The organism is Affinundibacterium seohonense (assembly GCF_014284305.1).
GTDB classification, from domain to species: domain Bacteria; phylum Pseudomonadota; class Gammaproteobacteria; order Burkholderiales; family Burkholderiaceae_D; genus Undibacterium; species Undibacterium seohonense.
Genome location: NZ_JACOFW010000011.1, coordinates 1 through 57,671, shown reverse-complemented (window position 1 = coordinate 57,671; position 57,671 = coordinate 1). Strand labels below are relative to the sequence as shown.

Annotated in this window: 47 protein-coding genes; 18 read left to right on the top strand and 29 right to left on the bottom strand. The window is 46.6% G+C overall.

Annotated elements, in window-relative coordinates; genetic code table 11:
• Positions 1 to 436 precede the first annotated feature (436 nt).
• On the top strand, positions 437 to 676 hold the full coding sequence (locus H8K52_RS11250; protein ID WP_186923000.1) for a hypothetical protein: 240 nt from the start codon (positions 437 to 439) through the stop codon (positions 674 to 676).
• 267 nt (positions 677 to 943) lie between these two features.
• On the opposite strand, the gene H8K52_RS11245 is transcribed toward H8K52_RS11250, so the two are convergent.
• Positions 944 to 3,661 carry a PEP/pyruvate-binding domain-containing protein gene (locus H8K52_RS11245; RefSeq protein WP_186922999.1) on the bottom strand — a complete coding sequence of 906 codons (2,718 nt, stop codon included), beginning with the start codon at positions 3,659 to 3,661 and terminating at the stop codon, positions 944 to 946.
• Positions 3,662 to 4,104: 443 nt separating this feature from the next.
• Here H8K52_RS11245 and H8K52_RS11240 point away from each other — a divergent pair, with 443 nt between their 5' ends.
• Entirely contained in the window at positions 4,105 to 5,028 is a 924-nt protein-coding gene (locus H8K52_RS11240) for a GGDEF domain-containing protein (protein ID WP_186922998.1), read from the top strand.
• A gap of 456 nt (positions 5,029 to 5,484) precedes the next feature.
• Positions 5,485 to 6,663: a peroxidase, FMP-type gene (locus H8K52_RS11235; RefSeq protein WP_186922997.1), complete on the top strand. Its 1,179-nt coding sequence runs from the start codon at positions 5,485 to 5,487 to the stop codon at positions 6,661 to 6,663.
• Positions 6,664 to 6,706: 43 nt separating this feature from the next.
• Here H8K52_RS11235 and H8K52_RS11230 read toward each other — a convergent pair whose 3' ends face one another.
• The 5 genes from H8K52_RS11230 to H8K52_RS11210 form a co-directional block, all read right to left on the bottom strand.
• A complete protein-coding gene (locus H8K52_RS11230) occupies positions 6,707 to 7,789 on the bottom strand; it encodes a GGDEF domain-containing protein (protein ID WP_186922996.1) in 1,083 nt (360 codons plus the stop codon).
• A 207-nt stretch (positions 7,790 to 7,996) separates the two neighbouring features.
• The gene (locus H8K52_RS11225; RefSeq protein WP_186922995.1) at positions 7,997 to 8,617 is read right to left on the bottom strand and encodes a DUF7010 family protein; all 621 of its coding nucleotides are present in this window, start codon (positions 8,615 to 8,617) and stop codon (positions 7,997 to 7,999) included.
• A gap of 413 nt (positions 8,618 to 9,030) precedes the next feature.
• Entirely contained in the window at positions 9,031 to 10,947 is a 1,917-nt protein-coding gene (locus H8K52_RS11220; protein WP_186922994.1) for a glycosyltransferase family protein, read from the bottom strand.
• Between the two features lie 124 nt (positions 10,948 to 11,071).
• A complete protein-coding gene (locus tag H8K52_RS11215; RefSeq protein ID WP_186922993.1) occupies positions 11,072 to 11,818 on the bottom strand; it encodes an alpha/beta hydrolase in 747 nt (248 codons plus the stop codon).
• A gap of 122 nt (positions 11,819 to 11,940) precedes the next feature.
• Positions 11,941 to 12,492: a DUF6279 family lipoprotein gene (locus tag H8K52_RS11210; RefSeq protein WP_222613760.1), complete on the bottom strand. Its 552-nt coding sequence runs from the start codon at positions 12,490 to 12,492 to the stop codon at positions 11,941 to 11,943.
• 124 nt (positions 12,493 to 12,616) lie between these two features.
• On the opposite strand from H8K52_RS11210, the gene H8K52_RS11205 reads away from it, so the two are divergent.
• The gene (locus tag H8K52_RS11205; protein ID WP_186922991.1) at positions 12,617 to 13,312 is read left to right on the top strand and encodes a right-handed parallel beta-helix repeat-containing protein; all 696 of its coding nucleotides are present in this window, start codon (positions 12,617 to 12,619) and stop codon (positions 13,310 to 13,312) included.
• 84 nt (positions 13,313 to 13,396) lie between these two features.
• Here H8K52_RS11205 and H8K52_RS11200 read toward each other — a convergent pair whose 3' ends face one another.
• Together H8K52_RS11200 and H8K52_RS11195 are read right to left on the bottom strand one after the other, a co-directional pair.
• Positions 13,397 to 13,630 carry an alpha/beta fold hydrolase gene (locus H8K52_RS11200; protein ID WP_343044188.1) on the bottom strand — a complete coding sequence of 78 codons (234 nt, stop codon included), beginning with the start codon at positions 13,628 to 13,630 and terminating at the stop codon, positions 13,397 to 13,399.
• 154 nt (positions 13,631 to 13,784) lie between these two features.
• Positions 13,785 to 14,573, bottom strand: a complete 789-nt coding sequence (locus H8K52_RS11195) for an SDR family NAD(P)-dependent oxidoreductase (RefSeq protein WP_186922989.1) — start codon at positions 14,571 to 14,573, stop codon at positions 13,785 to 13,787.
• 108 nt (positions 14,574 to 14,681) lie between these two features.
• Between H8K52_RS11195 and H8K52_RS11190 the strand changes: the two genes are divergently transcribed.
• The gene (locus H8K52_RS11190; RefSeq protein ID WP_186922988.1) at positions 14,682 to 15,023 is read left to right on the top strand and encodes a winged helix-turn-helix transcriptional regulator; all 342 of its coding nucleotides are present in this window, start codon (positions 14,682 to 14,684) and stop codon (positions 15,021 to 15,023) included.
• A 249-nt stretch (positions 15,024 to 15,272) separates the two neighbouring features.
• Positions 15,273 to 16,190, top strand: coding sequence for a hypothetical protein (locus H8K52_RS11185; protein ID WP_186922987.1), 918 nt, complete (start codon positions 15,273 to 15,275; stop codon positions 16,188 to 16,190).
• A 75-nt stretch (positions 16,191 to 16,265) separates the two neighbouring features.
• Here the strand turns inward: H8K52_RS11185 and H8K52_RS11180 are convergent, their stop codons facing one another.
• Positions 16,266 to 17,000 (bottom strand): alpha/beta hydrolase, encoded by a 735-nt coding sequence (locus tag H8K52_RS11180; protein WP_186922986.1) that lies wholly within the window; start codon positions 16,998 to 17,000, stop codon positions 16,266 to 16,268.
• A 122-nt stretch (positions 17,001 to 17,122) separates the two neighbouring features.
• Positions 17,123 to 18,043 (bottom strand): DUF6279 family lipoprotein, encoded by a 921-nt coding sequence (locus H8K52_RS11175; RefSeq protein ID WP_186922985.1) that lies wholly within the window; start codon positions 18,041 to 18,043, stop codon positions 17,123 to 17,125.
• A gap of 329 nt (positions 18,044 to 18,372) precedes the next feature.
• Here H8K52_RS11175 and H8K52_RS11170 point away from each other — a divergent pair, with 329 nt between their 5' ends.
• Positions 18,373 to 18,822 (top strand): hypothetical protein, encoded by a 450-nt coding sequence (locus H8K52_RS11170; protein ID WP_186922984.1) that lies wholly within the window; start codon positions 18,373 to 18,375, stop codon positions 18,820 to 18,822.
• Between the two features lie 113 nt (positions 18,823 to 18,935).
• Here the strand turns inward: H8K52_RS11170 and H8K52_RS11165 are convergent, their stop codons facing one another.
• From H8K52_RS11165 to H8K52_RS11155, 3 genes are all read right to left on the bottom strand, one after another.
• Positions 18,936 to 20,021, bottom strand: a complete 1,086-nt coding sequence (locus H8K52_RS11165) for a DUF5694 domain-containing protein (RefSeq protein ID WP_186922983.1) — start codon at positions 20,019 to 20,021, stop codon at positions 18,936 to 18,938.
• A 368-nt stretch (positions 20,022 to 20,389) separates the two neighbouring features.
• Positions 20,390 to 22,582 carry a TonB-dependent receptor plug domain-containing protein gene (locus tag H8K52_RS11160; protein WP_186922982.1) on the bottom strand — a complete coding sequence of 731 codons (2,193 nt, stop codon included), beginning with the start codon at positions 22,580 to 22,582 and terminating at the stop codon, positions 20,390 to 20,392.
• A gap of 372 nt (positions 22,583 to 22,954) precedes the next feature.
• Positions 22,955 to 23,353, bottom strand: coding sequence for a hypothetical protein (locus H8K52_RS11155; RefSeq protein WP_186922981.1), 399 nt, complete (start codon positions 23,351 to 23,353; stop codon positions 22,955 to 22,957).
• A gap of 88 nt (positions 23,354 to 23,441) precedes the next feature.
• Here H8K52_RS11155 and H8K52_RS11150 point away from each other — a divergent pair, with 88 nt between their 5' ends.
• On the top strand, positions 23,442 to 24,905 hold the full coding sequence (locus tag H8K52_RS11150) for a serine hydrolase domain-containing protein (protein ID WP_186922980.1): 1,464 nt from the start codon (positions 23,442 to 23,444) through the stop codon (positions 24,903 to 24,905).
• Positions 24,906 to 25,193: 288 nt separating this feature from the next.
• The gene (locus H8K52_RS11145; protein WP_186922979.1) at positions 25,194 to 26,204 is read left to right on the top strand and encodes a M28 family peptidase; all 1,011 of its coding nucleotides are present in this window, start codon (positions 25,194 to 25,196) and stop codon (positions 26,202 to 26,204) included.
• 118 nt (positions 26,205 to 26,322) lie between these two features.
• Here the strand turns inward: H8K52_RS11145 and H8K52_RS11140 are convergent, their stop codons facing one another.
• Complete coding sequence (locus H8K52_RS11140) at positions 26,323 to 27,006, bottom strand: DUF4253 domain-containing protein (RefSeq protein WP_186922978.1); 684 nt, start codon at positions 27,004 to 27,006, stop codon at positions 26,323 to 26,325.
• A 122-nt stretch (positions 27,007 to 27,128) separates the two neighbouring features.
• A complete protein-coding gene (locus tag H8K52_RS11135; protein WP_186922977.1) occupies positions 27,129 to 27,653 on the bottom strand; it encodes a DUF2059 domain-containing protein in 525 nt (174 codons plus the stop codon).
• Positions 27,654 to 28,195: 542 nt separating this feature from the next.
• Between H8K52_RS11135 and H8K52_RS11130 the strand changes: the two genes are divergently transcribed.
• Entirely contained in the window at positions 28,196 to 28,612 is a 417-nt protein-coding gene (locus tag H8K52_RS11130; protein WP_186922976.1) for a BLUF domain-containing protein, read from the top strand.
• A 102-nt stretch (positions 28,613 to 28,714) separates the two neighbouring features.
• Here the strand turns inward: H8K52_RS11130 and H8K52_RS21970 are convergent, their stop codons facing one another.
• A complete protein-coding gene (locus H8K52_RS21970) occupies positions 28,715 to 28,798 on the bottom strand; it encodes a DUF4253 domain-containing protein (RefSeq protein WP_186923057.1) in 84 nt (27 codons plus the stop codon).
• A 318-nt stretch (positions 28,799 to 29,116) separates the two neighbouring features.
• On the opposite strand from H8K52_RS21970, the gene H8K52_RS11120 reads away from it, so the two are divergent.
• The 3 genes from H8K52_RS11120 (at position 29,117) to H8K52_RS11110 (ending at position 33,449) form a co-directional block, all read left to right on the top strand.
• On the top strand, positions 29,117 to 29,986 hold the full coding sequence (locus H8K52_RS11120) for an ABC transporter ATP-binding protein (RefSeq protein ID WP_186922975.1): 870 nt from the start codon (positions 29,117 to 29,119) through the stop codon (positions 29,984 to 29,986).
• A complete protein-coding gene (locus tag H8K52_RS11115; RefSeq protein WP_186922974.1) occupies positions 29,983 to 31,548 on the top strand; it encodes a hypothetical protein in 1,566 nt (521 codons plus the stop codon). The genes H8K52_RS11120 and H8K52_RS11115 overlap by 4 nt, the downstream gene beginning before the upstream one ends.
• 446 nt (positions 31,549 to 31,994) lie before the next feature.
• Positions 31,995 to 33,449, top strand: a complete 1,455-nt coding sequence (locus H8K52_RS11110) for a sensor domain-containing protein (RefSeq protein WP_186922973.1) — start codon at positions 31,995 to 31,997, stop codon at positions 33,447 to 33,449.
• A 188-nt stretch (positions 33,450 to 33,637) separates the two neighbouring features.
• Here H8K52_RS11110 and H8K52_RS11105 read toward each other — a convergent pair whose 3' ends face one another.
• Positions 33,638 to 34,195, bottom strand: coding sequence for a hypothetical protein (locus H8K52_RS11105; RefSeq protein ID WP_222613759.1), 558 nt, complete (start codon positions 34,193 to 34,195; stop codon positions 33,638 to 33,640).
• A gap of 180 nt (positions 34,196 to 34,375) precedes the next feature.
• Between H8K52_RS11105 and H8K52_RS11100 the strand changes: the two genes are divergently transcribed.
• Entirely contained in the window at positions 34,376 to 35,317 is a 942-nt protein-coding gene (locus tag H8K52_RS11100; protein ID WP_186922972.1) for a LysR substrate-binding domain-containing protein, read from the top strand.
• A gap of 222 nt (positions 35,318 to 35,539) precedes the next feature.
• Here H8K52_RS11100 and H8K52_RS11095 read toward each other — a convergent pair whose 3' ends face one another.
• Positions 35,540 to 36,922, bottom strand: coding sequence for a serine hydrolase domain-containing protein (locus H8K52_RS11095; RefSeq protein WP_246464458.1), 1,383 nt, complete (start codon positions 36,920 to 36,922; stop codon positions 35,540 to 35,542).
• Between the two features lie 234 nt (positions 36,923 to 37,156).
• Positions 37,157 to 38,320, bottom strand: coding sequence for a hypothetical protein (locus H8K52_RS11090; RefSeq protein ID WP_186923064.1), 1,164 nt, complete (start codon positions 38,318 to 38,320; stop codon positions 37,157 to 37,159).
• A 930-nt stretch (positions 38,321 to 39,250) separates the two neighbouring features.
• On the opposite strand from H8K52_RS11090, the gene H8K52_RS11085 reads away from it, so the two are divergent.
• Positions 39,251 to 40,219 (top strand): dihydrodipicolinate synthase family protein, encoded by a 969-nt coding sequence (locus H8K52_RS11085; RefSeq protein WP_186922971.1) that lies wholly within the window; start codon positions 39,251 to 39,253, stop codon positions 40,217 to 40,219.
• Between the two features lie 496 nt (positions 40,220 to 40,715).
• Here H8K52_RS11085 and H8K52_RS11080 read toward each other — a convergent pair whose 3' ends face one another.
• A complete protein-coding gene (locus H8K52_RS11080; protein WP_246464456.1) occupies positions 40,716 to 41,855 on the bottom strand; it encodes a serine hydrolase domain-containing protein in 1,140 nt (379 codons plus the stop codon).
• Positions 41,856 to 42,390: 535 nt separating this feature from the next.
• Here H8K52_RS11080 and H8K52_RS11075 point away from each other — a divergent pair.
• Positions 42,391 to 43,407 (top strand): alpha/beta fold hydrolase, encoded by a 1,017-nt coding sequence (locus tag H8K52_RS11075; protein ID WP_186922970.1) that lies wholly within the window; start codon positions 42,391 to 42,393, stop codon positions 43,405 to 43,407.
• A gap of 81 nt (positions 43,408 to 43,488) precedes the next feature.
• Here the strand turns inward: H8K52_RS11075 and H8K52_RS11070 are convergent, their stop codons facing one another.
• The 3 genes from H8K52_RS11070 to H8K52_RS11060 all read right to left on the bottom strand — a co-directional run bounded on the left by H8K52_RS11070 (position 43,489) and on the right by H8K52_RS11060 (position 44,317).
• On the bottom strand, positions 43,489 to 43,644 hold the full coding sequence (locus H8K52_RS11070; protein WP_222613758.1) for a hypothetical protein: 156 nt from the start codon (positions 43,642 to 43,644) through the stop codon (positions 43,489 to 43,491).
• A 118-nt stretch (positions 43,645 to 43,762) separates the two neighbouring features.
• Positions 43,763 to 44,080, bottom strand: coding sequence for a CcdB family protein (locus H8K52_RS11065; RefSeq protein ID WP_186922969.1), 318 nt, complete (start codon positions 44,078 to 44,080; stop codon positions 43,763 to 43,765).
• Positions 44,081 to 44,317, bottom strand: coding sequence for a type II toxin-antitoxin system CcdA family antitoxin (locus H8K52_RS11060; protein ID WP_186922968.1), 237 nt, complete (start codon positions 44,315 to 44,317; stop codon positions 44,081 to 44,083). It abuts the gene before it with no gap.
• Positions 44,318 to 44,687: 370 nt separating this feature from the next.
• Between H8K52_RS11060 and H8K52_RS11055 the strand changes: the two genes are divergently transcribed.
• Both H8K52_RS11055 and H8K52_RS11050 read left to right on the top strand, forming a co-directional pair.
• On the top strand, positions 44,688 to 44,960 hold the full coding sequence (locus tag H8K52_RS11055) for a type II toxin-antitoxin system Phd/YefM family antitoxin (RefSeq protein ID WP_186922967.1): 273 nt from the start codon (positions 44,688 to 44,690) through the stop codon (positions 44,958 to 44,960).
• Positions 44,957 to 45,292 carry a type II toxin-antitoxin system RelE/ParE family toxin gene (locus tag H8K52_RS11050; protein WP_222613757.1) on the top strand — a complete coding sequence of 112 codons (336 nt, stop codon included), beginning with the start codon at positions 44,957 to 44,959 and terminating at the stop codon, positions 45,290 to 45,292. Before H8K52_RS11055 ends, H8K52_RS11050 begins: the two co-directional genes overlap by 4 nt.
• A 239-nt stretch (positions 45,293 to 45,531) precedes the next feature.
• On the opposite strand, the gene dinD is transcribed toward H8K52_RS11050, so the two are convergent.
• From dinD to H8K52_RS11020, 6 genes are all read right to left on the bottom strand, one after another.
• Positions 45,532 to 46,374: a DNA damage-inducible protein D gene (gene dinD, locus H8K52_RS11045; protein WP_186922965.1), complete on the bottom strand. Its 843-nt coding sequence runs from the start codon at positions 46,372 to 46,374 to the stop codon at positions 45,532 to 45,534.
• A gap of 165 nt (positions 46,375 to 46,539) precedes the next feature.
• A complete protein-coding gene (locus tag H8K52_RS11040) occupies positions 46,540 to 47,388 on the bottom strand; it encodes an REP-associated tyrosine transposase (protein ID WP_186922964.1) in 849 nt (282 codons plus the stop codon).
• 17 nt (positions 47,389 to 47,405) lie between these two features.
• Positions 47,406 to 48,197 carry a transposase gene (locus H8K52_RS11035; RefSeq protein WP_186922963.1) on the bottom strand — a complete coding sequence of 264 codons (792 nt, stop codon included), beginning with the start codon at positions 48,195 to 48,197 and terminating at the stop codon, positions 47,406 to 47,408.
• Between the two features lie 395 nt (positions 48,198 to 48,592).
• A complete protein-coding gene (locus H8K52_RS11030; RefSeq protein WP_186922962.1) occupies positions 48,593 to 48,775 on the bottom strand; it encodes a hypothetical protein in 183 nt (60 codons plus the stop codon).
• Between the two features lie 91 nt (positions 48,776 to 48,866).
• The gene (locus H8K52_RS11025; RefSeq protein WP_186922961.1) at positions 48,867 to 52,010 is read right to left on the bottom strand and encodes an SIR2 family protein; all 3,144 of its coding nucleotides are present in this window, start codon (positions 52,008 to 52,010) and stop codon (positions 48,867 to 48,869) included.
• A gap of 219 nt (positions 52,011 to 52,229) precedes the next feature.
• Positions 52,230 to 56,996, bottom strand: a complete 4,767-nt coding sequence (locus H8K52_RS11020) for an NAD-glutamate dehydrogenase (protein ID WP_186922960.1) — start codon at positions 56,994 to 56,996, stop codon at positions 52,230 to 52,232.
• Positions 56,997 to 57,671 lie beyond the last annotated feature (675 nt).

Sequence of the window (57,671 nt, the reverse complement as noted above, 5' to 3'; positions counted from 1 at the left end):
TATATTCTGGCTGATCAGGCGCTATACCAGGCCATTCAGATCAAAAAGATTGCACACACTCGTTCTTTCACTTTACATGTCGAGCAAGCGAAGGCTTGACATGTAAAGCGGTGCAAATAGTCACTATTCTTCATCCAACCAGCTACCCAAATCAAGTGATCGCAATAGTCCAGTCTAGATTGCTGAAAAAGGGAGTCGAACAGGCCGATATTTCTCTGATGGCACGATGCTTGCTAAAAATTAATTTTGGTTTCATCACGAAATAGCATCTTGTGCTCTCACTAGCTTATGACAGAGCACTCAATCGGTATAGATGAAATTGAAGAGACTTCTCGCTTTCGACGCTGCAATACTTTGATTCGATAAAAATGGGTCGAACGACGTTTCACCATATGCGATAGCACGTAGTGGCACAATTCCGCATGGCAGTTCCATTATGTTGACGGGCATCTTTGCGCAAGATGTCAAAGCTAAGCTACCATTTTCAACTGGCACCGATAGCTGGAGTCAGCCTTTCATCGCCTCTTGGCCTGCACTACAAGTTGCCAATACGCCGAATCTAGCTTCATCACCGCTGACTTTTTCTCCTAGCATGGGCGCGTCTGCGCTGTTGACGCCGCACGATGGCTCGACTGGGGACCACTCTACCTGGACGAAACAACATTCGCCCAACTAGAACCGTCAGCGCGAATAAACAATTCGACTCCGATCTTCAAAGTTGGCACATTCGGGATTTTTATATCACCTAGTCAGCGCCCAGGATGAGCTTTGATCACATCGGTATTTGCCATTGCCTCCAGCGCAAGCAGGGTGACTATCGCTAAAACTTTGCGAGGAAAATATTTCATGTATGTACTTTATCAATGATTGTCTCTAAAAATGTTTATAAAAATTGACCGTGGTAACAGACCACACCCATGGTCATTTTCACAGGAATTGAAGGCTAAGACGCGGCAAGCAAAACAACCCGGCCATTCGGTCCATCGAGCCATACCTCATCGCCATTTTTCAAGAGCTTGGCAATGCCGGGCACATTCACCACGCTAGGAATGCCGAGCTCACGCGCCACGATCGCCGTGTGCGAGAGATAGCCCCCTGTTTCCACGATCATCGCGCCCGCTTTTAAAAAGACTGGCAACCAACTTGGATCCGTGCTCATCGCCACGACAACGTCACCTTGTTGCATCGCTCCAATTTCGCTGGGGGATTCGAGAAACACGACTTTGCCTCGATAACTACTCATGCTGACAGCGATACCTTGCCACTGAAAAAAGCCTTCTTGAGACTTTACGGAAACCACATTAGCGGGCTCTTGTGATTGCGAATCTGCACTTTGTCTAGCGACGTTGTGCACATCTTGCAGCACTACGTCGGGCACTGCAATTTGCTCCCATCGTTCAATTTTTCTCTTGCGATCAACGATTCGATTCTGCAAGGCATAGGCCGGTAAATCACCAATACACGCCGATTCAATTTCAGCATAATCGAGATGAAAAATATCAACCGGCGCTGCAATTTTTTCTTGTTCCGTTAAGCGCCTGCCAATTTCTAACATGAGCGCTCGCGAACGCGCATGGACTAGCGCAAAGTGGCTACGTGCAAACTCACGCTGATTGCACTCTATTTTTGCTTGTCTTTGTAACTGACGGATAAGAATGCGCTGGAAGAAATGGCACCTCTCTCCTAGCCTAGTCCAAGCCCATTCGATCTGTTGTCGCTGTCTTTGCTCGAGCACACCAATATCAGCATCGACCAGATTGATGATGGCCAAATGCAGATTTTCGGTTTGTTCCCGCCAACTTGGTCTAGAGAGATAGGATTCATAGTTGCCTCGGTGGCCGTATTTATCCAAAAATTCAACGTACGCTTGCTTAAATGCAGGAGTACATAGTGCGTCATCAATTTCACATGGTGTGCTTGCTTCTTCGGATGTCAAAAATCGCATAGCAATCTGATCCTGCGCAGCTAACTTAGCCAGTTGTATCAAATCTAAACCTTGTTGTGCACTGATGCTTTTTTCGCCTTCTGTCATCAATGCGGCAACTATCGCTTTTGATTCATCACCGCATAATTTGTCGATCAACTTTTGCAACTGGATCAGAGTTCCGCTCGCGCCCTGCATCAGACACATACCTTGAAATTGACGATAAGTGTGCCGAGCGCGGTCACCGAGTTCCTCTAGCAATTCGCGAATTTCTAACAGACTCAAATCTTGCTGCCGCCATACGATAGCATTGACAGCGACATCGCTTGCTTCGCGCAAACCGCGGCGGCGATATGCGGGAAAGCGAACAAACGCCAGAAGAAAATTTCGTGCAACCCGTAGTCGGTTATGCCAATTACGGGAAGGTAATGTGATTGCGGGTTGATGCCCCCCAAAAATAAAATTGACGTCGTCGGGTCGCAGATCAAAGTGTTGAAAGAGTTCCCATTGGATAGCAGAAACATTCAGATACAAACGTCCATCAAATAATCTGGCTCGTTGTAGTCCCTCAAGCACTTGAATGCCAAGAACGCGCGGCGCTAGGGTCAACATCTCATTGATCGCACACAACATGGGTTCTAATTCACTCGCTTTCATTGGAAATGGAAAAATTTCTTTCGTGTTTCCATTCGTCCAAATTAACTTTTGCGTCCGCAATTGTGGGTAGGTGAATGAACTCCTTGCACTTATCGGTCGTGCCTGAACCAAGAAAAATTGCTCTCCATCAAAAACCCATTCGATATCAAGAAACGCTTGTGCATAATCGAACGCCTTGGCAGCACGCATCGCGAGTTGCGCCAACTGTATCGCTTTCGTATCGTTCAAAATGTAAGGACGATCTGCCTCATTTTTAGTGTCTTTTCCAGAACGATCATTACCCAACATTTGCATCACAGACGAACCCTTAAGACGCCTGCCAACAACACGCCAATCCTGACAGGACCAGTCACGCTGAATGATCACGTCCTCACCACTCACTTTACCCGTTACTAATTCATCTGCTAAGCCATAAACGCTGCTGATCAGCAGACGATCTTCTCTGCCATCGCGAGGATCGCAAGTAAACGCCACGCCAGCAGCAATACTATCGACCATGGGCATCACAATCACCGCCATACTTGCGTCGTCATGACGACATTGGATACTTTCTCGATAGGCGCACGCTTGCAATGTCCACAATGAGGCAATCACTTGAAGGATTGCCGATTCCAGTGCGTCATTACCAACTACATTGAGTTCACTGCGATAAATGCCGGCGAATGAATGTTGCTTTCCGTCTTCCCCGATGGCAGAGGAACGAACGGCTAGTACTTGGTCATGCCAGTTTTTTGAAGTAAGGAAGCCATACAAACAAGCACGAAAATCTGCACGAAGACGCAAGCCCCAAATTCGCAAGCGAATCCTTTGAAGCTTTTTTTCTACCTCTTCATTCGTTCCTTCGCGCGCATATTGCGAACAAACAGCAATCGCACTTTGCCACAACAAATCGGGTATCAAGGAACGACAAATCGGCGCTGGAATAACGAAGCTAGGAGGAACAGGTAAGCCATATCGACTCAACAAGGCTAATTGAGCGGCTTTGCCGCCGATGAGCGCATCTACACCTTCATTTTGTTCCATGCCTATTTGATGACAGTCAAGAAAACAGCGTGCCTCGCTCATGGCCGATAATCTCATGTCAAAGCTCCAGCTTGTATTTCGCAATCTGCTGATGCCAAAGGTTTGCCATCGCGGGGCAGCCGTTCTCGCTGCTTGCCATACGGGTAGGCGCTTCGTTCACAAATAGCTGGATAACGATGCAAATGATCGACCACCCACCAATTTGTATTAAGTTGGCGACTTGATTTTGAAATACACACGGTCATGAGAGATAACGAATAAATACGGCGTTTGATGAAATCGACTTGACGCAATATTAATATTTAGCCATCGCACCGCCAATCCGGAAATCTGCTTATCTCATATAGGAGATTGTCGTTGCATTTACAAATACTCGTCGTCTAAAAGACGATGTCACCCAATTTCAACGGCAAATCAGTAAAATAGGGCAAACTAAAATCGAATACCTAGATTAACTTTGTGCACAAACAAACCGTGCAACGTCCACTCGAGGTCACAACATGCAGTGCAAGAATTCAATAGAGGCACTAACGCCATTTTTACTCGAATTGTTTGACCAAAGTGAGCAGTTAATCGCCATCTTCGATAGTAATGACTTGCTTTGCTATGCTAATCGCGCATTTCAAGCCGCTTTTTTTGCCACACCAAATGGCGAGACAACATTTGCCGATATGATGCGTGCTAACTTCCACGCGACGCGCGGTTCAACTGTTAGTGACAATGATTTTGAAGTTTGGATCGCATCGGTTCTATCAAGAAGAGGCAAACAAGAATTCCGTGCATTCGAAGCCGATCTGACAGATGGCCGTTGGATCTGGATGACCGAAACCCTGCATGCCAACGGCGCGATGTTGTGTATCGCCAGTGATATAACTTGCCTGCGACAAGATGCCCGAGAATTAAGAATCGATAGAGACAAAGCTTTACGAGCATCGCAAACGGATGCATTAACAGGGATAAGCAATCGCGGGCATATTATGCAACTGCTCGACATCGCCATTCGCCAAGCAGCAAGCGATAAGAGACCCCTCTGCATCGCCTGCTTAGATCTCGATCACTTCAAGAAGATCAACGACCAATATGGGCATGACATTGGCGATCTCGTTATCCGTGACTTCGCACAACACCTACAAGCCTGCACCCGACGTGAGGATGGATGTGGTCGGATTGGCGGCGAAGAATTTCTATTGGTGCTACCAGATGTTTCGATCGATACGGCGAGCACCATCATCGATCGCCTACTAGAAACTGTCAGAAGTGCATATCCAGCCAAAGAGCATCCCACGCTGACGTATTCCTTTTCTGCCGGCATCGCGAGTCTGTGCACTGATGAGTCTTTGAGGAGCATCTTAAAACGTGCTGACATCGCACTCTATTCGGCAAAAAACCTAGGACGAGATCAATTCCAAATTGCGCCGTCTTGATCTTGTCAATACAAGTGAATCTGGATAATTTATCCCAAATTTGTTAGGTCACTAACGCCACTAAGTGGGCACCTTACATGTCGAATATCTAATTTTTGACATGTAAATGAGCATGGAAGATCAGCGCAAGTTCCCTCAAGCGAGCTTCGGAAGAATTTCTCAACAACCTGAAGTAACTTCTAAGCTCGACACACAAACGACGTTCACATCTTAAACTTGTCAATCCTTCTCCAATTGGCACGAAGCTTGCTGAAAAGGGATGACTGTTTCGCCATATGCTGAAACCGTACTATGTTCCACCTGCGTAGTTGTCTCTCGCTACTACATTCAGACGGCGTTGATGCGGGTGGTTGAAACACCGTTCTAGTCTATTGCTCCACCTTTCGAAAGTTGAACAAACTCAATCGAAAGATTTAAACATGTGATCAAAAATCAGTACCTAAGGAGACCTTCATCATGGCAATTCCGCAAAACCCCACACCACCATACCCAGAGTATACCGATGCGGTTCTAAACGAGCCGGCGAATTACGGCATCTTGGAACCATTCTTCGGGACCTGGGTCAATGTCAATCCCAACAACAATACCACTGGTTGGGGCTTACACACGACGTGCATGCCTTCGCCTGGAACCAATACCGAGACCATTTTCGGCGTTTTCCACTTCCTATGCGAAGACTATACGGAAGAGCTGACCTTCACCCCGGTCGCAGGCGGCGTACGTAATCGTGGCGGTACGAATGAACAATTCACCGGCGCGGTGGAATATCGACAAAGCGTGCAGCGCGTCAGTGATGGCGTCGGCATCCACGAAGAAGTAGGGATGTATTTGTGGGTTGACCAAATGTATAACCATGCAGCGACGGAAGAGTCCGTGATTGAAGACAATGGCTATCCACTGATTGCGATTGGCGCGGGTGCGAATGGACCTAATGACGTTCCACCGTATGCGATCGCACGTAGTGGTACGATTCCACACGGCAGTTCCATTATGTTGACTGGCAGCTTTGCGCAAGATGTTGAAGGTAAACCACCTTTCCCAACTGGCACGGCTAGCTGGAGTCAGCCTTTCATCACCTCTTGGCCGGCACTACAAGTTGCCAATGCGCCGAATCTTGCTTCATCACCGCTGGCTATTTCTCCGAGCATGGGTGCGTCTGCGCTGTTGACGCCACCCGATGGCTCGACTGCCGTGCCGCTCAACCTCGATGAACCAGCACCCGCATGGGCATTTGATAAATCACTACCAGTGACGCAACCGGACAGCAACCTCACTTATTTCCAGCGCATCGTCGCAGATTCGCACTACCCATATTCAGTGCGTCCAGACTTGCGTTTGCGTGATGCGATCAAAGATCAAAACATCAGCAAATACACACTGATACAATTGACCAGCAAACACGATGGCGGCCCGCAAGGCGGGATTTTGAATATTCCTTTCGTCAAAAAATTTGCCGATGTGACGGAGATGAGTTTGAACATGTGGCTGGAAACCGTGATTGAAGATGGTCAAGAAGTTCTGCAACTGCAGTACGAACAAATCATCTTCTTCGAATTTATGGTGGGTTCGAATGGACAAACCACGCGTTGGCCGCATATACAGATTAATACGCTGCGTAAAAAAACTGCTTGCTAAGCGAAAAAATTTGCTCTCTCATCGTTGGGAGGGCAAATGCTTCTTAAGCCGCAGTAAAACAAGACACTCGGTTACGTCCTAATTGTTTAGCGTTGTACATCGCTTGGTCTGCCCGGCGCTGAATCGCTGCCATATTCTCACCAACTTGGTCTGCGGTGGCAATGCCAATACTGGCGGTGATTCTAATTCTCTGCGTGGCGATTTGTGGCATCAGGTTTTCAATCTCACCACGCATGTGTTCGGCGAGTTTAATCGCGCCGACTAAATCCGTATCGGGTAAAAACACCGAAAACTCTTCACCACCAATGCGTCCGACAGCATCGCTCTGTCGTAGCATCTGCAACATTGTTTTGCTCACTGCTTTCAAAACAATGTCTCCCGCTTCGTGTCCATACGTATCGTTAACTTTCTTAAAATGATCAAGATCAACAAACAGCACCGAACATGGCTGATGGTTTCTTTGTGCTAAATGAATTAGTTGATCACAGGTAGCGTAATACGCCCCCGCATTCAATAAATCAGTCAACGGGTCATGACTAGCGAGATGCCGCAAGCGTTGGTTTGATTCACGCATGCGGACAAAATAAGACATCGAGCGAGCGCCATAAACGTGAAAGAAAGTTCCTAAATAAAACAAGGCAACCAACAAGGTTGCCATCGCATTGATGGAGTAAGGCTGTGGCAAATAGGGATTGCCAAATGCCAAACCAAGCATGGTCGCTAGGGTGATCAATAAGCCCGCTCGCTGCCCAAGCAGAATATAGACGCCAGGGAGATTAGCAAAAAACCAAATCACACGCATTTCGTCAGCTGAAACCATATACAAAGCAGAGATATATTCGGCCATGCAAACGCACTCATAAAGCCATGCCAACTTCAAAAGCAAATGTGGTCGTCCGCGTAAAACCAGCCACAACAGCAAACTGAGCGACATAAATATCGCCATCGACACTACATGAAGCGTATCGATTGTATTAACACCCGTCGCAACGCCAAGCAAAAGCAAGCCTGTTACGACGGCACCAGCGAGCATGAGAATGGTAAGGAACCTAAATTGAAAGGCAAGATACTCTTCGCCTTCCAAAAAATTGACATCTCCATAGAGTACTTGTCTCAATGTTGGCATCCTCAATTCCTCATCAATTTCGCAAACCAGATCGTCTTAAGCCTTACTTCTTATGATACGCCCAAGATGAATAGCGATATATGTATCAAGAAGATTTCGCAACACTTTGAGGTACTGTTTGATGCTGGCACAAAACGTAATGCCTACACATCCTCAGACAAACTCATACTTCGGATAAACATCAATTACTCAGGAATACTTTAAAAATTACATCGCAGGCTGCGCTGACAACGACGCTGGAACATGTTCGGCTACTTGCATACGTTTCCAACGCAATTCCAAAGCAGCGATACTCACCACATACATCGCCACCACAATCACCGGTTGCAATACAAAACTGTGTTCGGGATACATGACCCAAGCCAAGGTGCATAAAACGGTACGAACGACGGCATGGAAAATACAGACCCAGTGCTTGATTAATACACCGATCGGCAACCACATCAAACCCGTCAGAATTGCCACCGCAAAGGGCAAACTACGATAGTTTTCTAAGAAGAATGGAATTGCTAAGGCGTAGCATAAGAAGCACATTGCAACCGCAGACAAAAACAGCGTATCAAAGAAATTGCGGTTTTTGTTCGACTTAAATTTCACTTGCTCACCAGTCAGCTTAGCCAAGAACATCGCCAAATAAACGATGCTGCCGGTACCGATGAACACTGCCAAGACTTGCGCTCTCGGGCTAAGAAAGGCACCCGTAAAAATCAATGCGAACCAAACTAGCATACCCGCCAATGGCATTGCCAAAAAACGACGTTGACGAAACTCGACCAATTGTTGATCCAATGAAATCGATACAGTTGAAGACACTGATGATGTTGACATGATGAACTCCCTCTCAAAATTTCTGCAATCCAATTGAAGCAGCGATGGAGACATCATGAAGCAAGCGCCATTATCTGCGTAGTAGCGTTTGTCATCACTTCACATGACATTTGTCACCCCCATTCTTAAATCAATCAGACGAAGTGTTTGAATGGTACAAGGCAGGGTAAAAATTTGAATATTTGTGTTTTGAAAAATGTCATCCGAATCTGAACGCCCGTCAAAGCATGCTTTGACTCCCCAGCTTCTCCCTCTCGCGGGAGAAGGGCGTATCAAACCAAAACTGTCAAGAATATTACTCCGGACAGTAGTGGGATCAAAACTGGCATGACGCTAAAGGGGTTCAGTTTGGCTCAAAAAGTGGTCGTTTCACGACAGCTGAATGGCTACAGAATATCTTCATCTCGAAAGTATCAGTAAATCGTTACCGATCGCAAAAAAAACGCCAGCCGTCTGCCGTCTTGGAACTGGGGTGTCTTCGAAGGTTGATGTGGATATTCATGGCGTAAACCAATGCGCAACGCCGTACTGGATGGAACGAAAGAAATTGTCGGTGTTTCGGCAAGATCGTACCAACCCAGATCACGCCCATTGATACTAATCCGTGTACGGCGGTTTCCTTCAAAATAATGTCCGATCAACTTAATCCCTTTGACTTGTTTCGATGCTGCTACAGGCAAGGTGATCAGTGATTCTTCACCATCGGACCAAACGCCGTTCCTTACGCCGCCGCCATGCTCAACACCACTCCAGCCTGAATTAAATGCGATCAGATTACTCTGTGAAAAAGCCTCAGAAGTGATCGTTTGTTCTGTCACACAGGCAATTTCACCATTCAAATACCGCCAACCACCACCGGCAGAAACCATTCCTATGCTTGGATCCAACGCGAGTGCGCCACACAAATGACGGTCAGATGCGCTGCTTTGAGCATGGAACAACACTTTCTTACGTCCACCAGCACCTTCAAAAATAAAATATCGATCCACCGCGAGTTCAATGCCATCTTGATGCTGGGTCCGTTCAGCAAAAACTTCCGGCACGGGATTATAAAGATTGGGCGCGTACCGCAACAAGATTCGAGCAAGTGGACTGTGCTTAATCTCGTTGTAGCTAAAGGCGCTGATCGTGCAAAGCAATTGTAAGAACAAAGTCAGCTGTAACAGTTGACGCTGAGCCTTTCTATTTTCGTGCAATAGATAAAAGAAGGCAAAAAGGAGGGGCATGCCACCCCAAAATGCATAACGCATCATCCCTATCGCACCAGAATTCCAATTACCGGTGGTTAACGCCGGCACTGCCAGCGCCATCGAAAACAGGATCGCCACCAACAGTACCAGCACTTCTTTGAATTTTTCTTTACCAGCTAGAAAGGTGATACCAAGCATCAACAAGATCGCCAACCAAATACCAAATTGGCCGACGATCATGCCCTGACTAAAATCGAAGAAGAGCGAAAAAAATCTTTGCCAGCTCATTAAATCAGGACTGGTGGCAACTTTAACGATGATGTTGGGAACAGAGAACGCCCAATAATTAAACCCTACCGTACTGACAATGCCCAAAGTTCCGAGTCCAAGCGCTAATACCATCCGGACAGAAAACTGTTTGCTGACATTCACAAAAAAAGACAAATCTGCTTGATAGCTGATTACAAAACGGCATAAAGGTAAAAACGCCAATGCCAAAATAATGGGTGGGTTCTGCATGGCAGCCAGAGCAATCAATACACACGCTGAAAAATAGCGCCCTCTCACATAAAACAATATCGCTGCACACAAAGCAGCGGCACTCATCGTCTCTGGTCCACTCCAGTACAAATAATTGATGCCGCCGCAAAGAAAGTAACAGACCAAACCCAGCGTGGCCTTTCGGGCAGAGTCAAAAAATTGAAACAGGCTGATACCTAGTATGAAAATAAAACTCAGATTCACCAGCAAAAAGCTTTCGAAAGGATTGGTCCCTACTGCTTGTAATACCTTAAAAGGCAGCACCGCCAAGGCCGAATAAGCAAAGAAATGGATCGCATACACTTTATTGTCTCGTCCAAGAAAAAATCCTGGCTTAGGCACTTCTCTTCCTGCAGCAATACCATCGGCGGTCAACTGCAAATAAGCTCTATGCTTAGGCATGAGCGCTTGCGCTTTCTGCACATCGTCTAGCCTGATATCAGGTGACAGATGGCTAGCCAGTGCGACTGTCATTAAGGCGTATTCGTCAATATCACCTCGCATAGAAGTCCGCTTCACTACGAATAAAAACAAAAGGACAAGCAACAAAACGATAGAAAATCTTTGCAGCGAGGTGTATTGAGAAAAATGCTTAGTCATCGTTAGATCAGTAAATGTAGAAATAAGTGGGAGCCATAATTGCTTTGCGCTGTGGATTCAGAGCTGGCGATAACCAGCATTCTTTTATGCAATACATCAATTGCATGTTGAGTAATTTTTGTACCTAAGCAATGACTCTTAGTTCACGCAAGACCGTCGCCCAAGTCGCCGTCGCCGGGTCTATCAAAGCAAAATGTCCGCAGTCGGGCAGTGACATCATGCGCGTGTTTGGAAAAGCCGCACAATACGAGGCAGCAACAGCAGGCGGCACAATCTCATCGTCGTCGCCCTGTAGGATGGTCACCGCCATCGCCGGAGCGGGCAAACACATGGGATTGACATCCGCACGATGCACGGGGTCTTGTCCCAAAAAGCGCTGAACCGCACCATCACCTAAATTCAAAGCATGTGCCATCTGCAAATCTGCCGCGGGGGCCAAAGCTAACACGCCGAGTAAAGCGACGGGCAATTCAAGCTGAGCACAACACACAGCCGCCCATAGCGCTAAATGCCCACCGGCTGAATGTCCGATTAAGATCACGCGGCCATTATGGCGCTGCACCTGCGCTGGCAAAACTTGTAAAGCGGTCGCGATATCATCCAGCGTTACATCAGGGTCACCCGATACGCGACGATATTCCAACGTCAAGGTTGTCCAACCCGCTTCAGCCAAAGCAGATGACATCGCTTCTGCATGGGTGCGATCATATTCTGGCTTCCAAAAACCGCCGTGAATTAAAACCAGCAATGGAAGTTCGCTACCTTGACCACCATAACGAATATCAGCGAGCTGATCGGCGTCATCGCCGTAGCTTAGGCTTAAATCAGGAGGGTTCGCCTTACGGCTAAGAATGGATAAGTCTTCAGACATAGTGATTTGAACTGTATGAGCGTCTTCTGAGATGATAAGAAAGTTAAAACGACTAACATGACGACGAGAATTATAGACGTTTAAACTCTCAATCGTTTCATGATCTTAGCAAGCATGTCGCCCTATTTCCGCGCGATCAGATACTTGCAATCATCAATCAAGCCTTGTAATTTCTTGTGTGCATGCGCCTTCTGCTCCTGCGAGGATGTGCGAATGATGTCGGTCATCAACTGTTGTATCGATACGCGTGAAGCTTCCGCTTGTGTGCGCTGTGCCGTCTGTTCTGAAGGTTCATAATTGGCTAGGATCGCTCGCTGCACCATTGCCTGCGCTACGTCACGGCTTGGCTTCTCATTCTGGATTTGCGTCAGCAACTGTAAAACAGCACGTTGACGCGCAATGCTGTCTTCTAGCCATTGCGCATAATTTGGTGGATGTTTCTCGAGATACCGCGCAATGATCGCTTCTTGTGTTCGGCTAACGCTACCGAGCCAATCATCAGCTTGTTTCTCGACCTTTTTAAAGCGTGCCTTGGCTTGCTTTTCTAGCGTGAGATCCAAATATTTATCACGAAAATCTTCGTTGTTCTTCTCAAATTTACGCACCAAATGCGCCTTTTGTGACGCATCCATCGCGAGTGCAAAACCAGTCAACTCTGGTAACGCCTTCAGCAATCCAGAAAGAATGAACGTAAAAGACTTTCTAGTACAAACAACACTTTTTTGTGTTTCGTTTGATTTAGTGGTCGAAACCAACTATTTTTCATACTTCTCATCTAAAGGAAAGAGGAGTTTTGTCATGATGATTCTCAAACGTTTGAAACTATTTATCTTCTGCATGTTGATTGGACTAGCTTACAGCAACAATGCAGCGGCCTGTACCGCGATCAATAGCCTTCCATTTGCCATTACGACACCTGGACAATACTGTTTGACTAGCGATCTCCAATCAAGCGCCGCTAATGGTATCCAAATTAGTATCGGAGCAAGTAACGTCACGCTCAATCTAGGGGGATTTTCGTTGAAATGTGTCGCCGGACAAAACGCGATCATGGGTTCGCAATCCGTCAGCAATGTCAGCATCGAAAACGGCAGTGTGCGTGATTGTAACTATGCTGTTGCTCTAAGTGCCTGTACCAGCTGCTCGGTGAAAAATATTAACGCAATCAATAATGCTGTAGGCATATCGGTTGGCGGTTTTGCTGCCATAGTCGAACACAATCAAATACGCAACGACAATCCAAATTCAGGTACATCGATTTTGGTAAACGCGAATGCATCACTGATAGACGGCAATCACATTAGTGGTTCGATCACGGGTATTGTAAACCGTGGCAAAGGTAATATCTTCCGCGGTAACAGCTTCAGCATGTGTCAAACTGCAATGCGATTAGATGTTCGCGCGACTTATCAAGACAATCTCACACAATTGTGTTCAACGACATTTACAGGAACTGAGCTGGCTACCAGTACGAATGCAGGTGGAAACTTCTAATCTGATTTCACGTTTAAAAACAATGTAAGTCACACGAGGTTCTCGTAGGATAGGCACAGAAATCATACCTATCCTGCGAGGAAGTCAACCCAGAGTACGTAGCTCACGCAAAACTATCTCCCACGCTTCAGTTGCCGGATCCATCAAATCAAAGTGACCACAATTCGCTAAAGAGACCAAACGCGTGCGCGGAAACGCTGCGCAGTACGAAGCTGCGACTGATGGCGGCACGATCGCATCATCGTCGCCTTGCAATATCGTTACTGGGAGTACTAGTGCGGACAAAAGCAGATGACATGGGTTCTGCGTGGGCGCAATCCTATTTCAGCAAATTCAACAAATAAGTCAGCACCGATTACAGATTTATTCGTGCTGTCTCATTTGATGAGTTTTCATTATCACGACTAAAAAATCTTTACCACTTTGCCGTGTATTCGCCATTCTCTTGCAATCATTGAACATCAGACGCTTTTCAATTCCTTCCTGCCATCACACCACCATCCACGTCCCATACAGCTCCAGTAACCCAAGCAGCCTCATCGCTAAGCAAGAAGGCAATAGCACTTGCGACATCATGTGGTTGGCCAACCCGTCCGATTGGGTGAAAACTGTTCAAACCTACCATCGCGCCATCAATCTGATCGGCAGGGATAAAGCCTTGATAGATCGGTGTTTGGACAACCGCAGGTGACACTGCATTCACTCGAATATGGTGCTCTGCCAATTCCATCGCCAGATGTTGCGTTAAAGAATGCAGTCCTGCCTTTGCCATAGAATACGCGGAAGACGGTGTGATTTTGATCGCCTGTTTCGCCCACATCGAGCCAATGTTCACTATCGCACCACCACCGTGTTTGATCATGTTGCGAGCGACTGCTTGGGTGATGAAAAAACTAGCCTCGTTCAAATCCATGTAAGCGCGATAATCACTACGCTGATGCGATAAGAAAGCCAAAGGTTTAAATGTACCAGCAGCATTGATCAAATAGTCAATCGGCGTCGCTTTCTCGTCGATGTGCGCAATGAGACTGTCAACATCATCCTGACGATACAAATCCGCTTGTAGCGTATTAACCGTCACTGTCGGAGCTAATTCCAATAGCTTGCGTTTCGCATCCGCAAGCTTGTCTGCCTGCTTGCCAACGATGCTGACATGGATGCCTTTCTTTACCAACTGCTCGGCGCTTGCCAAGCCCATGCCACTAGATCCGCCGATGATCAGCGCGTTTTTGGTTTGATGGTTTCTGGTGCTGTTGTTCATATCTATTCTCCAAACGAGTTAAACTGCGAGGCTTGCAGTATGGAGATGTGAAAACGTCTTGAAAAGTAAGCACAATTTGGTGCCATAGGTACTTTTAGGTACATCTTTATGAATACAAACGAAAAAATATTTTCCAGAAAATCGGCACCAGAACGTAGCGCGCGTATGGTCGAGGCAATTTACGGTTGCAAATGGTCGCTGACGGTTTACCAATTGCTGCAACATGGCAAGCAGCGACCCGGTGAAATGGTCAAAAGTGTCGAAGGCTTGACGACCAAAGTGCTCAACGAATGCTTGCGTAAGAATGTCGAATTTGGGATCCTACAAAAAAATGTTTATCCGGAAGTGCCGCCACGCGTGGAATACGCGGTAACGGATTTCGGCAAAAAATTTATGCGGATATTAGATGAGCTTGAGAAGCTGCAAGATGAAATACAAGCTGACAATTAAAACGATTTCTGAGTAATTTTATCGCTGGACTTACTGCTCATTCGAGACAGTCAAGCGGACACACACAATTGACATTTTCAATCTCACCATCGTATGAAAAGAAACGTAATTTTATTCGCCATGCTATTTTTGATTGGTACCCAAACTTCATCAATCGCATCGCCAACCGTGCGCTCACGCCATTTCGCTCCCGCGATCAAAACAACGGCAAATAATGCATCGACAGCGGACACAAACGCAGAAAAACGAATGGAAGTATTTGAAGCTATTGCACAAGACTTGCCCTGGTCTGCAAAGAGCTTACGTCAAGCCGCAATTATTTTTCAACACACGAATACCGAAAATGAACCTGATGACGGCGAAGACTACCGCTCCCAAGAAATGCATCTGTTCACTTTTTTTCTACTCAAGGAATTTGCTCGTTTAAACCACGACAAACCAAGTGCTCTTTTTGGCCCATATCGCTATTGCCGAGTGATGGGTCTTCCAATAGAACTCGATGTCAGCTGGATTGAAGATAGAAACTCGAAGGAACAGTCTATTGCACCAAATACCATCACTGATATTGAACGTATGCAGCGAGGTTTCCCATTCGCATTATTGGCTTCATATCGAAGTACAAATCAAGATCCACTACCTGATTCACTGCGTACAACAAATCGGGATCAAGAGATCAATCAGCTTTACACTGCAGACCAACAGACTCGCAGCCTGTTTAAAAAAGAAGAAATGATCTTTAACCGAACCATTGAACGTATCGGTGATAGCCAGCGCAGAGCGAGGTTGTATGAAATGATAGCCGACGATATTCTGTGGGATGCCAATACCCTACTCAATGCGGCGAAAGTATTAAATCAAACAAAAAGCACAATTCAACAAGGTGGTAAAACACGTTATCAACTTCAAGAGAATCATTTATTTGCGTTCTTCTTGGCGCGCCAAGCCTACATCAAAGGGGCGCATGATGGAGCAGCCTTAGTTGTAGATAGTCTTAACAAATTCCTGCGAGTCAGCAAAATGCCTGAGAATTTTGGATTGAGACTTATACAAGATGACTTTCCTCGCGTTTGCCAACGTGAAGACAAATTCAGCATTGAACAGTGGGGGAAATACGAGTTTCCATTTCACTTAGGCCGCGTCATCAAGCCACTTTGTCTAAGCAAATAAGACCTTTAATCTAACTCGTAATTTACTTGTAGCCCATCGAGCTTTCAAGATACTAAGTATCTAAAATTTGGCAACTTAAATCAAAGACCGCAACTCATGCAGAACCTGATTCCACGCTTCAGTTGCCGGATCAATCAAAGCGAAGTGACCGCAATGAGGCAGGGACACTAAGCGTGTGGCAGGAAACTCTGCGCAATACGAAGTGGCAATTGCTGGTGGCACGATCTCATCATCGTCGCCTTGCAGTATCGTCACCGCTATCGCCGGTGCTGGCAGTACCATAGGATTGATGTCAGAGCGATGCACGGGGTCTTGCCCTAGAAAACGCTGAACAGCGCCATCACCTAAATCTAACGCATACGCCATTTGCAAATCGGCCGCAGGTGCCAAAGCGAGTATGCTATGCAATTCAAGTTTGGCGCATTGTACCGCGGCCCATAGCGCTAAATGCCCACCGGCTGAATGTCCGATTAAGATCACGCGGCCATTATGGCGCTGCACCTGCGCTGGCAAAACTTTCAAAGCCGTCGCGATATCGTCTAGCGTTACATCCGGGTCACCCGATACGCGACGATATTCCAAAGTCAAGGTTGTCCAACCCGCTTCAGCCAAAGCGTACGACATCGCGGCTGCATGAGCACGGTCATATTCTGGTTTCCAAAAACCGCCATGGATGACAACAATCAATGGGAGTTCGCTGCCTTTACCACCATAACGAATATCAGCGATCTGATCAGATTGATCGCCGTAGCTTAGGCTTAAATCAGGTGGGTTCGCCTTACGGCTAAGAATGGATAAGTCTTCAGGCATAGTGATTTGAACTGTATGAGCGTTTTCTGAAATGACCAGAAAGTTATAACGACTAACATGACGATGAGAATTATAGACGTTTAGACCCTCAATCGTTTCATAATCGTAGCAATCATATCGCCCTATTTCCGCGCGATCAGATACCTGCAATCATCAATCCAGCCTTGTAATTTCTTATGCGCGTGCGCCTTTTGTTCCTGCGAGGATGTGCGAATGATGTCGGCCATCAACTGTTGTATCGATACGCGTGAAGCTTCCGCTTGTGTGCGCTGTGCCGTCTGTTCTGAAGGTTCATAATTGGCTAGGATCGCTCGCTGCACCATTGCCTGCGCTGCGTCACGGCTTGGCTTCTCATTCTGGATTTGCGTCAGCAACTGTAAGACAGTACGTTGACGCGCAATACTGTCTTCTAGCCATTGCGCATAATTTGGTGGATGTTTCTCGAGATACCGCGCAATGATCGCTTCTTGTGTTCGGCTAACGCTACCGAGCCAATCATCGGCTTGTTTCACGACCTTTTTAAAGCGTGCCTTGGCTTGCTTTTCTGGCGTCAAATCCAAATATTTATCTCGAAACTCGTCGTTGTTTTTTTCAAATTTACGCGCCAAATAGGTTTTTTGCGACTCCTCCATGGTGAGCACAAAATCCGTTAATTCTGGCAAGGCTTTAAGCAACGCAGCTTGCGAGAATTGCTCAACTTGGCGGAATCTCGCTTCAATTTCAACTAGGTCAGGATTCGCCATAAGCGTGGACTGCATTTGCGTCAATGCTTGCACATATTGCGGCAACTGCGTGCTACGGTGCCAGCTCAGTAGCTGCGCAATATCCTGCTTGATCTTGGTCTTTTGTGAAGAACGAAAATCCACATAACCGTCGAGCCACCAATATGCCAAGGTGTCTGCATTGGCATAGCCAAGGCGGGCTGTGCTGCAACTGCCTAGTAACGTTAGCAGCACCAACACGAGCAGCAGGCGCAGCAATCGATATCGACGCGCAATCCCATCCGTGGAACCAATTGAAATTTGCAGAAATGTTGTCGTCAAAGTGACCTCCCTATCTCAGCCAAAGATACACGAAATCGCTTCGGCGTGTACGCGGTCGATTTCTTTCTCAGAAAAACCGAGACGGCCCAACACTGACAAAGCTGGCTCACGGCCTAGCTTGACGAAATTTGCAGATCACGGGAAGACCATACCTCGCAGATTCTGCATGCTTTACCCATTTTGAATGCGATGCGATTTCGCTTAGCTATTTTGATTAAATAAATAAAAACAGGTTTTATGTTTGATAAAATTGCGTGCTTTTAGATTAACGAGTATAAGACAAGGTAGCGAGGTCTTCGTACTATCTGAACATACTCTGAGAACCTTCAATGAACCAAATCAAACTGCATTATCGACAATTCGGCGTTATCTTACTCGGCTTGTGCATGTCATCATGCGGCGGCAACGAAGAGACGCAAAATTCAGTGACGGGAACAGCTTGGGCAGCCTGCGCACCAAATGATGGCCCGGCTACCCGATTCGAATTTCCCGTTGCCAACCAACAAAGGCTGATTTTCGGTGTGAATCGCGAAGTTAATTCTGTAGTCGGACAATGGAACATTGGCAATGGTGACACGTCGAATGGATTAAGTGTCTTTCTTTGTCCAATGGACTCCTATAATTCCTGTACTCAAATTCAACAGGGTGTATTTCGTATAGAAAGTCGCATCGATAAAACGGTTAGTGGAAGCTGGCAGCTTGTTGATACCTTACCGTCTCTCAAAAATTCTAATTTCAAGGCGACTTTAACGTCAGTCTCCCAACCTATGTGCGGATAATCTATTTGGATACATAGCCGTTTTATGGAGACTACAAAACTTCATGCTAGATTTTCCCTCCCTTTATTCAGCAAGCCGGATCAATCGATCTGGCTTGCTTCGATCACAACATCCTATTTAAGTAGCTTGGCAGAGTTCACCAACTGCACCTCGTGCATCATCTCTAAATACGCATCAAAGTAAGGCTTATGCGAGGAACCAACCACCGATAAGACTTTGGCACCTGGATGATTGCCAAATGCACTGCGGATGTTCGCAACCATGCGGAGGTTACGTGTCTCCCACCATGCCACATATTGCCGTCCATAGAGTTCAGGCGTTGCGTTCTTTAGACCACCGCCAAAATCGGCGGCGATGAACGCACGCACTTTCGCTGGATTATTGTAGAAACGATATAGATTCAACAGATCTTGCGCTGAATCCAACTTGGCCTCCAATACTAACGACTCTTTTTTTTCAGGAATGTTGATCTGACTCCACATCGCTTGCAATGCATCTCCAAATTTGGGACCAGCTCTGTCGGTAATATCATCCGCGGTATGATCATCAGTCGCGTATACGCGTTCAAGACCAAGCCTTGCTGCCAACACCGCAGCAACTTCATAATTTTCATTCGACTTTGGCGATTCACGATTTAAAAATTTCAAATTACTCTCCGCGATGCCATCGAGCGCCTTGCGTTCATTCACATCGAGTCGCAACCATTGCACCAAAGCAGAGGCACGGTCATTCGCTGCTAAGAATACAGCAACTAGTCGACGTCGCTGCACAGCACTAGGTGCCGTTTCGGGATGCTGTCTCCAGCTCTTTAAGGTTGATTCAATCTCTACCAGCGCCTCTTGCAAACCTATTCCAATGGCGTTTTGCGCTGGCGTCGGATCCCAGCAATAGTCTTTAAAGACATCAGGATGCGTCACCGCATTAACGCGCACAAACTCACACTGTTCGCCAGACAGCGCTTCAATAGTAATGATATCGGGCTTATATTGTGCTAACCGATCCAGCAAACCAGACAAGTGCGCTCGATTCAATTTTTCGCCATAGGCACTCAAATGTGGTGACCCCAACACCAAAACTTGGGTTGCCTTACCATGCACCTCTTTTTTCCAAGTCCGAGGATCAAAGTCGGCAGTTTGGGCTTGTACGGAAGCGTGACAAAAACTAGCGAAGCAAACCAATGCCAACAGCGTTTTTTTCATGTTAAGTCTCCTTTAATCAGTAAAGTGAGACTAGCGTATCAAGATAGGAAGACGATCGATATCAGAGAGTGATGGAGTGCAAAAATAGTGGGACGTTCGGTTTATACAGGAGAATGAAGTGCAATGAAATATCAGGCGAACATTGAGAGAAATTCACCGTCTGCGCGACAATGCGATGTCGAAACTTGCAGCTTTCGCCTATCAAAAGTACCACAGCGTTTCGACACCTTGCTCCAACGGCATGCACAGTTGGAGCAAGGTGGTCGATCTGGTTGGATGATAGTCAAGCCTGAATAGAGACCATTCAACAACACACGTTGCCGATCAAACCTTGAACTCGTTCTCGATACCAACTCAATTTATTCAGCTTAAAACTTATATTCATAAGTCATGCTGAAATTACGCGCTGTCGGTACAGCTCGTGTAGATTGGCTCCTAATGTCGCCAACGCTGGCGTAAGTGAATGAATCATAAGCTTTACCACCAAGCAGATTATTTAGAGCAAAGCGCAATTGACTTTGTTTATCGAATTTCCACAGGGCGTAGATGTCGACATTCTTAGGCGTCTTCAAGTATTGGCGCTCCGTGAGGCTGATTTGCTGCCAATGAGAATCTTGAATTTTGGCACTCACACCGGCTGTCAGAGGAATGTCTTTGGCGCGGTAATTCGCACCAAGGGTGACGACGTATTGATAAGGTGTTAGCGAGTTATAGGGCGTCGCTAAGTCTTTCACATTCGACCAGAAGTGTGAGTAACTGGCAGAAAAGTCCATGTCTGGCGCCTTGTCCATCCAGCGTTTTAAGGGGAATTGTGTGGAAAGTTCAATGCTTCGACTCTGTGCAGTGCCAGCATTGACAAATTTTTTCCAGTACGTTTTTTCAGCGTCCGTCATCACTTCAAAAACCACTTCGCGATGAATATCCTCGATGGATTGGGCCTTTGCCCGAATAGCATAATTGAGTCCATCTTTGCCATTGTGCTCAAACGCCGCGTCTAAGCTCCAAGAGAGTTCTGGACGTAAGTTGGGATTACCCACAATGTTCGGATTCTCGACAGAACTATTCACGACACGAATTTTCGGCATCAAGAGTTGTGTACCCTCTGGTGCTTTGAATGCACGGGACACACCGAGACGAATCCGCTCTGTGTTTTGTGGATCGAGTTGCCACATCGTTTGGATCACAGGGCTCAAAACACTGGCGCGATTGTTGACCTTTTCTCCGTCGTTATTTTCGGTACGAATACCTTGAGATTCCCAACGCAATCCAAGTGAGACCGACGAATTCTTTTTAAATTTCCAATCGTCTTGGGCGAAGAAAGCGGCGTTGTCCATCACGGAGTTTGCACTTTGCGGGCGACTACCAATAATTGGTCTAGAAACGAATTGATCGCGTTGAGTATTATCGACATCCACATCGGCACGCCATCCAGACCACCCAATGATGAGGTCATGTTCGGCATTCGTTGGAATATTCAGCTTGCCATTGGTAATGCCGACTACAACATGAACATCCGTATTGAGATCACGATTGAACTTGAGTGTGCCATCCTGTGAATAATTCTGTGATCGAGACCGTGCGATAAAGCTTTGTGCTTGAAAACCGGCGCTCACATCGAGGCCGATTTGATTGTCCAAGCTTGTCACCGCTTTGAGCGTACTACCGAAGTTAGTACCACGATTGGTATCATGTGAAGTCGTTTTACCAATTTCAAAATTACGTCCTGAGATGTTATTGAACTCGGTTGTCGAATCCGCGTTGAAACGATTATGCGCAACGATAGAAGTCGATGTTAGGTTGATGTTGGAATCCGTCTTGTATTGAATTCTAGGAGAAATACGCAAGGATTCGTCGCTACGCTTACTCTGCGAAACCGTTTGAAATTGGCTCTTTTCCCCCAACAAGATATTCTCGTTGATGAACGCCGTGGTTGAATCTTCTGCTTGTCCTGCACTCATTCGATCCTTAGATAAGCTGACGCTAACGGTATGCGAGAGACTGCCATTTTTATCGGAATGGAACCAATCCACACTGCCATTATTTTGGAACATGTGACCAATGCTCGCCTTGATACTATGCTGCTTATTGGATGCCGCTTTTTTCAGAATAATATTGATCGTACCCGCCATCGCCTGCGTACTAAACTGCGCATTCGCACCACGATAAATCTCCACGCGCTCTATCATATTGAGCGGGATATCTTCCACGGTAATGCCGCGCGGCGCTTCACCATCAATCAGAATTTGGGTATAACCCGCCGCCATGCCTAACAGATGCAATTTGTTGTTGGTGACTTGAACACCAGGCACACGCTTCATCGCATCGACGATATTGTTGTCGCCAAAACGCGTGAGCTCAGCATTGCTGACGATCGATCGCGCAGCGGTTTCTGTCTGGGCAAATTGTTCTTGTGATTTACCTTGCACTTCGACGCGCTGCGTTTGTGTTTGCGGTGCTAATTGTGCTTGTGCTTTGATCTCGCTTGACTGCTGCGCCTGCGCCGATACTGCAATGACGTTGCAGAGAAGAAGAGTAATGACTGAGCTTTTTGGTGTTTGCATGATGGCCTCGAAAAAAGTAAAACAGTGCTAGCTGTTGACGGCTCGCACTGTATCGAATTTTTATTGGCGTTATTTGGAATATGCGACGAAACGACGAAAATGGGCGCTGAAAAAACAAATTTTCGCGCCGAACTAATTTCAAGCAAATCATAGCGAGGTCATATTGAATATCGACCCATGCTATTTGATATGGCGCTAGATATTCAAGAAATATCCCTTGTTTTTCTCGCTGAACTGCGAGGCTATCGAGATAGGAAAAACAACGCGATTAATAGCGAGTGCTGCGCTAGTCGAACAGCAGTAAGCTAGGCTAAAGGGCGACAAGCATCGCAGAAAACGTTCGCGCGGTCAGTAGTTCAGAAATCACGGTATCTATTTTCTACGCTCATACATGGTAACTAATGATTGCCATTGATCGGAAAGATAGGGATCTTTGTCAAATGTGAGTTTTTGGCCGTCAACTTTAAAAGGCGATCCAGATTTCAATAAACTGTTAGAAGCGAAGAACAGGTTATTCTCAATTTTCCACGTACCCTTTGCCAGCGCACTTTTGACAAGAGATGCAACGGAGACGCCTTGTTTCAAATCTGCTGTATCAATCGAAGCAATTTCCTGATTCGACCGAATCACTAAGACGGTATTCTTGAGAAAAGTAGGGACGGGTTTCCCACCGGAGGAAACTAGCTTCCATTCACCTACGATCGCATTCTGCGCCATGCAAGAACTGGCAACAAAAAACAGCATGAACAAACAAGTTTGAAGAGACTTCATTGGCAAGTTTCCATAAAAATTAACATATTTAAGTTAACATAAACTAAAATCACTAACACTTTTCATTGTCAACAACAGAGGACACAAAATGCGAGCTTCCTTTTTAGCAATACTCACACTCTTGATGATCGGTAGCGCCAACGCCTGTGCCCAAAACGTCGATGAACAAATTAAGCGCGTAACCAGCGCCATGACACCAAGTATCGTGATCAAGGGCGCACCTGAAAAATATCACAGCTTAGCCGACAGCATGGCGAAATATAAGGTGCCAGGCTTATCGATTGCCGTTATTCATGATGGCAAGCTCGCTTGGGCACAAGGTTTCGGCGTCAAGACGGCGGGTAGCAATGATGCTGTCAACAGCAACACGCTGTTTCAAGCCGCGTCGATCAGCAAACCCGTCTCAGCCACCGCGATGCTCAGATTAGTCGAGCAAGGTAAGCTTTCACTCGATGCCCCTATCAATACATTTCTTAAATCTTGGCAATTGCCTGACAACGACTTTACCAAAACCGAACCAGTGACTTTACGTCGATTGGTGTCGCACTCAGCGGGCTTAAACGTCCATGGTTTTCCCGGCTATGCAAGTGACGCGACAGTACCGACGGTTCAGCAAATACTTGACGGCAAAGCCCCCGCGAACACCAAAGCAATACGGGTTGTCATGACACCCGGATCGACGTGGAGATATTCCGGTGGTGGCACGACCATCATGCAACTGGCGATGGTCGAGACCACCGGCGAGGCCTTCCCCGCGTTGATGCAAAGACTCGTGCTTGATCCTATCGGCATGCAGGACAGCGCTTTCGAACAACCGCTATCCCAAGCCAAACAAGCCCTCGCTGCTGCCGGACACGACGATCAAGGAAAAATAGTTAATGGACGCTGGCACACCTATCCCGAATTAGCCGCAGCAGGCTTATGGACGACGCCAACGGATCTGAGCAAGTGGGCCATCGAAATCGCCGAGGCACGCGCTGGCAAGTCGACAAAGACCCTGTCGCAAAAGATGGCGACCGACATGCTCACCGAACAAAAAGCGCCGTCTGGTTTAGGCCCGGCGCTAGGGAACTCAGGCGAGGCCATGTATTTTCAGCATGGCGGCAGCAACGAAGGATACAGTTGCTTTGTCGCTTATTTCCCCGCCCTCGGCCGTGGCGCAGCAATCATGACCAATGGCGACGCTGGCTCTGTCGTTTATCGCCAAATACTCAATGCGCTAGCAAAAGAATATCAATGGCCTGCCTACCAAGCCCGCGAGATTGAAGCAGTCGCGCTAGACGCAAGCATGTTAGAGCAATTAGTTGGCGAATACCCACTACCCGCAATGTCACCGAACGACGCGCCACGATCTGCGTTCATCACACAGGAAAATGGAAAACTCATGATCGAGGCAGCACAGTTTTTAGCAAAGGATGAAATCGTGCTGCTGGCGAATGATGAACTGATCGTACCGGACAACGGATTTCAGTTAAAACTCGCCAGAGATAAGGATGGACGGGTGACACATTTGGCATTTGGCTCAAGAAAACTCGTGAAGAAAAGTCGATAGTCGGTTCGACTAGCGCAAAAGGCAAGCGAAACTTTTTTGAGATAACTTACCCAGTGTATTTTTCGTCTTATCCCAAAATGGATATCGATAAATTTGAATGACTTCATGAAAAATGGGCAGACACCCATTTTTCATCGTAGCCTTGTTGCCGTAGATGGGAAACAATGTGATCAGATTTTCAAAGACCATATTCACAATCAAGCGCTGAAGCTGACTTTTTTTATTTGTTACTTTTAGGTTTTTTCAGCAAGTTTTATTCATCAAACATTTGTCCTCTACTACTACACTATGCGCCTAAAATCCCTCTGCATCACAGTCAGCACGATTGCTTTACTGATCGCCGTGGCTGTCTCCTTCATCGCTCAACCCTTCGTGACGCCGCTGCCCTCGACGCCAGAAGAAATCGACACAGCAAAACTGAAAGCCCATGTCAAATATCTTTCGACAGAGGTGCATCCACGCAGTTCCGACCAATTTTCAAATCTCGAAAAAGCGGGCCAATATGTTTTCGATGAATTAAAAGCTACGGGAGCACCAGTTGAGGTGCAAGAAGTCAAGGTCAAGGGAAAGATATACAGAAATTTCATAGCGCGATTTGGGCCTTCCACGGGTCCTCTATTGGTGATCGGAGCGCATTACGACTCCGACGCTTACACACCGCGCAACAGGAAGCCCAAGGGCACCATTGCTGAAACATATACCCCTGGCGCAGACGACAATGCCAGTGGTGTTGCAGGGCTGCTTGAGCTAGCGCGACTGCTGAGCAAAAAACCGCAATCCCGATCAATCGAATTGGTGGCCTACACGCTCGAAGAAGACCCGCATTTTGGCACCGAAGAAATGGGTAGCTTTCGACATGCTCGTTCACTCAAAGAATCAGGACGTGACGTGCAATTAATGTTGTCGGTAGAGATGATCGGTTATTTTTCGGATAAGGAAAACAGCCAAGACTATCCCGCAGCGGGCATGTCCACCCTGTATGGGGATCGCGGCAACTTTATCGCTCTGGTCGGCAATTTAAGTCACTTTGGCGTAATCCGCCGTGCCAAAGCACTCATGCGCGGCGTCAGCGATTTACCAGTCATCTCCTGCAACGCGCCATCGAATTTGCAGGGAATCGACTCGTCAGACCATTTGAATTACTGGAACGAAGGCTACCCAGCATTGATGGTCACCGACACCGCTTATTATCGCAACCCGCACTATCACAGGCCAACCGATACCTATGACAAGCTCGACTACCGACGTATGGCAAAAGTGGTGCAAGGAATCTATGCAATTACACAGCATTTTTTCTAACTTAGCGCTGACAGAACTGTAAAAAAATGGGGCAGTGTCTTGACCCCATTTTTTCATGTTTTAAATGAACGATTCAACTTTGAATTCTCGCTAGTCTAGCTAGAGCGCACTAAAGTTCTCAATCCCACCAAAAATACCAAACCTCGGCATTCAACAGTGTTGCGGCGAGGTTTGCGATGGTTTCGCAGCCTTGATCAACGATGTCGGTGCAATACCAATATTGCTGCCATGCGAGTTTAATCGCGGCTTCTTGGTCGCGTGGTGGATTTTTGACGATGCACTCAATCACGTCCCCTGAAACACCGACAATCTCTGCGCCGAATTCTTTTTGCCAGTATTGATGCATCGCGCAGTGCACTACGGGATCGGGACAGTCATTCCAGCCGCCATATTTTAAGACGGCAGGTAGATGCCAAGGCTGTGTTATGTTTGCTGAACCTAGGTAGACCTCAGGTCTCACCTCGCCCGTCAAGATATCGCGGTGCAGTGAGATTGCGCCTTTTTGAGCGATATCACCAGGCCATTCGCCTAGCGTGTCGTCTTCGCTGAATTCATATTCCTCTGCTTCCGCACGACGCTCTTGCAACCATGCCGCCACATCAAACTGCGCTGCTTCATGAAGAATCTCATCGATTGATTGATCGTTAAATTCCGCCGCTTCTTCAATTCGCTCGACATCGTCGGCTTCGCCGATCAAGAAAGGATAATCACCTGATTGAGGGTAGCTATTTCGTTGTTGCATCAGGGAGGCGAGGGCGGAATCGCCTGAGATTTTGATTGTGGTAAATGGTTTGGTGGTCATGATTGTCGATTTTAAAAATAGCACAGGCTGCACGTTAACTTTGAGGGCGAACTGATTTGATTCATTTAAAAAAAATGTCGTATCAAGACTTGCCCCTCAATTTCCTCATGTCGAGCGACTTTTTAGCCTTTCGGTTTTTCTGAGACTTTTTTCAATTTCGCTATGCTGTCAGTAGAAATCTTCTCTAACTTCGGCATCAGCACTACCATGCGCCTCTCCATCATTTGCATGGTTGTTTGCATCACTAAAGGCATCTTTTTGATCACCGCTTGACCTGCGGGAGATTGATAGAAACTGAGCATGCCATCGATCTCGCTTTGAGTAAAACTCTTTTTATAAATCTCAAGGAACATAGGTTCCAGCGTTTCCCATGTCATCTCATTTTTCAATAATGTGTTGAGCTCATTCTGCATCTCGAGCATGACAGCTTCCTGTTCCGCAGTCATTTTTTGCCCCGCTAAGGCTTGCTGCGTCGACGCCTTCATCATCGCATCCATTTGCGACATAACACTATCCAACATCTTCTTTGAGTCGACAATGTCAATCAGTCGTTTAATCGATGCATCACTGGCAGGAGCGTCGGCGGCCAATACGGGAAACGCCGCGAGATTAAACAAAAAAATCAGGGCAATAGAAAATTTCTTCATTCGCGAAGTCCTTAGATTGTTGAGGTGATTTGAGTCACTAAAGCTGAGAGTTTAACGTGCATAAAAAATAAGGTCAAAAGAATGATGGCAAGTTTTACTATGCAACATCACCACATCTCACGCAAAGTAAGCGTCACGGCCATGACATACAAATTGGAGAAAGTTGGAACAATGTTCGTGCTTACGATCTACCACTTGCTTTGCGCCAAACTTAACACCGTATTCAAATCACTACTATTTCATGTCGAGACTTGATCACCTATTTGCGACCAATTTGAAATAATGATAAATCCTGTTTGCAATGAAAATGTTTGTGTCGACTTTTCGCGGCAGTTTTGACCAATACGACACCAATTTTGCGGTACGTTCTGTAACGTTAATTCGACGCTGGATTGATTGAATGCTAATCGATCCAACGCGATATCCATGTATCATGCGCTTCGATATTTAGTCTCTGTAACATACGCATCTCCTTGCAATCGAAACGAGCAATAACATCGCTGATGACGATGTCTTTACTGTTGAAAGTGTGTGACTACCCTATGATGATTCGTCTTATCTACGCCAGCCGTGCAATCAATTTGGGGCCAGTGGACGTCAAAGATATTTTGTCGAGTTCACGCCGCAATAACCACCAACTCGCGGTCACCGGAGCACTGAGCCTCTCGAATGGCATCTTTTTGCAATGCCTCGAAGGCGAGCGTTCTGCGGTCAATGCGGTGTATCACCACATCTTAAAAGATAAGCGCCACAACAAACCAGAGATCTTGTCACTCGAAGAAATCACACAACGCCAATTCACTGGCTGGAACATGGGCTTGATTGCGGCAACGGCCGAGAACTCGGCGCTGTTTTTAAAATATTCGTCCACCTCTGAATTTGATCCTTTCACAATGTCAGCACCAGCATTGAAAGAATTTTTTGCAGAAGTGCTGAGCAGCGCGCGGTGGCTGAGTTAATTGTCAAAATCGAAGGCTAGTCGATTCGTCGCGTCATCGTACTGATCATGTGCTAGACGGTGGCGAAAAAGGTGCTTTTTCATCGTTTGAATTTCTAAAAACTCAATCCCACCAAAAAACCCAAACCTCAGCATTCAACAAGGTCGCGGCGAGATCGGCGATAGTTTCGCAGCCTTGTTCGACGATCTCGGTGTAAAACCAATCTTGCTACCATGCTAGTTTGATTGCGGCATATTGCTTGCGTGGTGATTTTTTGACGATACAGTCGATCACGCCGCCTGAGACACTGACGAATCCCGCACCGAATTCCTTTACCAATACTGATACATCGCGTAGTGCACTACCGAATCACTAATCAAGAAGGAAATAGCCTTTCAGGCGAGGCATCTTCATGTCGTGTTTTTACCTTCCTATTACCCCGATCTGCCTGTTTGTCCTTTTCCGTTCGTTTTTCAAGTTCCCCAGCTTTACAGTGCTACCTAGTTCACTTTTGCGGGAATCATCATGTTAGACATTCGTCACGTTACTAAGATCTATGGAAAAGGTGCACCAGCGGTTGCCGATCTTTCTCTGCAATTGAGTCGTGGGGTCATCGGTCTGATTGGCCATAACGGCGCGGGTAAAACTTCCTTGATGCAAATGATCGCCACGCTGACCAAACCTAGCAGCGGACAGATTTTGTTTCAAGGTGTCGATATCACCAAGAACCCGAATGCGATTCGTCGCCATCTGGGCTTCTTACCGCAAGACTTCGGTGTCTACCCCAATCTGAGCGCAAAAGAGTTCATGCAATATTTTGCGGCGCTAAAAGGTGTACGCAATCCAAAACGCATTAATGATTTACTGGAAATGGTGAATCTGCATGATCATGCGCACCGCCCTGCGGCCTCATTTTCCGGCGGTATGCGACGTCGTCTTGGTATTGCCCAAGCTTTACTGAATGATCCCGACATTTTGATCGTGGATGAACCCACCGCGGGACTCGATCCCGAAGAGCGTCTGCGTTTTCGTAATCTCTTGGGTGATTTGGGTGTCAATAAACTTATCATCATGTCGACGCATATTGTGTCCGACGTCGAAAGTATCGCGACAGAATTGGCGATCATGCGCCAAGGGCAATTGATCGCTCATGAAACGCCAGAAGCTTTTCTAGATAAAGCGCGTGGGGAGATTTGGTCAGTCACGGTGAGTCAAGAGGAACACACTGCGCTGCGCGAGAAAGTCAATGTACTACATGCACAACGTCAAGGCGATCGCGTCAGCTTACGCATTGCGCATCCACATTCGCCGTGGTCAGGCGCTATCAATGCCGAACCGAATTTGGAAGAAGCCTTGATGTCGCAACGTTACGCCAGTCAGGAGAGTTGTGTATGAATCTCGATTTTCTGTTGACGATGGTGAAAATGGAAGTGCGGCTGCGCATGCGTCGCCTCGGCACTATGATTGCCTTATTGATCGTGATTGGTGTTACTTGGGCCATGGTGATGCGGCAAAGTACCGGTATGTCGATGATGGTCGTTGAGCATGCGCGTACGCTTTACACCAGCTCCACCTTAGCGCTGGGTAGTGTCACCTTAAGCTCTAGCTTGTTGGCGCTGATCGGTTTCTATTTGGTTCGTGGTCGCGTAGTGGAAGATATTCGTAGTGGCATCGGTGGCGTCATCGCGGCCACAGAGGTTGGCAATTTGCAGTTTTTGATTGCCCGATGGTTGGGCGGTGTTTCCTATTTAGGCGCGATCGGTTTGACGGTGATGTTAACCATGATGGTGCGTCACTTAATCGATGGCGTTGGTCCCTTGCAGCCGCTGATTTATCTGCAGACTTATGCGCTGATTTTGACGCCATTGATCTTTTTTACAGTCAGCTGCGCCATCCTGTTTGATAGCTTTCAAGTGTTGATGGGGAAATTTGGTGATGTCGCCTATTTCTTCATTTTTTGCGGTGTTCTCGGTGCCATTGGCGCAGCGAGTGAAAAAATGAGTAGCGCTGGGTCACCCCTACTTGTCTTGGATTTTTTCGGCATTGGTACCACGATGCTCATCACCAAAACACTCTTTCATACCAACTTCGTCGCCGTTGGTGGCAGCAACTTCAATCCCGCGCTAGCGCCTAGAGTATTACCAGACATGGTTTGGTGGACGATGCCTGTGCTGTATCGCTTAACTAGCGCTTGTCTGGCATTGCTACCGTTGATCCCCGCTGTTTTACGCTTCCACCGCTTTTCTCCAGACAGAATTAAGGCTAGCGCGGGCAATAAACGTCGCAGCCCCATCGCGATGCTTAATCAAATCCTGCGCCCGCTCTCATTCTTGGTGCAGCCTGTTTTTGCCTTGGCAATACGCACACCTGGCAAAGCCGGTGAAGTTTTCGCGGAGTTGGGCTTGTGCTTAATCAGCTCCCCAATCGCGATACTGTCGATTATTGGTCTCAACATCGCCGCGTTGCTGATACCCGGCCAGCAAATGCCAGGCGTATTGATCGCCGCGGTAACGATTTGGATGATCCTCATCTCCGACATGGCCACACGTGACTACCAAGCCGATAGCGAAAACATGAGCGGTGCGACTGCCAGTGGAATCTCGGGACGTTATAGCCGACAGTTGGCAACCGCACTGTTATTGGGTAGCCTGATGATGGTTGGTGTTGCATCTCGTGGCATAGCCTTAGGCCTTCTGTCATTACCAGCACTGCTTTCTGGCTTTTTCATGTTGGCATCGGTTGCAACGCTCTTAGGTCGATTGACTCGTACCTCGCGCACCTTCACCGTGCTGTCACTTTTTTGGGTTTACGTCGCGGTACAAATCCGCAACGTTCCTTGGGTAGATGTGGTCGGATTTAATGGTGTTGCCAATTCTAGTACCATCAGTTTTTTCACCGCCCTTGGTATCGGTTTGACGATATCAGGTTATACATACAACCACTATAGGGCGCGTTAGGACCTGCTCTGTCACAATGTCAGCAATAACAATTCACGTTGGGATCGCGGTCTCTTTGGCGCGTGGTGGAATTTTGATGATGCGAGCTTTGTTTTTTGGGGTTTGGTATTCCTATACCCAATAGTTAATTTCGTCGCTAGAAAATTCTACACCAACATGACAATTGCAACAAAAATCAAGCCAACGCCCGCATTCACAATGTGTCTGTTTATTGCAATATCTCACATATCTTAGGGAGTTATAGGTTTAAGATAGAACACATTCATTAAGCGAGTCCTCATTAAAAAATTCAATTAAATCGTGAGCCAATTGCTTTAACTAAAGGCATTAATCAAATATTTTGAATTTATCATCGGCGGTGAGATAAATTTCAAGATGCAGTTTTGTCGTTCGTGCGCTTGAAATACATCATCAAAAATGGACAAGGATACGCAGTCTGGAAATGTATGAACAAACAAATGCTCTCGATGTCGAATTTTACCGAAGATAATCTGCGCGCCATCCTTCAAGCGCTGCCCGCGCTGATTTGGCTGAAAGATCTCGATGGTGTTTATCTTGCCTGTAACGAGCGTTTCGAACAATTTTTTGGTGCATTGGAAAAGGACATCATTGGTCGGACCGACTATGATTTTGTCAGCAAAGAACTCGCCGATTCCTTCCGCGCCAACGACCTGTTAGCCATGCAAAAAGGCGGCCTGCACATCAACGAAGAATGGCTAAGCTTTGCCAATGACGGACACCGCGAGCTAGTCGAAACCAGTAAAACACCTTTACACAATGCCGATGGCAAACTCATCGGTATTTTGGGTATTTCGCACGACATCACCAAACGCAAACAACTAGAGAAATACGAACAATTTCGCAGCTCCACCTTGGAACTGCTGGCCAAAAATATCCCCTTACCCAGCGTTTTAGAAGCCATCGTGCGCGGTGTTGAGCTACTGCATACCGACATCCTATGTAGCATTTTATTGCTCGATAAAGAGGGCAAACATCTGGTCGATGGCGTCGCGCCCAGTTTGCCTAACTTCTACAACCAAGCGATCGATGGCATAGCGATAGGTTTGGGTGCTGGCTCATGTGGAACGGCTGCATTTTTAGGTCAGCGTGTGGTGGTCGACGATATCGCCAGCCATGCTTATTGGGTACCGTTTGCCGAACTGGCAGCACAAGCAGGTTTAGGCGCATGTTGGTCGCAACCGATACTATCGTCTGATTTCCAAATATTGGGAACCTTCGCCATCTACCACCGAGAAAAAAATGCACTCGCCGATTTGGATGTCTACATCATTGAACAATCGGCACAGCTTGCCAGCATCGCCATCGAGCGCAAACGCATAGAATCAAAAGTGGAGCGCATGGCCTTCTATGATGCGCTCACTGGCCTGCCGAATCGTAGCCTACTCAACGACAGGCTAGAACAAACCAAAGCCGCTTGCAAACGTCATCAAGGTTTTGCCGCCGTGTTGTTCATCGACCTCGATAATTTCAAACCACTCAATGATGAACATGGTCACAACGCGGGCGATCTACTGTTGCAAGAAGTCGCACAACGCATCAGCCTCTGCGTACGCGAAGTCGATACCGTAGCGCGCTTCGGTGGTGATGAATTTGTGGTGATCCTCAGCGACTTAGATGCCGAGCTAACGCAAGCCGAACAGCTAGCTTGCAGCATCGCAGAAAAAATACTCGCCTCCTTATCCACGCCCTATCAAATCAATATTGCAAACGCGCACAAAAGAACCAGCATTCAACACCACTGCACCGCCAGCATCGGCGTCGTCCTCCTACGCCACCTGCAAAACAATGACATCGACATCGTCAAATTAGCCGATCAAGCAATGTACCAAGCCAAAGCCACAGGCCGCAATAAAATCTACTTCTTAGATAGCAAGCCCTAGATTCGAATTTGGTGCTTATCGTAGATTGGTTGAGATTGAGGAACAGGCAATTGGTATCGGTGCGTCCCCAAACTTGCAATCACCGCCCCCGATGTTCAGTCCAGCAAGACATGGAGGCGAAGCGTTTCAATTCATTCAGCGAAATTGAAATGTACGCCCTATTCCTTGTCTGCCCCTGCGTTCATGCTCTATTTTGGAATCGGATTATTTGGACGTTCAGAATCCCAGGTCGAAGACAAAATCCAAAAGCGCTGTCCATCAAAATAGAGCTGAAGATTGTTAATGCCGCGGCTAACCACTGGACCATTTGGTGTGGTTCTCGTTTCGTAGGTACTCCAAACATGAAAAGTTTGGCCGAATGAAGTGACAGTTCGTTTTATTTCGCTTTCAAAGAAGCCTGCGTCATAAACAGGCTTGCCCCATTCATGAAATTCTTTGATTGAAAAGACCAATAGTTCGGGCTTTCCATTCTTGTCGTGCATCAGCGGAAAAATTTGCGCCTTCGGGTGATGTAGAGACAAATCTCTTTTGATATCGCGAGGAGTGTTGGCAGGACCAGATACCACTTCGTAATATGCTTTCATTATGCCATCGATGCTAGAGACATCTTCTGTTCGTGCAGCATGTTTTAAATCATCAGGATTCAATGTGCCCCGCGCCATTACGGTTATTGGAGCGATCAGAAAGAAACTGAAAATCAAAGGGATCATATAGATAGAGGAAGTAGAACGTACGGGATTTTTCATTGGAATGGATCTTTCTTTAATGAGTAGTGGTAGCGCATTCGGCTCTCGCGTGTGGTTTTTTATAAATGGCGACTCCACTTGCATCGCGAGAACCAAAACCTTAGTATGAGTAACCCCGAAGTTCTTCGCTAGCGACATAATTTGAACAGGCTGGTGAAAAAAAATGACCGGAAGTCTCCTATGATGAAAAAAATCCCTGGCTTAAACGATCTCCGTATTTTCGAAGTGGCAGGGCGATTACAAAACTTTCGCCAAGCGGCACAGGAGCTACACCTGACCCATAGTGCAATCAGTCATCGAATAAAGTCATTGGAAGATCAACTAGGTTTAATCTTGTTCGAGCGACATAACGGTGTTCAATTGACCGATGCTGGGCGAGAATTACATCGCAGTGTGACGACCAGTCTTTCACAGTTGAGTGAGAGCATTGCTAACATCACTCAACATCATTCCACCGGAAAATCGATCGTCAGAGTATCGGTGCTCCCGAGCTTCGCTGCTTACTGGCTATTGCCGAGGCTGAAGAATTTTTATCAAGCATATCCAGAGATTCGTCTACAAATCATGGCTGGTGTGGAATTGGCAGAGATAGGCGAGCGAGGTGTCGATATCGCGATTCGATTTGGCGATGGACATTGGCCAAAGCTGCATGTACAACCTTGGATGAATGAGTTTTACTATTTGGTGACGTCGCCTGCATTGATGCGTGGGAAAAGTTTTTCCAGCAAAGAAGATATTCTTGAACATGTACTATTGCAACACACGAATACACTCGGAGCAGGCTCGAGCTGGTTGCAGCTTTTTAAGAAGCTATCGATAGACTCTCGCGCCGATTTCCGACAAATCAGTTTCGACGACAGTAATTTGGTGATCCAAGCTGCTGAACATGGACATGGCATTGCATTTGAGCGGCATAGTTTAGTGGCTGGCAGGATAGATGCAAAAGCGCTCGTGCGCCCAATGAATATTGGACTGCATAGCCAATATCATTACTATCTTGTGAGCGATGCCAGTAGCAATACAAATTTGGCTACCAAGAAAGTGATCACTTGGTTAGAAAAAGAAAGTCGGGAATTTGTTCAACAATATCACGCGGAGCTGAGTCAAATTCACTGGCTGTGACATAAGCTAATCAATCAAACTGATTGCAGAGCACCAACCTGAAATCCGCGATTGAATTTGAAATTGGTGCCTAGGCTCCACTTCGGTGGCCACCAGAAAAAAGGGCCTGCATCAAATATTTTGTACGATGCTGGCCCTTTTAATCGCAGTCACGGTGATTGATCATCAATGAATCTTGCCCCTTGACCTTACTTGCTTGTCCCCGTGCTTGCTCCTATCGATCTACTCTAAGTGATATCCTGCTCCAGCGATTTTTCCTTCAGCATTGATTCTGAAATTCATAATGTACGACTCTTTTTTGAAAACAAGGCGATAGCGTAGGCGTTTCATTTCGCCATCGACTTCTCTGCTTAATAATTCGAGTCGATCTAAACTACCTGAGGCTTTTAATTTTACTCCTGCTTCTTTGATGAGATCTGGAAATAAGAATGCCGCCATTTTTTCATCAAAAACTGCAGCTTGTATGCTGCCGTCGCTAATATGTTGAACTATCGTTTGCAGATGTTTTGTCAGAACCGGTTCTGGGTCCGTTATCGCTCTTGGCCGTTCTACTTTTAAGACCGGCACATAATCAGCGGCAACGATGTTGGCAATTTTTTGAGGACTACTGCCAGAGCGATTGGTCAATACGATGACGCTCAGTTTATCGTCGACGTAACGATCAATCGACGTGGTGAAACCCTGCCATGCGCCGCCATGCGCTATTTTTTTGTGCCCATTCACCTGCACAATCTCCCAACCGTATCCATAGGGATGCGTCTTACCATCATTGAGTTTTACGGGCGTCCAACTGGCGCGTTTTTGTGCTTCGTTTAGAGGTGAATTTCCCATGAGCGCAATATCCCATTTGGCTAAATCACGTGCCGTTAAATACAAGCTACCATCAGCTGTCGTGTTTAATTTTGGCGAGACCCATTCTTGATTTTTCCATTCCCCTTTTACCAAATCATACCCAGCAGCGCGATGCATGATCATGTCGCGTTCATTGATGATGCGGGTACTCATGCCTAAAGGTTGAAAAATGCGTTCGCGTAATTGATCACCATAAAATTTCCCACCCGCCTTATTGCAGATAAAACCAAGTAAATGGTAGCCCATATTGCTATACGACCAACGTTCGCCCGGTTGAAATAGCATAGGAATGGTGGCTTCTAAGTCGATCAATTCTTGATCACTATAATCTTTACGGAAATCGATTGTTTGGTAGGGATCACCTAAGCCTGATGTATGCGTCAAGAGATGTTCGATCGTAATGTTCTTCCACGCTTCCGGGGTATTAGAAAGATATTTGGAGACGGGATCTTTCAAAGAAAGTTTGCCATCTTGTTCCAACAATAGAATCAAGGCGGCGGTAAATTGCTTACCGACCGAACCCGATTGAAATATCGTTTCAGGTTTAACGCCAACTTGGTGCTCCACATTCGCTAAACCATAGCCTTTCTCACGGACGATTTTTCCATCTTTCACTACGACTAAACTCACCCCTGGAATTTTTTGCCGTTTCATTTCGGCTTGAATTTTGTCATCCAATTGATCAGCGTGAACCCCAGCTGCCATTGCTATGTTCAAGCTCATACCTGCCAATATTGAATAAATGTTTCGCATAAAACGACTTTCTTAAAAAAGGTGGAGGTGAATTATCAAGGTGAGTGTCCCATGGATTAAACCGTGCTCGTGTCTTACATTTAGCTCGTGGCGATAATATCGAAGAGAGCAGGCATCAGGTTCATGCCTGCTCTTCTACAACTCAGCTTAAACCTAACCCAATCACTTAGACCAAATCATTCATGTGTCTTGTCAAGACTTGACCCCGCTATCACGCTTGGCCCCGCTCTCACGTCAATCGCCTGTGACCGTCATCCGGATCGGAAAAAGTACGTCGCCGATGGTCCCCTTCTGTGTGACCAGGCGATAGCGCACTTGAGCCGTGTAGACGCCCGGCGTCAGACAGGTGACTGAACAGGTATGGGCAAACTGGTCAGGAAACTCATTCCACCAACTGTTGACAGGACCGGCGGTGCCGGCAGCACTCAGATACTCGATGCCAACAAATTGACTGGCAACGCCTATGTTGGTAACCAGTTGGTAGTCGTAGTGCATAATCGTCGATTGCTGTTTCAGCGTAAAGTCTAAGGCTGCCGGATAGAACAGTGAGTTGATCGCAGGATTTGGTGTGACGTTATATCGCACAGTCACAGTCTGCTCATAAATTAATTCCCGACGGTTCGGGAGCGTTGCTCCAGCAGACACTTTCACATTATGGAAATAGTTGCCCGGCTTGGTCGGATGGATCTGGATCTGCATCTGCTTGTCCTGCAAGATGGTTCCCTTGGCGGGCAGCACGCCAATGGTCGGGTAGGGATAATGGTACGTTGTATTACCGATGCTTAACGTGTGCTCCTCCACGATGCCTCTATAGGGGCTCGAAATGTTTGCGACCCAGCCCTTGCCAAAGCTCGAATAGCCAATATCAACCATTTCTGGCGCTGGTACCGTGCCAAATGGCACGGTCATATTGATTTCATTCCGACTCACTGTCAGCCCGGCCTCCACCTTCACGTTGTACGGTAATAGCAGCGGGGTGCCGGCGATCGGTTGAGTACACGCCGCATCTAGGCAAGCCCTGACGCGTACATTGCCAGTGAAGTGACCGACCGCTTTCAACTGCTTTCCTTTCAATTTGAGGGTATAAGTCGAGCCGCTTGCGAGACGCTGGATGATCAAATATCCCTCGGCTTGGAACAGGTTGGCTGGATCTTCTACCAACACGAATACACTCTTCCCGTTCAGGCTATCGAGATTGCCGCTGATCATTCCAGAAAATTCAATATCGTCGTAATAATCGTCCACCAATTTAGTACTGGCAATTACAGGCATGCTGCTTGGGGCGCTGACCGTCACCGTGCTCACCGTACTACCGCCACCACCGCCACCCCCGCAACCGGACACCAAAGCCGCCGCCGACAAGACAACAGCGGATAATTTCAAAATACAACTGCTCATTTAATCGTTCCCTCAAAGTAGATGCCTGACCCTCATCGAGATGTCCCAAAATCGACAGGCTCGTCATCTTACGAGAAACCGACTATTTCGTGTTGCCTTTTAAATACTAAATTTTTTAATGTTGGAAAAGTGGCACCAATTTATAAGGTAAAGAGACAAAGGGGTCAGTTCGAACATCAACACATCCATCAAAATCCCCTTCCGCCGCCCGCACCGCTCTGCTCTGCGTCATGTAATGCGCATCAAATACCTTGCGATTTCTACCATCATGTAGGCACCTGATTGGTAGGCTGCGACCATTGCGGCATGGCGATTGTCGGCTTGTTCAGCCTATTCCATCAAACTCAATACAAGGATGCATTTACGCGCTATGGATAGCTCACGCAAATCCCCTTCTTTGAGCGTTGCTTGATGTTGTTTGATAAAGGCGTTGTCGCCTAAAAGCGTTGATGTTTGGTTGCCAGCAGTGGTGAAGGCAAACCGCGCCCTTGGAGCACAAATTTTTTATTGACTTGAACTTGCACTTACGATCGGATATTAGAGTAGGATATTTCGGCTAGATGCGTTAATATATTAACGGTATACTTAAAACATGCTGATTGTGTTGGTTTAATTTCCTATCCTTCTTGGTGAAAGGAAATATGATGAATGGGTGCCTGTTGTTCTGGTTGTTCTGCGCTTGTTCTGATACAAAAGATCAAAGTGCGATCGCGATAGCAAAAACTTCAGAGCTAGGCGGCACAAATCAATGGAGAGAGGTTTTGCGCTCAGGGATCAACTGAAGTTTGGTGTCGAGTAGGCTTTGAGTGTTAACTTAAGCCCTTTGATGGTGTAAGCCAATAAGCCTCCAGTTTTGCCGAAGGCGGTTTAACTATCATGATTATTTTGGTGCGATTTATAAAATAAAGTCTTTAGATAATAGGAAATATGATGGAAACAAATAGTAAAGATTGGCGATATACGGTGATGCCTGCCGTGTTTACATGGCTGAAAGAGTCAGAATCCGGTGCCCTTGAAATTGACTTTGATGAGACCAAAAAGCAAGCCGTATCTGTTTTAAAAGCGCAGGGTAAGGGCGGAAGCAGAATGGGGGGACTGGTCGCTTCTGGTACTCTGGGTGAAAATAGTTATCTGAGCCCCGAACAGCGTCTCGCTTTACTTAAATCCCTTTCTGATGTTGCTAAAGACGCCGATGTTCCATTGATCAGTGGCGCCGCAGCAGAAACGAAGGAAGAGCTCGCGAAAATCATTGAAGGACTCGCAACGGTTGGGGTTGATACCGTCATGGTCATGCCGCCAAAAACCAAGGCAGCTCCTTCTGATGAAGAAATGTATGCCTACTATGCGCTTGCTGCAGCCACTGCAAAAAAAGTAGGGGTAACAATCATGCCTTACAACAATCCTGATGCAGCCGGATATCATGCCCTGTCAACAGATCTACTTAGAAGACTGTCTGCGCTACCTGAAGTAGCTGCTCTTAAAATATCGACTCTCGATGTTTCGACTATTGAGACACTGATGTTAGAGAACGAAGACTTAAAAATTTTGGCAGGTGTTGACTCCGTCACTGTGCATGCCGGACTTGCTGGAGCATGCGGTGGGATTACAGGTGTAGGGACTATCTTCCCAAAAGCAAGTATCACGATGCAAGAGCATGTTTTAAAAGGGGAATGGGCTGAGGCAAACAAAATTTCTCGGGCTCTCAATTCCATATCCTATCTTGATGCTCAGCCTTTGCTGATGGAATATCTAAAGTTTGCGATGGGAATTCATCATAATGATATCGAAGGTGGGCTTCGTACCTATGGTAAGAAACTAACTCAACAGCAAATTGACGATGTCCGTGCGAGATATCTTCTTGCAAAAGAAAGACTGGAACTTTTAGATTTGGCAGACTGATTCATTCAAATAGAAAACTTACGCAAAATTGCGCTAGCTAGAACTTGCCCTCGAATGCTTGAATCCGGGGTGAGACCACTTGTACGGCGAAGGTGTAGTGGGGAATTCAAGCAGCAAGCTGCTTGCCCACGAAACAGATAGCACATGCCTGTGCTATCGCGCCCTGCAAGGGACTGCAACGCCACAAACGTCTGTTTTGCGTAAGTCCTAAAATATTCAAAAAGTGAGCGTAACAAAAATCATGGGAAGAATCCAAATGGGGTCAAGTCTTGACATACAATATCACCAAATTTAACTCGCAATTTGAGTCACTGCCGAATCACGAACACTTCGGGGTAAGGCCTTACGGGACACCATGCAGATTTCTTCGAATTGATTGATGCTGTGTTTTCCAAATCACTACTTCCTTGATTTGTCATTTTTTCGCCCTCCATTTTTGAAATTCTGAGTGATGTCAAGTGTATGGCCCGCCCCCTTGCTTCACTCACATGCCCAATCACAAATCAGGTGACGCCTCAATACCAACTGCTTGTTCAACAATCGCGATCAGTCTGCGGAGAGCGTCTTGATTATCAGATGCACCAGCAACAGCAATCCCGGTTGCTGGTGCGTAATAGACGACAGTGCCCCAAAACCCGCCGTGCTGATAATAATCCTGGCCCTTGATGTTCTTAACGAACATGCCCAGTCGGTAGTTTTCTGCGCCCTTGTGCGGACCGCGCCAAAGCATCTCTCTTAGTGTTTCAGCTTGTTTGAACAATTTGCCTTCAAAGAGTACGGCTGTCAGATTGGCGAGGTCGCGTGTGGACATGACGAGCCCGCCACCGCCATATAAGTCCACACTTGCATCTAACTTGCTGGCCTCAAATTCGTCGACAAATTGGCGTGCGCGAGGCGCTGCGGTGCTCGGTGGCTCTTCCATGATCTCCCACCATGTCGAGCGCAAATTGTAGCGGTCGAGTTGCAATTGCGTGCGCACTGCCTTGCCCAGCGACTGACCAGTGATTCGTTCGATGATATCGCCGATCAAGATATAACCCGTATCAGAATAATGAAACGCCGTCCCCGGTGAAGATAGCGGATGCCCCCACAAGACCGCTAGCCTTACCTGGTCTTCGCGCGTCCAACGCCGTTCGGGCTGCGATAGCACCAGCGCCAAATAACGTTCATCAGCAGCATGATCGTACATGCCGGCGCTATGACTCAAGAGCTGCCTGACCGTGATACGCGCCGTGTCATAGCCGCCGCTTTGCAGGAGCTTATCAATTGCTGGCGTAAGCAGAGGGCCAATCGCGGCATCGAGATCAATGCGTTTGTCTTCCCATAGCTTTAACACGGTCGCAGCGACAAAGGTCTTGGTGTTGCTAGCAATCCGCACTGGTGTATCAACATCCAATGTCGAGCCAGTCGAAGATCTGCCTTGGCCCACCAATGCAAGCGGCTGTGCCATGTTCTTGCCTGTCACGAACAAGGCGATTGGTCTGGGGTCTGATTTCACTGCAGCTTGTAACTGCTCCGCGCTGGGCGCCTGGGCCATTGCCGGCATGCCGGTCGCGATGCACAAACACACGACAAACTGCACAGCCAAGGAAATCGAACACCACCGGAATTGAATGGCTTTGGTATAAGCAAGCATGCTGAATCCCCGTCTTTAGATTATTGGTATAACTGGCGGCATAGTTTATCGCACTACAAAGGCGCGGGTAGCATTCTGAACTTAGCGCATAGTTCAATTTAGTGGCTTTTTAGATTGGAAGTCTTGTGAATTGGTGAAACACGGAATAGGGTCAAGCCTTACATTTGACATTCAACAATAAATCAACACCACGTCCTTTCTGTTTCACAGCCCGGCTAACCGTCGCGTAATTTACACCAAAATGAGTACCTACTTGCGCAAGTTTGTAGTGTCCACTTATGTATGTCAGTGCCATATTTTCATTTCGCGTTCTTTCCAAATTCATAAAATAGTCCAATGGCTTGATGGGGACTTGTTATTATTTTTTTGACTTTAAGAATAAATCAGATTGCTTCTCATTCTGATAACTTCTAGAATCTCCATAACTAATTTATAAGCAGCTGTAGACGCCCCGTGCAAAGAGCATTGGTAGCGGACACCGCTACGCGGTTCCCCTTCGGGATGCCGCATAACAAAACATTTAAGTGGAGATAATATGAAAAAAATATTCGTCAATATTGGTTTGGGCATTCTTGGACTTTTCCTCGTTCTTCTCATCGTCGGCGTCATCTATGAGAACTTGGGTAGACGAAATGCTGCACAGAACTTTCCACCACCTGGCAAATTAGTCGATATTGGTGGTCGTCATATTCAATTGGATTGCCGAGGTTCGGGCAGCCCCACTGTCGTATTTCAATCGGGACTGGATATGGCGGGATCACTAAGCTGGTCGGCAGTTCATGACGAAATTGCGAAGACAACTCGGGCTTGTGCCTATAGTCGTGCTGGCATCATGTGGAGTGACCCCAATGAGGCTCCGCAGCTTGCAAAATCGATTGCGGAGGACTTGCATGCTGCCTTGAAAAATGCCAACGAAAAAGGCCCTTTAGTCCTGGTAGGGCACTCCCTTGGCGGCCCTTACAATATGATCTACACGAAATACTTCGGTGCGGATGTAGCGGGATTGGTATTTGTTGATACTTCTCACCCTGATCAGATATCGCGCGGTAAAGCACTGGAAGCTTTAGAGTCGAATTCGGCACCATCGAATCGGAACTCAGAGTGGAACTGGTCGGCTTTTCTATATAAATCGGCGGCTGCATTAAATTGGACCGGCATCGTTCGGCTCGATGCAGCGATGGAAGAAAAAGAGGAAAATCGGCCTGAGTCCGATGATCAGGCCGTGAAAGCTTACTCGTCGACTACAATTAGTTCCGTTCTGAAGGAAGGCGATGCGTTTGAGCAAACACTGAATGAGGCGGGAACGTTTCGGCATCTTGGCGACCGCCCAATAGTGGTCTTGACAATGGTGCGGCCGGTACCTAAACAAGAATCCAAGTTCGAAAAAGCATTGAGAGAAAATTGGTCGAGGATGCAGGCAGATCAAGCGAAGTGGTCATCACAGAGTCAGCATCAGCTGGTACAAAATACGAGTCACTATATCCAATTTGATCAGCCTGCGGTTGTCATTGATGCGGTGCGGTCTGTGATCTCAAAAGTGCGCGAAAAATAGCCATAGCAAATGTGAGGCCTGATAATCATCTCGCCGTTCACGACACGCGAAGTCAGTGAGTCCATTTACAACATTACTCCTTCAATCTTCGTATTCATAGCGATCCACCGGGATGATAGCCAGCGATAAAAACCGCTGTCTATCATCGTCATTGGCATAAATATTCGCTCGTGCATTACCGCGGGCGGTGACGTGGTACAAAGCACCTGCATACTCTATGCGTAATGGTCTCGCCATTTCACTCTCCCGTCGATTTCGTTGCGGTGAAATCTAGGATGGCGAAAGAGTGATGTCAAATGTAAGGCCTAACCCCAATCTCTGGTTCTCTGCCTCCAATCTCTCAAATCTTAGTCTTTCAATATGCACCAAAAACGCGATCGAGTGCATCAAGAATAGCTGGTTGAAATGCAGCAGCTGAACCAATTTTTTCTGTTAACTCGATCATTGGAATTGCCGCTAACTGAGGCGTGTCTAGCAAATATTTTTTGCCGTTGACTGCGATGAGAGGGAACAGATCTCCAGGGGCTTCAACGTTCTTATATGCATTCAAATTGCGTAAGGGGATAACGATACGTGTCGCCAATCCACTAATCACATTACTTTGTACGTCGACTAAATAAGGCGCCGTCTTTTTACTCTTTCCTAAATTCGCATAAACATCGAAGCGTGCCATTCAAAACCCCCGCCACTCTGCCAATGCCACGCCATCCTCTTCTACTTTTTGGTTATAGATTTTGATAAAGGCAGCATTTTTCTCGTTCCACTCACGCTCTTTTTCAGCGCGAATTGTTTCACGCAGACTCTGCACACAAACCTGTGAAATGTTAATCCCCAATTCTTTCGCGCTGAGGTAGACATCCATCGGCAAACTGATATTTGTCGCCTTTCTTGGCGAATTTGTTTGTTTCATTTTTAACTCCTCAGTAGCGAACTTATAACAAATGCGATGCACATCGATTATACACAAATCTATACACACTAAAAATCAATAAAAAGCGATTCAGACAAACTGGCACGATTAATTTCAATTAATAGATGGTGTTGATTGTCCACCAAACCGTAGGCATCGCGTTCCACAGCAGCCTGCTATAGGGTTGAAAATCGCTACAGATCCTCGCCATTTCGCTTTCTCGTTGATTTATTTGCTGCTATCGGATGACGAAAGAGAAATGTCAAAAGTAAGGCCTGAGCTTCAGCTGCCTCAGCTAATCCCTGCGCGTTGACACGTCTAAATTAAGACTTTAAACTGACTTCCAATAACCTATTTAAGGAAGTTTTCTATGCGCCTTTCAGAACAAGTCAAACCTATCAGCTATTTCAAAGATAACGCGGCTAAGGCAATTGCTGAGATGACTGAGACGCACGAACCACTCATCATTACCCAAAATGGCGAAGCGACCTGTGTCATACAAGATATCAAAAGCTATGAGGACACTAAAAATACGATGGCCTTGCTGAAAATATTAGCGCTCGGTCGAAAGCAAATTGAAGAAGGGCAATTTAAACCTGCTCGCAAAGTCTTCGCAAAAATGGACAAGGAAATACTCAAGTGAGTTACACCGTGTACATGTTGGACGATGCGGAAGAAGACTTATGGAACATCCATACCTACATTAAAAACCAATTCTCAAAACCATTGGCAGATCAAATTTATGTCGGTATTCGAGACAGCATTTTAATGCTAGAAACAAACCCACTACTGGGAACAACAATACCCCAACTAGCCGCACTAGGAATGACACAGTGGCGACAAATTGTCGTCATGGAAAAAAATAAAGTGGTCTATGAAGTTGAACAGAGTCGCAAACATATATATGTCTATCTGATCTGCACAGAACGGCAAGACTACGATGCTTTTCTTCAACGAAGAATTTTTAAAAGATAATGCAGAGCGCTTGTTCGTGGCGAAATTTCGGCTGCAAATCGCCTATTGTTTGTCTGGTTAACATGTCGTTGCACGGCTCAAATTACTCCAACGGCAGACACGGTTGAGTGGAGGCGGCTAGATGATTATCAGTTCTAACTTTCATGCATGGTAGTTGGTCATGCTTGAATGTTGGAACTGACCTCAAGCTCATGTCAAATGTAAGGCTTGACCACATGCTCCCCACAAAAAAACCGCAATCACGAATCCAAAGCATCCGGTTTCTTCAGAGCTTTTTTATCTGCTGCACTCAAACGACGTTCGACTTTTTTCACGTCTTCGCTTGGTGGCAAACTTTCAGGGCGAATACCGCGTTGTAGTAAGGTATCGCGTACCGCTTGGTTGTTAGTGACATGTTCTTTAGAAATCACTGCTTCACTATCCATCTGATGCTGTCTAGCATTGAAGATAGTAATCTCCGCCGCGAAATCTTTTGCTTTCAGAATGATGGTGGGCGCAAAGTCTGCTAATGGTCGATTGTCTGGCACTTGCCATTGTGCTTTCATGGCTTGCGTCGTTTTGCCAAAAAGTGCATGGTCACCTTTGCTTCGAATTAAAGCAAAATCTTGATTGCCACCGGTTTGCTCGTAGATCACTGCCGATAATTCTTTTTCTGTCTCGGTTAACTTTTTGCGCGCTGTCACACGTTCGGCTTCTAACAAGCGTTGCTCAATCAATTCGGCTTTTCGTGTTTGCACGGCAAAGTAGGTTTGCGCGAAGGCTATTTCTGACTTGCGCGGATCACCATTTTGCGCAATCAAATAGCAAGCGTAGCGAGTCAACATCAAATCATCGACTTCACGCTGACTTCCTGAGCCTAAGTCGACCATTTTCCTGACGTCAGGAAAATGGTTTTCTATGACATGCCCTGAGACCTCGCAAGCTGTCTTTGCTTTATTGAGCACATTGAGGAAATTTTCCCACTTGGCATAGCCCAACAGATGCTGAATATCCCGTGCCAACCAAAATTCCACGCCTTGAGCGGTGCGCTGCGCATGCGCTTCAAAATTGGTCGTGAGTGAGTGAATAATTTCGGTTTTCATAAATTATTTAAAGTACGTGATGTGCGATAGCAAAAGTATATTACATCATCCGACAGATGCTTGATCAAGCGTAAATAAATTATTTGGTTTTAACGCCGCTAAAATGTAGCCAAGGCGCGCGGCGGAGAGGGTCAAGCCTTACATTTGACATTCGACATTCAGCAATCAATCAACACCACGTTCTTTCTGTTTCACAGCCCGACTAACCGTCGCGTAACTTACCCCAAAATGGCTACCTACTTGCTCAAGTGTGTAGTGCCCACTTAAGTATGCCAGTGCCATATTTTCATTTCGCGGGTTTTCCAAATTCATAAAATAGTCCAATGGTTTGATGGGGGCTTGTTTTTGTTTTTTGGGGATGTCTTTGAGTGATTGTTCTGGATCGAGCTTGCATTGCATAGTAAGTACAAAATCGTCGTCGCCGAGATAGATTTGGTTCTTCAGGCTCTGCCAAGGAGAAGGCTGTCCTTTGCCCTGCTGTACAAATTCACGATAGCGCTGCTGTGAGATATTCTTGGTCTTGGCAAATCCACCCAGAACCCAATCGGTCGTCAGACATGCCGCGCCTTCTGCCAATCCGGCAGTAGCACGATAGCTACTCCACGGCCAGTCTTTGGCACTGCGCACCATGCCAGCACGTACCGGATTTAAGGCGATGTAGCGCGCCAATTCAAGCAGGTAGGATTCTTTCTGCACCAAAATCGCTTTAAATCGCCCCTGAAAAACATGGCCGACGCGTTGATACTGCCGATTGACATACTGGGTATAAGAACCATTGAGCAATTTCATACCGTCAGACAAACTTGCTCGGTTTGTTTCAATCAACAGGTGGTAGTGATTGTCCATCAGACAGTAAGCGTGGCAATACCAATCATAGCGATCCACCACAATTTTCAACAGCGACAAAAACCGCTGTCTATCATCGTCATTGGCATAAATATTCGCTCGTGCATTCCCGCGGGCTGTGACGTGGTACAAAGCACCTGCATACTCTATGCGTAGTGGTCTCACCATTTCAATCTCCTGTCGATTTAATTGCGGTAGAGTCTAGGATGCCGAAAGAGTGATGTCAAATGTAAGGCCTGACCCCGCGCTTTTATAAGCTCAACTTTGTTTGCAAATAAAACAGCCAATGCAGGGCGATCTAATAGGCGTTGCGCACGCGGGACTTCAACTAATTTCTCAGCGTCTTGTATATATGGTCGCAGCAACTCTACAAATCCCTCGCTCCCCATGAGTACCTGTCCTTTTAATTTATCCCAAGGTGAGGCTTGTCCAACTCCCTCCAAAACAAACTGGCGATAGCGCGCCCTTGCTATAGATTTTCTACTGGAAAATTGGCTCAGTATCCAATCCACATTGAGCCACGAAGAGGTTTGGTTCGCGTGCGCTGTCACGGCGTAACTAGACCAAACATATTGTTCAGCCTGCCCGACCATATTTGCACGCACGGGGTTGAGCACAATATAACGACAGAGCTCCAATAAATAGCTCTCCTTATCAACCAAAATTGCCTTATAGCGCCCTTGAAAGACATGCCCTACTCTGCCGTGAACACGATTTAACTGCTGGGTATATACGCCATTAAGTTGTCGCATCCCCGCTTGCAAATTCGCATCAGGGGTTTCGATCAACAGATGGTAGTGATTGTCCATCAAACAGTAAGCGTGACAAATCCAATTAAATTTTTCTATACAACCTGCCAGCAAAGCGAGAAACCGCTGCTTGTCTTCATCATCAAGATAAATAGCCGCCCGCGCGTTACCACGCGACGTTATATGGTAAATCGCACCGGGGAATGATAAGCGTAATGGTCTTGACATGGGGGTAGTCTAGTTCAAAAATGTGTCATGTCAAGACCTGACCCCAATGTTCATTTTTACTTTCGATATCGCAGTGTAGGAATTTCGGTTGAAGAACTGATCCGATCTCCAAATATTTGACTTAAATGCCAGCTAAAATCTCATTCAGAGATCGAGTCTTGACATGAAACGTCACTAAATCTCCATCGCAATTTGAGTCACTTCAGAATCATACAAAATAGAAGGAGCTCGTTCAAAGATCGAGTCTATACTTCTACGATTCACCTTACGCCAAATTCATGCACTTCGATCAAATCATTAATGTGTTGTGTCAAGACTTGACCCCTTGCTTCATTCGATTTCTTGACTACCGGGGGCTAATGGGTGCCCCTCTGCTTTAGTGCTTCTCTTTTTATCTATTTATCGGATTTGTGGATAATTCGTGTTTCGACCTTTACGGTTCCAACTTGAAATTTCTGTCGGCTCGCGGCAATTCGTTCAGCCTCGGCGGCACTACTCGCATCAATTGAATGAGTATTTCCATTTAATCTCCGACCATCTTTATCATAAGCGACTGCCTCAACTCCATACCTAGCCATAATCAATCTCCAAAAAATTAAATAGCAGTTAAAAATAAATAAGTTTAAGTAATATCATGAATTGCTCAACGTCAAAGCTGACCAAAATTGGTCAATCTTTAATTCTTACGTCAATAGCGACTGGTCCCTTATACGAAAATCCTAGACTAAATTCAATGATTGCGCCACTTGCGACTACTGACCAATCGGTTTTACTAAGTGATTTGGGTGTGAAAAAAATATGAAATCTTAATTCGCTTGAATAAATAAATCCGTATCCAGCTTGCTTGCTTTGAACTGTGCCAAGATAACGTCGTAGCGCTCCGTCAGGTAAACGTACTTCATAGCCAACTCTATCTTTATTTTGCAAATATGTTTGACGTAAACTTTGGAACTCATCCTTTCCTTTAGAGACATCGCCATACAATAAATTACATCGCGCATAAATTAACCTTGCTTCATAATGACTATCGCCATCGGAGAAGCTTCGTCGGAGATGCGACAAAATTGAATCTGGTGTTTCAAACTCATTTTTCTTTATGAGTAATTTAGCTAAAGATAGGCAAGCTTGTTTATCATTGGGAGATACGAGTACCGCACTCTTGAGGACTGCAATTCCTTCATCAATTTTGTCAGCTGAAGATAGCGCCTCTCCTAATACTCTAGTGATCGAAGTGTTTTCAGGATTTCGATCGTGAAATCTATTTAAGACATCAAGCGCTTGCGGTTGCTTCCCCATTGCTTTTAAAAACTCTGACCTCAATATGGTCATCGGGCCGTCACCGGTATTTAATTTCAAATAATTTTCAATTAGTTGTGATAGCTCGTTCGTGATTCGAATAATTGCTTGTTCTCTTATTTCGCGACGATCCTCAGTCTCCTTACTAAAATCTTGACTGAAATAGTCCTTTAGTTCATCCAATAATACCTGCCCAAGTAAATGCTCTGGATGCGAATTTTTTCTTTGTAATTGAGGCTTTAAAATACTTCTAGCATCCGCTCTATAACGTTCACGCTCCACACTAGACTGTGACGCAAGTGCTTTTTTCCTTAACAAGTTTGCTTTTGTATGTTGGATACCCGCATCACTGAATCCAGTTCCCTTATTCTCAATCTCGGCTTTTCGCAAATATTCAGATGCTAATTCAGTACTCCCCTCGCGATGAAATAATTCCAAAATCGCGCGTTGATGCCAAAGGTACGAGGGAGATGGGTTTGCCTCCTCAGCTGCATCAAAAACTGCTATTGCAAATTGTTTTCTCTCGAAAAGATCTGCTAACCGCCGCCCCTTCACGAGTTCAAAATATGATTTTCTATCGCTAGAGTAATCTAAATCAATCTTAGACAAAATTCTTATCAACTGAAATGTTCTCGCCTCAGGATCTGCTATGGCAAGCGAAAATACCATTTTTGCAATCTCATTATGCCTACTTTTATAGACCAGATCTCGATAGTGCCTATCAAAATTCGCCCGAATAACTCTTGCTAGCGGTCCGTGTAAATATTCGTTTAATGTTGAAATTGGTAGGCCGCTTATTCTAGACAACAAACCAGCACGAACCCCAACACCGGATTGATGTAAAGAGCAAATGTCTAAATAAAGTTGCTGGGCTTCGCGCGGTTGGATTTTCTCGAATTCACTAATTAAAATATCTTCAAAACTATCTCCAAAGGTTATTTCATGGAGCGCCACTAACAATTGTTGATCGTAGAATTTTTCAATAAATATTTTTCTTTCCGATTCGGAATACTGTTCCAGTGGGCCAAGTATTTTACTTTGTGATAGTTTATCTAAGAGGCTATTAACTTCGTTTTTCTCAAGATCATGAATTTCGAACTCGCGAGAGATCCTTCTCTGCAATTCTTGTCCATAAATATTCAATTCATTTGTTCGCGCGCAAACAATAATTGTAATTAGGAGCTTCTGTTGAAACGCCATTTCTACAAATCTTACCAACGACTCTTGATGCTCAACAACATCATCAATGAAGAAATAGATTCGACTTTGCACCAATTTCTGTAGTTCGAATACTAGGCTTGGTCGAATTACTGCCCCCTCATTTAACCAAACCGTAAGGGGTGAATCAAGTAATTGTGATGTTTCAATTGCCACTCGCTTTGCCAACACTGATTTTCCACAACCAGCATAACCTTTGATGACAAAAAGTTTTGACTCAGTACTATTCAGACTATCCAATACAGCGTGATTAAGAACTTCGGTTGTCGCATTTCGTGTTATGTCTAGTCCCTCATATATGGGATTGAATGAGACGTCTAGGCCGCAATAAAAGTTTTTAGGGTTGATTGCACTTCCATTTTTAGAATCTGGTGTTACGTGCGTTAACTCGTTAGTTAAATATTCAAGAAGCTCTAGCGATGGATTATCGTGCGATGGAATCCATTTGCTGATAGTCAAGTCAGATCTAGAAAAAAGAGATGCCAATTTTCGATTCGTTTCAGGGATTTTTGTATCTAGGGCATCTAAGAAACCCTTAAAATCTGCCTGAAACGGCGTAATCCTCCTACCTTGCCAAAATCTCTTTTGAATTTCATCGAATGAAATATCTACATACAAATATGAGTCTCTACTTTGACTTGAATCACCTATATCAAAGAGAATTTCTTTAATGTTTTCATCACCCAAGCTGTAACCACAGAAGATGATAGGAGATTGAGTAGCCCACTCTTTAAATGTCCTTACTAGATTTCCACGTCCTTTGGTAAATTTTGCGTATTCGTTGGAATCAAGGACTATTGGGACGTCTTTATCATTGAAATTATTTATACAGCCATGCAGCTTTAAGTATGGCACTGTATTTTGTCCAGCCAATGCCTTTTCTAGCTCATCTCCATCTTTAGTCACTGCGACAAGGTTCTGAAGACGCTCCGGAGAGTTTTCGTACGCACGTTCAACAACCAAATCGTAGTTTGTCGAAACTATTGCCCTCCAACGAAAGGTAGGTATTTTGAGATGAAATGGTGCTGGTCCTAAATCTATAAATATTTTCCTTATAAAAATCTGAACTTTTTCTAGGGATGCCTCACTTCGGGCATAATCAGCGACGGTCATTAAAGACTTGCTCTTGTGTGAACCGTCGAGAAATTCATCAGAAAGCCTATTTCGCACTATATCTGCAGTAATTCGTGTAGCGCTCCCGCCCAAGATTGCATCGTAAGATGCTCCTGCTCCTAAAAACAGTATTGCATTCCCAGATTCAATCGCTTTTATTATTGGTGACGGAAAATCGTTCGACATTTGTGCTCCTGAATTGAGATGAAGCTTGAAATTATTAGTTGTTATGTATTGAAACGAGACTGAATGCTGATTGAGAAATTTCAATACATCGGAAAAAATGGAAGCAATTCTTGAAATACAACATCATCACACATATTTCACACTGTGAATCTTTACCAATTCACAAAAACAAAAAGGGCGAACACACAATCCGTGCTCGCCCTTCAGGACTCAACAACCTCAAGCCAAACTACGCAACTCCCGCAAAGCCACAGACACCGGCGCCAAATCCGCACCCTGCGTTGTAATCGTCGCCAACAATTGATTCAACTTCACGATCGCTGCTGTGTGTTGTTCGCGCCATGTTGCGATGTCTTCTTGGCGTGATAGCAGTGATTTGGTGACTTGGCTGGCGATGGAATACACGTCGTCGCGGGCGCTGCCGCGGGCTTGTGTTTGCCATAGCGTGTCGGTTGGCAGGCGGTTGATTTGATCGCGCCATCCGGTTAATCCTAATTCGGCATCGACGCCAAAATAAGTGCGAGCGGCTTTTTCTAAATCACTGCCTGTGCTTTGTGCCAGATCGACTAAGTCCAATGCTGGGAAGATGAATTCCAGCGCGGCTAAGTTTTCAGCTAGGCCTGCTTCGACGCCGGCTTTGACCAAGGCTGCGCTGGCTTCTTGTAAGCTGGCGTAGGCTGCGGCTGGTAACCAAGTCGCTACGTTGGCGCGTAGTTCACGTGCGCCTGGTTGGTAGCGTTGGATCAGTGTTGGCAAGTCGGCGTTCGCAGTGCGGGCGCGTAGCATCCAGCGTGAGGCGCGTTGTGCGATGGCTGTCAATTTGCTGAGCAGGTCTAACTGCAATTTAGAATCGACTTTGTAATCGAGCGCATCGATTTGATCCCACAATGCTTCCAGATCAAAAATCTCGCGTGCCAGCGTGAAGGCGCGGATCACATCGGCGGCGGAAGCGGCGGCTTCTGAGGCGATGAAATTCACAAAAGTCGCGCCAGTGCGATTGACCACGGTGTTGGTGATAAAGGTCGCGATGATTTCACGTTTCAATTGATGATTGGCGATGGCATCGGCAAACTTCTCAGACAAAACTTGTGGGAAGTAGGCTTTTAAAGCACGGCTGAAGAATGGGTCGTCTGGCAAATTAGAGGCGACCAATTCATCAAACACTGCCATCTTGGCGTAGGCCAAAACGACGGCGTTTTCTGGTGCGGTGAGGCCTTGTTTGTGCGCGCGGCGACGGGCGATTTCTTCATCGGATGGGAGGAATTCAATCGCACGATTCAAGCGGCCTTGGCGCTCTAAAGTTTGCATCAGGCGTTGTTGACCATCGAGTACATACAAAGGACGGTGGCAAGCGATGTCGAGTGCCTGGCCTTGGTAGTAGTTGTCGGTTAAGACTAAGTGGCCGACTTCATCGGTCATCGAGGCTAACAGGTCATTGCGTTGTTTGAGCGTGAGATCGCCTGCTTCGGTGATCGCGCCGACCAAGATTTTGATATTGACTTCGTGATCGGAGCAATCGACACCAGCGGAGTTATCAATCGCGTCGGTGTAAATGCGGCCACCTTTTTGCGCGAATTCGATACGACCGTTTTGGGTGCAACCGAGGTTACCGCCCTCTGCCAAGACTTTGCAGCGCAGCTCGTTACCGTTGACGCGGAAAGCATCGCTGGATTTGTCGCCGACTTGGGCGTGGGTTTCGTAGGTCGCTTTGACGTAGGTACCGATACCGCCGTTATAGAGCAAATCGACTGGCGCTTGCAAGATTGCTTTGAGCAATTCGACTGGCGTGAGTTCTTCGGTCTCTATGCCTAAGACGGCGCGTGCTTCTGGTGTCAGGCTAATTGACTTGGCACCACGTGGATAGACGCCACCGCCTTTGGAGATCAGGCTCTTGTCGTAATCTTCCCAGCTGGAGCGCGGCAGATTGAACATGCGCTGACGTTCGGCGAATGACTTAGCGACATCTGGATTTGGGTCGATAAAAATATGGCGATGATCGAATGCGACTAGCAATTTAATTTGTTCGGACAACAGCATGCCGTTACCAAACACGTCGCCAGACATATCGCCGATACCCGCGACCGTGAATGGTGTGGTCTGCGTGTTGTGACCGAATGAGCGGAAATGACGTTTGACCGATTCCCATGCACCGCGTGCGGTGATGCCCATTTTTTTATGGTCGTAACCGACCGAGCCACCAGAGGCAAATGCATCGCCTAGCCAAAAGCCATAATCCGCGGAGACGCCGTTAGCGATATCTGAGAAAGTTGCCGTGCCTTTGTCGGCCGCAACGACCAAGTAAGGATCATCTGGATCATGGCGCACGACTTTGGTCGGTGGTACGACATTACCTTTGACGATGTTATCGGTCACGTCCAACATGCCGGACAAGAAGATTTTGTAGCACGCTACGCCTTCCGCTTGATAGGCTTCGCGGTCGCTCATCGCTGGTGGATTTTTGAGGACAAAACCACCTTTGGAACCGACTGGCACGATGACGGTGTTTTTGACTTGCTGCGCTTTGACCAAACCGAGAATCTCGGTACGGAAATCTTCACGACGATCCGACCAGCGCAAACCACCGCGAGCCACTTTACCGCCGCGTAAATGTACGCCTTCGACACGTGGGGAATAGACCCAGATTTCGAATAGCGGTTTTGGTTCTGGCACGCCTGGTACTTCGCGTGGATTGAGTTTAAAACTCATGTAGGATTTGAAAGCGCCTGTCTCTGTGGTTTGCCACAAGTTGGTACGCAGTGTCGCCAAGATGGTGGCGATGAATTGGCGCAAGATGCGGTCTTCGTCGAGGCTGGCGACTTGGCTCATCGCGGCTTCGATTTGTTCGCGGATATGCTTTTGTGCTGCGTCACGATCACCAACAAAATCTGGTTTGAAACGTGCGCCGAATAATTCTGCGATCAATTGTGTGATGCCACAGTTTTTGTTCAATGCGGCTTCGATATAGTTTTGGCTGTACGCGAAACCGAGTTGTTTGAAGTAGCGTGAGCAAGCGCGCAAGACGCCGATGGAGCGTGCGTCGAGGGCTGTGTTCAAGACTAAGCGATTTAAGTCATCGCTTTCCACTTCGCCACGCCATGCTTGGCAGAATAATTCTTCGAAGCGGGCTTTGACCGCTGTCAAATCGGTGGCGACTGGTAATTGCAAACCCAGATCATGAATCCACAATTCGCTCTCGCCATCGGCCACGTGATATGGATGCTCGTCGAGCACGCGTGCGCCCATGCGTTCTAGCACTGGCAGAGAGTCTGACAAAGCCACTTTAGAGGTGTTGTAAATCTTAAAGCGCAACAAGCCAGCGACTGCATCGAGTGGACGATACAACTTAACCGCCAATGGGGATGCTTTGGACAGATGCGACAAGATATCCGCATCTTCGGCACCGCCTTGTGGCGTGAAATCTTCGCGATACGCGCTAGGGAAAGCATTGGCAAAACGATTTGCCAAATCCAGACCACGGCCTTCGCCATGCGTACGCAAGAGCTCTGTGCTGCAATCATCTTCCCAACGCTGGGCGAGTTTGGCGATGCGCGCTTCGAGTGCGGAGACGTTCACATTGGTGCTCATCGGCGCATCGGTTTTGGCACGTACCAAATAATGGATACGCGCTAATGGGCTGTCGGTCAACATCGGTGTGAATTCGATGGAATGACCATCTAATGCCGCCATTAATTCGCTACTAATTTTGACGCGCAGCTCGGTGTTGTAGCGATCACGTGGCACGAATACTTGCGCAGAAGTGAAACGCCCAAACGGATCACGACGCAAGAACAAACGTACACGCTGACGTTCTTGCAAACGCAAAATACCAATCGCGTGGTCAGTCAAAGTGGCGGTATCGACTTGGAATAATTCGTCACGTGGATAGTCATCGAGAATCGATTGCAAGGCTTTTGCTGCATGGCTCTCAGGCACAACGCCCGCTGCGCTCATGACGGCGGCTGTGCGTTGACGTACTTGTGGGATTTCGCTGACGGGCGCGGAGTAAGCTGTAGAAGTGTAGAGGCCGAGGAAGCGGGATTCACCGATGACTTCACCCGCATCGTTAAAGCGTTTGACGGCGATGTAATCAAGCCAAGCTGGACGATGCACGGTGGCGCGCGTCATGGCTTTGGTGACCAATACGGTTTCTTCGGAATCGATCAAGGCGACCACTTCCGGTGGCAACAGCGTTTCGTTGGTTTGCACTTTGCCGCGCAAGATGCCGAGGCCAGAATCTGCTAAGGCGACTAGGCTGACTTGATTGCCACTACGTTTGAGTTCGTAATCACGCGCACCGAGGAAAGTGAAATGGCGGTCTTCTAACCAGCGTAAGAAGGCGATACCTTCGCCATGACTTTGGTGCGTGCCTGTGAATTTTTCTGAGGCGGTGATGAGTTCTTTGACGCGACTCAACATTGGCTGCCAATCAACCACGGCACCACGCACGTCTGCCAAGATGTGGGTCAATTCATCGACCAGAGCTTGTTGATCGGCCGCGCTAACGATGCGATCGCATTCAACCAAGATCAATGATTCGACTGGATCATTGCGTCCAGCTGCAGTAGCAGCCGCCACGGTACTCACTTCAGCAATACTGCCATCGGCATTGCGCGCTACGCTCATCAAAGGATGGACGATCCAGTGCGCGGTACGACCACTGCGGTTAATCGCCATCGTGACGGAATCAACCAGGAAAGGCATATTGTCATTCACGATCTGCACGACCGTATGTTCGCTGACAAATCCATCTTCGGCCAAACTAGGATTAAACACGCGGATCTTCGGGCTATTCGCCGCACGAGGCGAATCTAACAAGCGCCAATGCGCGTTCGCCAAGGCAAACAAATTCGCCGCGCCACGCGTGGTGATTTCATCAGGATCGGTGTTTTCAAAATAAGCAGCGATAAAGCCGCCTTGACGTTTGCTGGCTGAGCCAGAATGTTCTTGGGCATATGCCATGAGTTCGGCAAAATGGGATGAGGTCATGCTTGTTCCTTACTTGTTTAAAGTTCAAGAAGTGCCAATTCGTTTTTAGTTTTAATGTTTGATTGCGTATGGTTTTTGGGTAAAAAACCTGGCGATCAAACCTAGTGGAAAGTCTCTAGAAATTCCCATATTGCAAGTATCCTCCATTCGGGATGGATTGACAAATGCAGCGAGGAAATTCCAACAGCAAGCAGACCACTCGGCAAAGTGCCGCTAGTGTAGCTTTATTTGTATTGTTCAGGCGGTAAGACCAGATGCGGAAAGAACTTAGTTTGGGTTAGATCAAAATGGTTTGATGGAATGGGGTGGGGAAATGGTTCTACACCACGGATGTGCTTTGATGGTTCTGGAGCTGGATGCTATGCCGTAATGATTTGTGAAACCAACCGAAACGAGTATCCGAATCAAATAGGATCAGTAGGTTGGCGCTGAACAAAGTGAAGCCCAACAATCAACCGCTGAAAGATCGAAGTTGGGCTTTGCAGCCCAACGATTACTGTTCTAATTTGCGATATGTTGGGCTTGTCAGCCCAACCTTGTATCTTAACAGTTCATCCAATCCGTTAAAATTGAATGATTACGTTGCTATTGTTTGCCGCGTAAAAGTTATTTGGAATTGCTATGGGACGACGAGCCCACCCTTGGGTTTCAACCCGACATGTAGATAGTTGCCCA

Bases quoted from the DNA above. Each gene is read 5' to 3' on its own strand.
- H8K52_RS11250 (WP_186923000.1), top strand. From the start codon at position 437: ATGTTGACGGGCATCTTTGCGCAAGATGTCAAAGCTAAGCTACCATTT.
- H8K52_RS11245 (WP_186922999.1), bottom strand. From the start codon at position 3,661: ATGAGATTATCGGCCATGAGCGAGGCACGCTGTTTTCTTGACTGTCAT.
- H8K52_RS11240 (WP_186922998.1), top strand. From the start codon at position 4,105: ATGCAGTGCAAGAATTCAATAGAGGCACTAACGCCATTTTTACTCGAA.
- H8K52_RS11235 (WP_186922997.1), top strand. From the start codon at position 5,485: ATGGCAATTCCGCAAAACCCCACACCACCATACCCAGAGTATACCGAT.
- H8K52_RS11230 (WP_186922996.1), bottom strand. From the start codon at position 7,789: ATGCCAACATTGAGACAAGTACTCTATGGAGATGTCAATTTTTTGGAA.
- H8K52_RS11225 (WP_186922995.1), bottom strand. From the start codon at position 8,617: ATGTCAACATCATCAGTGTCTTCAACTGTATCGATTTCATTGGATCAA.
- H8K52_RS11220 (WP_186922994.1), bottom strand. From the start codon at position 10,947: ATGACTAAGCATTTTTCTCAATACACCTCGCTGCAAAGATTTTCTATC.
- H8K52_RS11215 (WP_186922993.1), bottom strand. From the start codon at position 11,818: ATGTCTGAAGACTTATCCATTCTTAGCCGTAAGGCGAACCCTCCTGAT.
- H8K52_RS11205 (WP_186922991.1), top strand. From the start codon at position 12,617: ATGATGATTCTCAAACGTTTGAAACTATTTATCTTCTGCATGTTGATT.
- H8K52_RS11195 (WP_186922989.1), bottom strand. From the start codon at position 14,573: ATGAACAACAGCACCAGAAACCATCAAACCAAAAACGCGCTGATCATC.
- H8K52_RS11190 (WP_186922988.1), top strand. From the start codon at position 14,682: ATGAATACAAACGAAAAAATATTTTCCAGAAAATCGGCACCAGAACGT.
- H8K52_RS11185 (WP_186922987.1), top strand. From the start codon at position 15,273: ATGGAAGTATTTGAAGCTATTGCACAAGACTTGCCCTGGTCTGCAAAG.
- H8K52_RS11180 (WP_186922986.1), bottom strand. From the start codon at position 17,000: ATGCCTGAAGACTTATCCATTCTTAGCCGTAAGGCGAACCCACCTGAT.
- H8K52_RS11170 (WP_186922984.1), top strand. From the start codon at position 18,373: ATGAACCAAATCAAACTGCATTATCGACAATTCGGCGTTATCTTACTC.
- H8K52_RS11165 (WP_186922983.1), bottom strand. From the start codon at position 20,021: ATGAAAAAAACGCTGTTGGCATTGGTTTGCTTCGCTAGTTTTTGTCAC.
- H8K52_RS11160 (WP_186922982.1), bottom strand. From the start codon at position 22,582: ATGCAAACACCAAAAAGCTCAGTCATTACTCTTCTTCTCTGCAACGTC.
- H8K52_RS11155 (WP_186922981.1), bottom strand. From the start codon at position 23,353: ATGAAGTCTCTTCAAACTTGTTTGTTCATGCTGTTTTTTGTTGCCAGT.
- H8K52_RS11150 (WP_186922980.1), top strand. From the start codon at position 23,442: ATGCGAGCTTCCTTTTTAGCAATACTCACACTCTTGATGATCGGTAGC.
- H8K52_RS11145 (WP_186922979.1), top strand. From the start codon at position 25,194: ATGCGCCTAAAATCCCTCTGCATCACAGTCAGCACGATTGCTTTACTG.
- H8K52_RS11140 (WP_186922978.1), bottom strand. From the start codon at position 27,006: ATGACCACCAAACCATTTACCACAATCAAAATCTCAGGCGATTCCGCC.
- H8K52_RS11135 (WP_186922977.1), bottom strand. From the start codon at position 27,653: ATGAAGAAATTTTCTATTGCCCTGATTTTTTTGTTTAATCTCGCGGCG.
- H8K52_RS11130 (WP_186922976.1), top strand. From the start codon at position 28,196: ATGATGATTCGTCTTATCTACGCCAGCCGTGCAATCAATTTGGGGCCA.
- H8K52_RS11120 (WP_186922975.1), top strand. From the start codon at position 29,117: ATGTTAGACATTCGTCACGTTACTAAGATCTATGGAAAAGGTGCACCA.
- H8K52_RS11115 (WP_186922974.1), top strand. From the start codon at position 29,983: ATGAATCTCGATTTTCTGTTGACGATGGTGAAAATGGAAGTGCGGCTG.
- H8K52_RS11110 (WP_186922973.1), top strand. From the start codon at position 31,995: ATGAACAAACAAATGCTCTCGATGTCGAATTTTACCGAAGATAATCTG.
- H8K52_RS11105 (WP_222613759.1), bottom strand. From the start codon at position 34,195: ATGAAAAATCCCGTACGTTCTACTTCCTCTATCTATATGATCCCTTTG.
- H8K52_RS11100 (WP_186922972.1), top strand. From the start codon at position 34,376: ATGATGAAAAAAATCCCTGGCTTAAACGATCTCCGTATTTTCGAAGTG.
- H8K52_RS11095 (WP_246464458.1), bottom strand. From the start codon at position 36,922: ATGCGAAACATTTATTCAATATTGGCAGGTATGAGCTTGAACATAGCA.
- H8K52_RS11090 (WP_186923064.1), bottom strand. From the start codon at position 38,320: ATGAGCAGTTGTATTTTGAAATTATCCGCTGTTGTCTTGTCGGCGGCG.
- H8K52_RS11085 (WP_186922971.1), top strand. From the start codon at position 39,251: ATGGAAACAAATAGTAAAGATTGGCGATATACGGTGATGCCTGCCGTG.
- H8K52_RS11080 (WP_246464456.1), bottom strand. From the start codon at position 41,855: ATGCTTGCTTATACCAAAGCCATTCAATTCCGGTGGTGTTCGATTTCC.
- H8K52_RS11075 (WP_186922970.1), top strand. From the start codon at position 42,391: ATGAAAAAAATATTCGTCAATATTGGTTTGGGCATTCTTGGACTTTTC.
- H8K52_RS11070 (WP_222613758.1), bottom strand. From the start codon at position 43,644: ATGGCGAGACCATTACGCATAGAGTATGCAGGTGCTTTGTACCACGTC.
- H8K52_RS11065 (WP_186922969.1), bottom strand. From the start codon at position 44,080: ATGGCACGCTTCGATGTTTATGCGAATTTAGGAAAGAGTAAAAAGACG.
- H8K52_RS11060 (WP_186922968.1), bottom strand. From the start codon at position 44,317: ATGAAACAAACAAATTCGCCAAGAAAGGCGACAAATATCAGTTTGCCG.
- H8K52_RS11055 (WP_186922967.1), top strand. From the start codon at position 44,688: ATGCGCCTTTCAGAACAAGTCAAACCTATCAGCTATTTCAAAGATAAC.
- dinD (WP_186922965.1), bottom strand. From the start codon at position 46,374: ATGAAAACCGAAATTATTCACTCACTCACGACCAATTTTGAAGCGCAT.
- H8K52_RS11040 (WP_186922964.1), bottom strand. From the start codon at position 47,388: ATGGTGAGACCACTACGCATAGAGTATGCAGGTGCTTTGTACCACGTC.
- H8K52_RS11035 (WP_186922963.1), bottom strand. From the start codon at position 48,197: ATGTCAAGACCATTACGCTTATCATTCCCCGGTGCGATTTACCATATA.
- H8K52_RS11030 (WP_186922962.1), bottom strand. From the start codon at position 48,775: ATGGCTAGGTATGGAGTTGAGGCAGTCGCTTATGATAAAGATGGTCGG.
- H8K52_RS11025 (WP_186922961.1), bottom strand. From the start codon at position 52,010: ATGTCGAACGATTTTCCGTCACCAATAATAAAAGCGATTGAATCTGGG.
- H8K52_RS11020 (WP_186922960.1), bottom strand. From the start codon at position 56,996: ATGACCTCATCCCATTTTGCCGAACTCATGGCATATGCCCAAGAACAT.